The sequence below is a fragment of the Flavobacterium tistrianum genome, assembly GCF_003254545.1.
Classification (GTDB): domain Bacteria; phylum Bacteroidota; class Bacteroidia; order Flavobacteriales; family Flavobacteriaceae; genus Flavobacterium; species Flavobacterium tistrianum.
In genome coordinates this window covers 230,687-288,357 of the sequence record NZ_QJRH01000068.1, presented here as the reverse complement: position 1 = coordinate 288,357, position 57,671 = coordinate 230,687, and the positions used below count along the sequence as shown (strand labels likewise).

Sequence of the window (57,671 nt, the reverse complement as noted above, 5' to 3'; positions counted from 1 at the left end):
AATAACCGCATTATATAAGAAGTTTTTAAAATTGTGTAAAAAGCACATTTGTAAAAACTGCTATTTTTATAAAAGTTAAATTAGGTACTATTCATTAAAAAATATAATTATGAAAACGCAAATAATAACTAAAGCAGCTTTCTTAATTCTGCTAGCAGGATTAGTATTTTCTTGCAAAAAGAATGAGAACACTAAAATAGAATCATACGAAAATGATACTATTCAGAATACGATAGATACAGTCGGACCAGAAGTAGATACGATTAATATGGACACTACTTCTACGGTTAAAACCGATTCTATCAAGCCATAATTGTTTTTATTCTATCTGTAAAACAAAAAGCTGAATCCAGGATTCGGCTTTTTTTGATGTTATGTCAGAAAAGACTTTAACTATATTTTTTAGTTAAAAAATCATTTTAAAGAATGTTTATAGTAAATGCGTTTTTATTTATATTTGAGAAAGAATTTAACAAATTCGAGTATATTTCATAAAATTAGACAGCATTTAAAAATTATTTTCACTCAATAAGATAATGGAGTTAATAAATAATTTAGATCTTTTTAGAACCGTTTTTAATGCTGCGCCAAATGGTATTGCAGTTTTAAAATCTTTGTATAATACTAAAAATAAGATCGATGATTTTTCAGTGTTGCTGCTTAATGATCACTTTATAAACTGGATCAGTAACGAAGACTACAAAGGGCAGAGATTCAGTAAAATTATTTCTAAAATAGGAGGAAACGCTATTCTCGAAAAGTGTATTGAAACTTCAGAAAAAGAAGTTACATCCAGCTTTGAGCAATGCTATGATGATGAAAGAGGAAAACACTGGTTGAAGTTTACTGTTGTCGCGCAGGATGGTCTATTGGTAGTGACAATGGAAGACATTACCAAAAAGAAACTTGCTGAAACGGAACTGAATAATGCATTACTCGATGCCGAAAAACAAAAAAGACTTTACAACTCTATAATAAACGGAACTCCTGATCTGGTGTATGTTTTTGATCTGGATTATAAGTTTACTTATGCAAACAAAGCCTTATTGAGCATGTGGGGCAAATCGGCAGAGGATGCTATAGGACGCGGGCTAATTGAAAATGGCTATGAAGATTGGCATGCCGAAATGCACGAAAAGGAAATCGATACTGTTGCAGCAGAAAAAAGAGCTGTGAGAGGAACTGTTTCTTTCCCGCACGCAGAACTGGGAAGAAGAATTTACGATTATATTTTAGTTCCAGCCTTTAACGAAAAAGGAGAGGTTGAGCTTGTAGTTGGAACAACAAGAGATATTACTGAAAGTAAACAGGCCGAAGAAAAACTGCAACAAAGCGAAAATCGTTTCCGTAAAATGATTCATCAGACGCCGGCTCCAACTTTGGTGTTAAAAGGAGACGATCTAATTATTGAGCAGATAAATAAACACATGCTGCAAATGATAGGCCGTGGCGAAGAAATTATTGGCATGCGATTAATTGATGTATTGCCAGAACTTGAAGGGCAATATGTATGGAAACAGGTTTTAAAGGTTTATAACGAAGGAATTCCTTTTGACCAAAGCGAGGTTCTCGTACCACACAATCGAACTGGAGAAGTAAAAAACTATTATTATAACTTAACATATCGACCATTAATTGAAGAGGATCAGATAACGGGAATGATACAGGTGGCGGTTGATGTTACCGAACAAGTTGAAGCCCGCCAGAAAATGGAAAAAAGCGAAAACCGTTTTCGAGCTTTAGTCAACGCATCGTCTGATTTGGTTTACCGTATGGATGCTGACTGGATGGTGATGCAAAGTCTTGAAGGAGGAGGAAGGCTTTCTGGTACTGGAGGGCATAGCATCAATTGGCTGGATAAATTTGTACATCCCAGCGATTTGGAACAAGCAGTTCATCTGATTTCTAAATCGATAGTAGAGAAAAGCATTTTTGAAATGGAGCACAGGATTATAAAAGAAGATGATTCTGTAAGATGGGTTTTCTCTAGAGTGGTTCCGATATTAGATGAAAAAGGAAAAATTGTAGAATGGTTTGGCGCCGCTAGTGATATCACTTCTCAAAAAGAACTTCAAAATGTTATTGCAGAAAGCGAAGAGAAATTTAGGCAGCTTGCAGATCTGGTGCCCCAAATTATCTGGACTGCACACCCTGACGGATTTATAGATTATTACAACAGCAGATGGTACGAATATACTGGTTTTAGCGAACATGAATTTGGCGATTCCAGCTGGGTTCCGGCGCTTCATACCGACGATGTTTACGATGTTTTAAGAACTTGGTATCAGAGCGTTAATGCGGGCTCGTCTTACCAGAAAGAATTTCGTTTAAAAAATGCGAGCACAGGAGAATATCGCTGGTTTCTGAGTAAAGCACTTCCTATCAGAGATAAGGAAGGCATCATTACCAATTGGTTTGGAACTTGTACTGATATTCATGAACAAAAATCGATTACCGAAAAACTGGAAATTTTGGTGGCAGACCGCACTAAAGAACTCCAACGTTCTAATGATGATTTACAGCAGTTTGCCCATGTTGCCTCGCATGATTTAAAAGAGCCTGTCAGAAAAATAAAGACATTTGTAAGCCGTCTAGAAGATCACCTTGAAAGTCAGCTAGACGAATCGGCAACGAGATATATCGAAAGAATCCATGTCGCGGCAGACCGCATGTTTACTATGATCGACGGTGTGCTCGCATATTCTAAAATAAACGCAGACTCGCAAAAAGCAACAATTGTTGATCTCAATGAAGTCATTAAAAATATAGAAACCGATTTGGAGATTTCGCTTCAGAGAACAGACGGAAACATATACTATCACGGACTTCCTGTTATTGAAGGAGCTTCTGTTTTGCTTTATCAGCTATTTTATAACTTGATAAACAATTCGATTAAATTTGCTAAAGAAAATGTTCCGCCGCAGATTACCATTAATGCAAAAGAACTTATTGAGAATGGAAAAAGAACAGCCGTAATTACGGTAGAAGACAACGGAATCGGATTTGACCTCGATCACACGGGACGCATTTTTGAAACTTTTACCCGCCTAAATTCTAAAGACCGTTATGAAGGAACTGGATTAGGATTATCGCTTTGTAAAAAAATTGCAGAGCGTCACGGAGGAAGCATCACCGCAACTGGAATTGCTGATAAAGGAGCTGTTTTTACAATTATGCTGCCATTTGAACAAACAGAAAAAGACATTTAATGATGAGTAATAAAATAATTTTATTAGCCGATGATGACCGAGACGACGCAGAAATGTTTTGCGAAGCACTGGCTGATATAGATGGAAGTATTATTTGTCATTGTGCAGAAAATGGAGATCAAGCGTTAAAAATGCTACACAATCAAGATGAGATTCCAAGAATTGTATTCTTGGATTTAAATATGCCCATTATGAATGGGTGGGAATGTTTGAAACAATTAAAATCGGAAGAACGTTACAAAGATATTCCAGTAATAATGATTTCTACTTCTTCACATAAAAATGATATGGAAGCTGCCGGCAATCTGGGAGCGTTCTGTTATTTTGTAAAGCCAAATAATTTTAACGATCTCAAACAGGTATTGGAATTAATTACTTCAAATCTCGAAAACGGATTAAAAGAACCTATTTCAAATCTGGAAAAGAATAAATACCTGCATCTTTTTCTTTAGAATTTAAAAATACTTTTCAATTCAGATTTTAAAAACGTATGAATTTCTTTTATAAATAAGATCTTCAAAAAGAATTTGCTTACGGTTTAATGTTTTGATTATTAGTGTTTTGATTCTTTGTAGGAAAGCGATTTTGTAATTAATTTGAAAATAATACAAATTAAACTTGACTAATTCGGTAGAATTAATATATATTTGTATCAGAAAAATTATAAATGATACTTATCCAGAAAGACTGAGGGAATAGGCCCATTGAAGTCTTAGCAACCTGTTGCCGAATAAGGTGCTAAATCCTTCCGCTAGATGCGGGCAGATAAGAAAGATTTCTCCATAAATCTGTTTAAGATCATCCAATAAAATCTTTATTAAAATGAAAGCAGAATCTATTTTATACGCAGGTTATGAACTCTTAAATTCCATTTTTGAAGAAAACAGTTTTGCTTTTTTTTGAAATGAGAGAATATTAGTTATTCCAGATTCCTAAAAAATAATAAATAAGTAGCTAGTGCCCTTTGGCATTGGCCTGAAATTCTTTTGTCTAATCTTAAATACTTAAAATAAAATGAAAAAAATAATACTAGGTTTTGCTCTTCTGTTAGGAGCTTTTCAAACTCAAGCGCAAGAAAATAATTTACAATTAAAAGGTACGATTGCAGATACCGTAGCGCAATATGTTTACTTGCAGAAGTTTCACAATAAAATGTTTACCACGATTGATTCTGCAAAAGTAAAAGACGGAAACTTTAGTTTTAAAACAAAAGTAAAAACGCCAGATTTATACGGATTAAGCGTCAACACAGAAAGTTCGCCATTGTATATTTTTCTCGAAAAAAATCCGATTACAGTAAAACTGAGTCCGAAGAAATATTATACCACTTCTGTGGTTGAGGGCTCAGCTTCTCAGGATTTATTTGAAACCTATAAAAAAAGCAAAGATGTTGAAATCAGTAAATTCATAACAGAAAATCCAAAATCTATTGTTTCTGCTTATGTATTGTACAGAAACTGGTCTTACAGATTAACGCCAGAGCAGATTACACAAAATATTGCTTTGCTGGATAAAAGTCTTCAGAACACCACTTACGTGAAAGAATTAAAAGAACTGGCTATTGTTTTAGACGGATTATCGGTAGGTAAAAAAGCCCCAGATTTTACAGCTAATGATCCGGAAGGAAAGCCAGTTCGTCTTTATGATAACTTAAAAGGCTATACTTTGATTGATTTTTGGGCCTCATGGTGTGGACCTTGCCGAAGAGAGAATCCGAATATTGTAGCGGCTTACAAAGAATTTCACGACAAAGGATTCAACATTGTGGCAATCTCTCTTGATAAAAAGAAAGAAAACTGGATTAAAGGAATTAAAGACGATAATTTAACCTGGACACATGTTTCTGATTTGCTTTTCTGGAACAGCGCTGTTGCAAAATTATATGGTGTAAGAGCCATTCCAGGAAACTATTTGGTGGATCCTAAAGGGGTAATCGTTGCGAAAAACCTGTATGGAGAAGAATTGCAATCTACATTGAAAAGACTTTTGGAGAATAAAATTTAAAAAAGAAAAGCACAACTTGTCATTTCGACGAAGGAGAAATCGCACTAGTGGATCTATACAGAAAGTCGTAAATCTTTGTCGAGTTACGTGTGTGATTCCTCCTTCGTCGGAATGACAAATATTGTGGTAAAGTTTACTTAAACAGTATAATTTAATTTAAAATGACAAGGATATGAATGCTATTGAGCCAACAACAAAACCAACAGAACCTGAGTGTTACTTTTCTAAATTTAGAGAAAATACAGTAGGAATTGATCATACTTTCGAATCGGTTTACGGAGAACAGAATCTAGTTTACGCGGACTGGGTTGCCAGCGGAAGATTATACACCCCGATTGAAGATATAATGCTCAATAAAATTGGTCCAATGATTGCCAATACGCATTCACTTTCAAGTCAGACAGGAAAAACCTCTACTTATGCTTATCAGCATGCGAGAGATATTATTAAAAAATCGGTTAACGCCAACGAATCGGATGTTTTGGTAGCTACCGGAAGCGGGATGACGGCAGCTTTGTCCAAATTGCAGCGTATTATGGCGCTTCGAACAAAATCTGAAGAAGATAGACCTGTGGTTTTTATAACGCACATGGAGCATCATTCCAATCAGGTTTCGTGGTATGAAACAAATGCCGAAGTAGTTATTCTGCCACCAGATGAAAATAATTTAGTTGATCCAAAAGTTCTTTCGTCAGCAATTAAAAAATATGCAGACCGAAGCTTAAAAATAGGTTCGTTTACAGCTTGTTCAAATGTTACAGGAATTATTACGCCTTATCACGAATTGGCCAAAATCATGCATCAAAACGGCGGACTCTGTTTTGTAGATTTTGCTGCTTCGGCGCCTTATGTTGAAATTGATATGCACCCAAATGATCCAGAAGAACAATTGGATGCGATTTTCTTTTCTCCGCATAAATTTTTAGGAGGTCCGGGAACTTGTGGTATTCTGGTTTTCAATGAAAAATTATACCAATCTGATTTTCCAGATAATCCAGGTGGAGGAAATGTAAAATGGACCAATCCGCTTGGAAAATATTGTTACAGCGATAGCATAGAAGTGAAAGAAGATGGCGGAACTCCTGGTTTTCTGCAAGTAATTAGAACGGCATTGGCTCTAGAATTGAAAGAGCAAATGGGAGTGGAGAACATCAAAAAAAGAGAAAAAGAACTGCTTGATCTTTGTTTTTCAAGACTTCAAAAAATACAAGGTTTATCCATTTTAGGGGATTTAAAATCAGAGCGAATTGGTTGTGTATCTTTTATTATTGAAGATATTCATTATAATCTGATCGTTAGATTGCTGAATGACCGTTTCGGAATTCAGGTTCGTGGCGGATGGTCATGTGCGAGCACTTATGCGCATTATCTGTTCAATATCAACGAAAAGAAATCGGCAGAAATTACAAATGAATTATTGCAGCGAAATCAGACCAATAAACCGGGTTGGGTACGTTTGTCACTGCATCCAATTACAACCAATGAAGAACTTTTTTATATCTGCGATGCGATTGAAAAAGTGGCTTCTAATTATAAAAAGTGGAAAAAAGATTATGTATATAATTCGGTTTCAAATGAATTTGAGAATCCCGAAACTAAAGATACCATCGCAAGAGAAGTAAATGAATGGTTTAAGTTAGATTAGTTAGTAGCAAACCTAACAGGTTTTCAAAACCTGTTAGGTTTATAAAAGAAGAATTATTTAAGCGATTCAATAATTTTTTCTCGATGCGCCAATCCCCAGTTGACCAAAGTTTCGGTAACGGGAAGAACTGATTTTCCATATTCGGTAATAGCATAAACGACAGTTGCGGGTTTGGTATCTTGTTCAGTTCTCGTAATGAGTAAATTGGTTTCAAGTTCTTTAAGTTCTTTGCTAAGCATTTTAGCCGAAATACCATCAATTTCACGCTGCATTTTTTTAAAATGAATAATCTGATGCGTTCTATTGGTTAAAAACCTTAGAATCATCAATTTCCATTTGCCTCCCAAAACATCAAGACTGTCACGCATTGCCATCAATTCTTCAGAACAATTGGCTTCGCGAAGGACTCCGTTATCGTTAATTTTTGCCATACTAGTTTCTCTTTGGTAACCGGTTACCTTGGGTTAACCCATAACAAAAATATAATTTTACGACGATACTTTTGTAAACTAAAATCATAAAAATGAAAGCAATTGTATTACAGGAAAACCGTGAATTTAGACTGGAAACAGTAGAAATTCCACAGCCAGAATCGCATCAGATTCAGGTAAAGATTATGGCTTCAGGATTTAATCCGATTGATTATCAAATGACCGAAAACGGCTCTGAAAGAAAGCTGATCCATTCGCCAATTTTAGGACGCGAATTTTCGGGAATCATAACAGCAATTGGAGCAGAGGTAACCCAATTTAAAATTGGCGATGCTGTTTTCTGCGGATCAGGAAGTATGGGATCTAATGGCACTTATGCAGAATATATTTGCGTTCCAGAAGGAATTGCAGTAAAGAAACCTCAAAATATTTCTTTTGAACAAGCAGCGGGAATTCCATCAGCTGGACTTACGGCTTTACAGTCTTTTAACCGAATGAATGCTTCCTTGACGGATTCAATATTGATTACGGGAGCTGCTGGCGGAGTGGGAAGCATTTTTATTAAACTGCTTATCGCTAAAGATTTTACCAATTTTGTGGTTACAGCTGGAAACGAAGAAAGTATTGCCTCTTTGATAAATCTTGGCGTAAGACCAGAACAGATTATCAATTATAAAAAAGAAGAAATTTACAAAGCCGCTCTTTCTTTAAATGAAAATCAAAAATTTGATATCGCAGTAGATTTTGTCGGAAATCAAGTTGCTGAAATTGCAGCAAAACTTTTGAAAATAAACGGAAAGTATATTGATGTCACGAATTTTTCTACTCCAGAATCCAGAAACATACTTTTTTCAAAAGGAGCCACAATTCATAACATTTCAAATTATGCGTATGGTATTGAAAAGCAGTATGATTATTATAAACACGGATTGAAAGAATTAAGCCATTTGATAGAAAACGAAATAATCAGTCCGCCAAATATCAATGTAATTGGAGGATTGAATAAAGAAACAGTTGATACAGCACTTGCAATCCTTAGAGAAAATAAAACGAATGGCAGAAAACTAATCATGCAGACCCATAAAGAATGAGAACAATACCCAGAAGAATTGTAACAGGTTTACGAAACGGAAAATCAATTATAGAACAAGATGAAATTGTAACGAATGTATCGGAGCATTTTCCAGGATTAATTATATCTGATATTTGGTCGACAGATTCGACTCCAGCAAAATTTGAAGAAAAAATTATAGAAAATACCGCTTTTCCAAATACGCCCAAAAACGGAAGTTATTTTCGTTATGTCCAGATTCCGCCCGACAAAGATTTGGGAGTGATAGCTTTAGAAGGAGAACCGCATCCGTTGATGCATCAGACCGATACTTTAGATTACATTATCATTATTTCGGGCGAAATTTACCTGATTGTTGACGAAGAAGAAACTTTACTGCAAGCTGGAGATATTGTCATTCAGCGAGGAACCAATCATGCGTGGAGCAATCGATCGGATTCGCCATGTATTCAATTGGCGGTTTTACTTGACGCAGCGAAAACAGAAAAATAATGCTTATACGCCGATAATTATATTTTGATTTCTTTCTAAAATTGCAATGATCCATCTGATTGTTGCAATTTTTTTTGGTTTAAAATAAGTGCTAAACCATTCAAAATTGTTCCAATTTATAAAATGAAACAAATTTGAGTATTTGTACTATAAAGTGTTGAATAATAATTGTTTAAATTTATTGTCAGAATAATTATTGCAAAAAACAATTTCAGATTTTACGCCGTGACTTTTTTTAAGAAAGATTTCAAGTTTTACCAAAAGGCTTGTTGAAGAATATTGATTACAGATTCCCAAAAATGAAAAATTAAATCAATATAATCGGATGTGTTATTGGCAATTTAGAGTTTTAAATTTAAAACATTTGACTCTTGTCTTATTGTGCTGCTGTAACTTTAATTTTGCGCAGCAGGATACCAGCAGTCTTGCATCTGCAAAAAAAATAAGACTCGATGAAGCAATTTTATTAGGCATTAAAAATAACCGGCAATTAAAACTGGCAAATGCTGATTTGGCTATTGCGAACGAAAATGTCAGTCAGGCAAAAATTGCAAAAGCGCCAAGAATAAGTTTAAATGGCGGATACAATTATATTGGTGATCCTAAACTTTATGAAGGATTTTATGCCAGAAATGTTACGGTAGATTACTACGATCATCAAGCTTTTGCTACTATTATTTCTTCACTTCCAATTTATGCCGGGAATGCCATTAATACTAGAATTAATCAGCAGGAATTAATTAGTGAGATGCAGGAATCTGCGGTAAAAATGACTGAAGCCGACGTCAAGAATGCCATTACAGAACAATATTTTACGCTTGAGAAATTATACCGCCAAATTGAGGTTACGAAACAGAATATTATCAATACCGATATCCGAATAAATCAGCTGAAATCGCGTGTGAAAAATGGGCAGAATCTGACAAGTGATCTTTTGCGAACCGAATTGCAGCAATCTAATTTTAAAGTTTCGGTTTTTAGAAGTACCAATACTATTCAGCTCATCAGCAATTATTTGGACATTTTAATCGGTTTTCCAACCAATACAATTCTGAAACCTGTAGTGACAGAAAGTATGATTCCGACAGAAAATATGAACCTGCAAGAAAGTTTGGAAGAGGCTTTTCAAAACAGAGAAGAAATAAAGCGGGCAGGAATACGAATCAAGTTATCGGAATCCTCGCTGAGTTTGACCAAAAGCGGATTTAAACCCAACTTAAATGCAAACCTTATTCTGAATACAGAATATCCAGCACAATGGCCCAATTATGTAAACATTCTCAATTATTGGGCGGCAGGACTTTCTTTAAACTGGGATATTTCGAGTTTTTATAATTTGAAACATCGCATAAGCGGTGATAAATTGGAAATTGATAAAAGCAATATCGCTCTACAAGTGACCAAAGATCAGATTACTACAGAAGTAAAAAATGCATTTGTTAGATATGCAGAAAGCAAAGAAAATATCAAAACCTACAAAAAAGATGTCGAGCTATCAATGAGCAACTATAAAATTGTAAAAAGCCGATATGATAATGATTTTGCTTTAATCAGCGAAATTGTAGATGCAGAATTACAGTTAAACAATTCTCGAATTTCACTTGTAAACGCCAATTTAGATTTAATCATTCAATATTACTCACTTCAATATGCAATGGGCAAACTTTAAAATTTCTTGTTATGAGCGAAGCAGAAACACAAAATGGAGCAGTTCAGAAAAATGAAAAAAAGAGAAACACAATTCTCACGGTATTGTCTTTTGTTTTTTTAATTGCAGGAGGATTGTGGATTTTAAGTTTATTCTTTGATTTCAGCTCGTATGAAACTACAAATAATGCCCAAGTTGAAGCTTATATCAATAATGTTGTGGCAAGAGCGACTGGCCATATAAAAGAAATACGATTTGAGTCCAATCAGCAGGTAAAAAAAGGAGATACGTTGGTGGTTTTAGATGACGAAGAATATATCATTAAAGTCAAACAAGCAGAAGCAGATTTGGCTATAGCCGAAGGAAATCTGCATTCGCTGCAGCAAAATATAACCACTTCGGTTTCTAATCAGGCTTCGGGAAAAGAAAAGCTGGCGGGTGATTTGGCGAGTTTAGAAAAAGCGCAAAAAGATTATCAGCGTTTCAAAAATATGTATGCCGATTCGGCTGTAACACGAAATCAGTACGATCAAGTTATTTCTAAACTAAAATCGGAAGAAGCTTATGTGAAGGCTGGCAGAAAAGGTCTCGAAGCCAGCAGTTCGATTACCAAACAAAGTTCAATTAACCTAGAAGCGGCAACAGCCACAGTTGCGAGAAAAAAAGCAGATCTGGATGCGGCAAAATTGCAGTTGTCTTATACGGCTATTATGGCTCCAGCAGACGGTTTTGTTGGCGAACGAAATTTGTCTATTGGAGAATTGATCAATGCCAATCAAACCATTGCAACAATTGTGCTGACTGAAAAATTATGGATTTCGGCGAATTTTAAAGAAACTCAAATCGAGAAAATAAAACAAGGACAAGAAGTGACTATTACTATTGATGCCTTGGACGGAAAAGAATTTAAAGGGAAAGTAGTCGGTTTTTCTCCAGCTACGGGAGCTAAATTTTCAATGGTAGAACCCGATAATTCAACCGGAAATTTTGTAAAAATCACACAACGAATACCAGTTAAAATTGAATTTGAAACTCCAGCGAAAGAGCTTCAGGAAGTAAGACCCGGAATGAATGTAACAGTTGATGTAAAAAAATAAGAGATGTTTGCAGGAAAAAAAGGAAGCGTTTTTACACTGACAGGATTGTATATCCTGACGATTCCTTTTTTTAACGGACTCAATGTTACGACTTATGACAACTCGCAGATATTAGGACATTTTGGACCTTCTACAACTGCTTTTAGTTATGCAGTTTACATTCCCATTTTTGCAATGTTGGCTTTTTTGCCTTTAGGATTAAAATTAGGGAAACAAATTAAGGTTCGTACCATGATTTTATCGGTTTCGTTTTTGTCTCTGTTGTTTAATACCGCTTCCTTGTTTGCGCCTACTATTGCTTGGTTTGTTTTATGCCGTTCGCTTTTGGCAATGGTTTCCATTATCGGAATATTTGCTTCGATGGTGCCTATTTTATTAAAGTATAATCCTGCACTAAATATGGCTTTGATGTATGGCATTTTTCAGTTTATTCAAAAAGGAAGCCAGCATTTGTATCAATATTTAGGAGCGCATTTTGTGAGTTTTCATAATTGGACTTTTGGAATTTATTTCCTGAATGTCAACTTTTTAATCTGTATTCTTTTGGCTTGGTATTTTTATAAAGCCGATGTTGCGCCTCTAAAAACCAAATTTCAATTTGATTGGCGAGGCTGGATTATCTTGATTTTATTTTTTACGATAATTCTCTTTTTATGTGCCGAAGGACAGACCAGAAATTGGTTTAGTGATCCTAAAATAACGCTGGCTTTTGCAGTTTTATTTATTGTGGCAGGAATCTATCTGCTTCATGTTCGTTTTACAGCAGAACCATTAATAAATCCAGATGTTTACAAATTTAAAAATGTTATTCCCGGTGCATTTTTGATGTTTTATATCGGAATAATGAATGGAACAGGAAGTGTTGTAACAGGCTATATGACTAATATTTTAGGTTTTGACCCTGTTTTGGGAGCTGTCACACATCTTTCATTGCTGATTGGATTGTGTATCTCGATTCCGCTTTCGACTTATCTTTTATACAAACGCATTTATCTGGCTACGATTTGGGTAATTGGTTTTGCTTGTTACGGAATGTACCATATTATACTGTTTTTCAGATTCTATCCAGGAATCGATGCATCTGATTTTTATCTGCCTTTGATTTTTAAAGGTTTAGGAATGGGGTTTCTTTTTCCTGTTTCGTTGCTTTACATTTCTGAGGGAATTCCTCCGTTTTTGAGCACATCGCGCATGATGACTGGAATTATTGCTCAGGCTGTTTTTGCTTCTTTATTAGGAGGTGCTGTTTTAGGAACTTTTATTTCGAATATGAATGTACAGCATAAAACAGGTCTAAGCCAACAGTTGAGTCCGATAAACAAACAAGCCGAAAATCAGCTGGAAAATTCGAAAAGGCAATTTTTATATATGGGATTATCAGATGCCGAAGCGCAGAAAAAAGCAGAAAAAAGTCTTTCTAATCAGACTTCGCAAGCTTCTATATTATTGGCTTACAAAGATATTTATCTCGTCATGTCGGCTGTTTGTTTTCTGCCGATTTTCATTATTCTGCTTTTCAAACTTTGGCGTAGACCAATAGGAAGAGTAGAAGTGGAGCCGATACCGATTTGAGAGTGGAGAGGAAAAAGGAAAGATGAAAGAAGCAAGAGTAGAGACTGGAGAAGAAAGAAATATTAACCATTGATTTATATTATGATAGCACAAAAAGACCGTTTTTTATATCGCATTTGGACTCAAGAGAAAGGACTTAGCGGTATGCTGATACTTCTGTTTATTATGCACTTTATTGCCATTCCGTTTTTTGGCAGTTACACTCGCTTTATGGTGGCTGTTAATATATTTTGGATGCTGTTTCTTTTTGCTGGAATTGTAGCATTGTCAAAACATAAGAAACAGGCTGTTCTTATTTCAATAATCCCTATCTTATTTATAATCATACAGTGGATTAATTTTTTTGAACATAATATTTTCATCTTATTTGCCGATCTAATTCTCTCGGTTGCCATTATGCTGCTTCTAATTACTTTGGTTTTAATAAAAGTTTTAGAGCCTGGTCCTGTAACGACTTATCGAATTGTGGGCTCGATTGTCGTGTATATGCTGTTAGTTCACTTTTGGTCTACACTTTATTTGTTTCTTTTTCAGCATATTGAAGGTTCTTTTCAAATAACCGAATCCAAATTTACAAGCAATAGCGATTTGGCTAGTTTTATGTATTTCAGCTATATATGTATCACATCAACAGGTTTTGGCGAAATAGCGCCTCTTCATCCTTTGGCTCGTTCTCTGGTTCAGATTGAGGTGCTTACAGGAGTTCTATATCCCATAATCTTAATTGGAAGACTGGTTTCAGATGCTAATTTTTCTATTAATAAGACTGGGAGTAAAGAAGAATCAAGAGGCAAGAACCAAGATTAGCGTATAAAGTATAAAGAAGTTAGAAAAGAGATTTATAAAGAGAATTCATTTACCATTAACAATTCACAACTCATAATTACCATTCACCATTAAAAACAATAACCATGAAAACAACTTATTCGAATAAAAAGAAAGAACTCTTTGATACAATTTTGCAGTTATTTTTCATATTTCTCCTTGTTGGGTTTTGTCTCAAACTGCTGTTGCCTTTTTTTATGCCTATTCTTTGGGCAGTAATATTGTCTGTCGTATTTTATCCATTGTTTAATTCATTGCAGAAAATATTAAAAGGACGAAAAGCATTGGCATCGGTTGTCATTACTATTTTGATTATTGCCATTATGGTGCTGCCTCTTATTTATTTTCTGAAAGCAGCAACAGGAAATTTTTTAGAACTAAAAGATAGTTTTGAAGCGGGAACACTAAAAATTAGTCCGCCAGGGGCTTCTATAAAAGAATGGCCTATAATTGGGAAGCCTCTTTACGAGTTTTTACTTTCCATGTCAACAGATTTAGAACAAGGTGTTGTTAAGTATCAAGATCAGATAAAAGAATTGTCGTCTAAAATCATGGCAAGTATTTTGAGTTCTGGTGCTGCATTTCTTCAGTTTATTTTATCGGTTATTATTGCTGGTGTTTTATTAGTATCGCCAGGCGGTAAAGCTTTCTTCATGAAATTCCTTAAGAAAATTGCTGGAAGTGAAGCCGAGGAAATTATGACGATTTCGGTTTCAACTATTTATCAAGTGGTGAAAGGGATTTTGGGCGTTGCTGTTATTCAGACTATTATTCAAGCCATCGGATTGTTTTGGGCCGATATTCCGTATGCGGGAATCTTGACGTTGATTTGTCTCATATTTTCTATTTTACAAATTGGACCAATTATAATTAATATTGGAGTTATTATTTATCTTTTCTCAACAGGAGATTCTGGTCATGCCGTTTTTTGGACGATATTTTTTATCATCAGCGGATTGTCAGATAATGTTTTAAAACCGCTCTTATTAGGAAAAGGTGCGCTTGTGCCGATGCTTGTAATTTTTCTGGGTGTAATTGGTGGTTTCATTATGTCGGGTTTTATAGGATTGTTTGTCGGACCAATTGTATTTTCAATAGGATATAAATTGTTTGTGGCATGGCTTGATGACAACCCGGTACCTGTTGCAGAACCAGCGGACGATATCGAGATTGTTTAAATTGTTGATGGTTGATGGTTGATGGTTGATTGTTGATGGTTAATGGTTAATTGTTGATGGTTAGCTACGAATTGTCAATCGTTGATATGTTTTTGCATAGCCCCTAGTTTTAACTAGGGGATTTCAGAATTGCCGATAGAGAAGGCTTTAGCCAAATTACAATCGAATTTTGTGCAAATTTTGTGTATCTCCCCAAAGATAGAGGCAATTGATTATTTATAAAGTTTTACACTTGAATTAACAATTCACAATTTATAATTCACAATTAAAAGAAGTATTTTTGCAGGATTATAATTCCAGCAAATGAAACGTTCAGGCACGGCAGATCTTCCTTTACATTATGGACATGTTCCGTTATGGCTTGCTGAGCGAATGTCTAAACTTGGTCTTGCGATTGTGGAAACGATTGCAATGGAATTTTCGACTGCAGAAGTTATCAGCAAATTAAGCAATCCGTTCTGGTTTCAAAGTTTTGGAGCTGTTATGGGAATGGATTGGCATTCGTCTGGAATTACAACTTCGGTGCTTGGAGCTTTGAAAAAATCGGTTAATCCGCACTCCAAAGAACTCGGAATTTATATCTGCGGAGGAAAAGGAAAACATTCTATGGCAACGCCACAGGAGCTTTTATTTGTTGGAGAAAAAACAGGTCTAGACGGAATTAATCTTGCCAGCTGTAGCCGACTTACCGCAAAAGTTGACAATACCGCCATTCAGGACGGATTTCAGTTGTATCAGCATAATTTTATCGTCGATAATAAAGGACAATGGGCTGTTATTCAGCAGGGAATGAATCCGAATTCTAGAACTGCCAGAAGATATCATTGGCATTCGCAAGATTTAAAGTCTTTTATTAATGAACCTCATACTTTTATTTATGGCGAAAATCAAGGCGCAATTTTAAATCTTACTGCAAATGCCGCTACAAAATCTCGCGAAGGTATTTTAGAATTGATAAAAGAAGAACCTGTTAAAATCATAAAAGAAATGCAGCATCTTTCTATGCCGGCGCATCACGATGTGAGAATGGAAGATGTGAATATGAAAAGACTGGGCGCAATGCTTTGGGCTACTCACGAAAACAAACCAGAAGATTTTGAAGAATTACTGCTTTTAAAAGGAATGGGACCAAGAGCTTTGCAGTCTTTAGCATTGGTAAGTGAAATCATTTACGGAACTCCAACAAGATTTGATGATCCAGCTCGTTTTTCTTTCGCTCATGGCGGAAAAGACGGACATCCGTTTCCTGTTCCCGTCAAAATTTATGATGAAACTATTGATACGCTTCAAAGAGCTATTAATCGTGCTAAAATAGGAAATAGCGATAAATTGAGTGCCATTCAGAAACTATCTGAGATTTCGCGGAAAGCAGAAGAAAGTTTTACGCCAAACTCCAATTTTGATGCGCTTATTCAAAGAGAAAGAGAGGAATCGTACAAGTATGGCGGAAAAACCGTTTTTGGCGATGCAAAACCTCCTAAAAAGAAACCCATAAACCCAAACAATCAGCTGGAATTATTCTAAAAATTATAATTTTCTATCAGCCTTTAGTTATTTAAAAATCCAATAATGTCACAAAACGAAAAATCAATTTATACTTTACAGTTCATTTTACTTTGCTTGAGTTCTTTATTATTTTCTTCAAGTTTTAATATGATGATTCCTGAACTTCCTAATTATTTAAGCAGTTTGGGAGGAGCAGAGTACAAAGGACTTATTATCTCATTATTTACATTAACAGCTGCAATTTCTCGTCCATTTAGCGGAAAGCTTACCGATAAATGGGGTCGTGTTCCTGTTATGGCAATTGGCTCTTCGGTATGTGTGGTGTGCGGATTTTTGTATCCTATTTTAAGTTCTGTTTCAGGATTTTTGTTACTACGTTTAGTGCATGGTTTTTCTACAGGATTTAAACCAACATCAACATCGGCTTATGTGGCAGATATTATTCCGCAGCACAGATGGGGAGAAGCACTTGGAATGCATGGATTGTGTTTTAGTATTGGTGGGGCACTTGGGCCAGCCTTGGGAAGTATGATTGTCAATAATTTTGGAATTAATGTAATGTTTTACAGTTCGTCGTTTCTGGCTTTTTTCTCGATTATTATTGTATTGAACATGAAAGAGACGCTTGTCGCTAAAGAAAAACTGAACAGATCTATGTTTATTATTGGCCGAAAAGATATTGTAGACAAAAATGTATTTCCGGCAGGAATTATTACTTTTCTTTCTTATACAGCTTTCGGACTTATTCTAACTTTAATTCCAGATTGGAGCGAGCATTTGGGAGCGACAAATAAAGGTATATTTTTTACGGCCTTTACGGTAGCTTCGGTTATGGTTCGTTTTGGTGCAGGAAAAGTTTCCGACAGACACGGACGACCAAAAGTGATTTTCGCTGGATTAATTATAACTTCTATCGCTCTTTTTGTAATAAGTGCAGGAAGAGACATTGAGATGTTATTGATTGGAGCTGGAATTTACGGAGTTGGTACCGGTATTTTGTCGCCAGCAATTAGCGCTTGGACAATTGATATGAGCAATCCTGAACATAGAGGAAAAGCTGTTGCAACAATGTATATTTCGATGGAATTTGGAATTGGTTTGGGAGCTCTTTTAGGCGGAACTTATTATAACGATCAAATTAACCGTATACCGCAAATCATTAGATTTGACATTCTCGTGCTAATTCTAGGAATTGTATATCTTACTTATTGGGCAAAAAATAAAAAGAGAATTAAAGCATAATTCTAATGCTTATTCTTTTTGAATGTTTAACTGCACTTTAAAATTGCCGTAATACGGATTGTCGGCCATTAAAGAATGTCCAATTACCAAAATATGATTTCCTTTTTGTTTGAGTGGAATTTGCATGACCATTCCAAAAGGTCCGTCTGAGGTTTTATCAGGAAAAATAATTTGGTTAAATCGAATGTTTCCTTTTCCTCCGTCTGGAACTATTTGAGCCTTTAATTCGCCCAAATCTTCATTTTTGAATTGAACATATACTTTTGAATTTAAAGAATCTAAATGGCCTTCAGCCGAAAACGCATTTTCTTCATTCTTAAAATTCATAGCGATACTGTCGCCAATTTGCTTATTCTCCTGCTTTTTTTCTTTTTGAACAACGGGCATTGGTGATTCAGCAGAAGTTTTTTTGTTTTCCTTCTGCTGACATGAAAAAAAGAAAATTGAAATTAGAAGTACAGACCAGTTTTTCATAGCACTATTTTTTAGCTTAACATTTCAAAACTTCCAGGTTTTTCTTCGTTCTCATCATATTCTCCTGCAGGTTTTTCATTTAAATCTTCTTCTTCTTCCCAGTCATTTTCATCATACTCTGAATGAAAATCATATTCAAGATTATCTTCTAATTCTCCAAGTTCTAAATTGTAATGGTTAGAAGCGGTCAGTCTATTGGTATAATCGCCGTCTAGATAATCATCATAATTTAATAATAGCTGTTCCTCATAAGAATTCATTTCAAATCCAAATTCCTCTGATGTGTAATTTTCTAATCTCATATAAATAATTTTTTAATGAATGGATAATCATATCTAATTCTTCAAATTAGATTATTTTAAAATTACATTGTAAGACCGCTCGCTGTTTTATATAATTTTCTAACAGTCTTGTCAAATTTTCATCTGAGACGAAAAATTAAGTCAAAAACAGGAGTTTTATAATTTTGTTTAAAAGGATTTGGGGAATTTCCTTGTTATTATTTGAAGCAGTATTAAATATAAAGAAATATCGCGATTTATATCGATTGAAATCTTTTTTTGATTTATTCTGAACTTTATTGGTAAAAAAAATAACGGGTTTAATTGTTTGAAAAACAAGTGATTATACTTGTTTCTTTTTCGGATATTAATATTAAATTTGTTCTTACAAATTAGCAGTTTCTTACAAGCCTAATTCCTGCAATTTTAGAAAAATTTGAGCAAAACAATACTGATGCTAATAGTCAAAAAGACATTTTTTAAGTTATAAAATATTATTGCCGAAATTTTTTTTTACTACATGCGATTAGCATATTCTTTATCGATTATAGGTTAGAAAAAAGCATCAAAAATTCTTTAGATATTCCTTGATATCCAATTTGATAGATTCTAAAAAACAAAAATAGCCATGGATATAGTAACAGATCTTACAGCAGAAGCGGTTTCTTATATCACTTTATTTCAAGATATTTTAAAAAGCCAGCCCAAATCAACTGTACCAAACAATTTGATTAATAATACAGAGTGGAAATCGCTTAATGTATGTAATTTACTTATTGATAATTTAACTCCTAATCAAAAAGAGAAGATTAGAGATTTAGTCTGGCATAGCCCTACAAAAGCAAACACTAAAGATCTTGCCCGGATATATTTTAAGAGGACCGTTTCGCTTTTGGATTGGCTTTCTGAAAATATATTGATTGGCAAAAAAAAGATCGATCTATTATCTGCTGAGGGAACGTCGGAACTAATTTTGTTTAAACCGCCATTTTTTTGGAGGGAGAAAATAAGACACATCTTATATAAGGAGTCAGATAAACGTCTTGAACTGGTAGAATTATTAGAATATATGCCTGTACAGATAATTTTGGCTATAACATTAAAAAAAGAAAAAGATTATACAATAAGGCTTTATCAATTTTATATAAAGAAAATATTCGAAAAGGAATCAGAAACAGTAGTAACTTTTAATGATCATGACTTATTGACTAGAGAAGATAAGGACACACATGCTCAGTTTTGGAAGAGTGAAGAGGCAGAGTTTGCTCAATCTTACCTAAAAAATGATCAGGAATTGCTCAAAAAATTAATAAAAAACGGATGTTCGCTTCCTTTTGAAACACTTTTTAGAGATGAGCTAATAGAAATTTCTAGGGCAAGAAAAGCAAGGGACAAAGAATTAAATCTAGCTTCGGTAAACAATGATTATAAAAGTGAAACCTTAGCATCTCATTCTATTAAAGCTGAACAAGTTTTTGATGCTGTGGGAGAAGCAAGTGAGATGAAACTTATGGGGCTTGCTTTTTCAGGAGGTGGAATCAGATCCGCAACTTTTAATCTCGGAATTCTGCAACGTTTGGCAGCATTAAATGCGCTTCACAGATTTGATTATATCTCAACTGTTTCTGGTGGTGGTTATATTGGTACTTGGTTTAATTCATGGGTAAAAAGATCAGGTTCTTTCAGTAAAATTAATGACCGTCTTTCTCCCGAAAAATCTGGTGATCCGTTGGCTGATGAAGTCCGTCCAATACGATGGCTCAGAATGTTCAGTAATTATTTATCTCCAAATGTTGGAATAATGTCTCCAGATGCATGGACTTCTGGAATGACTTGGGTACGTAATACAATGATTAATCAGACTGTATTGTTACTAGCATTATTGACTATCCTATCTTTCATTTATACTATTTATTCTTTTTGGGATTCAGTTAGAGAAGACATAACCGAACAAAGTGTTTTATGTGTTTCTATTTGGAGCAGTATCATATTGTTAATAGGTTCTCTCATTGTTGCGATTCCTATGCGTACTTTTTATAGTGATGAAGAAAAAGAATCGCATAAAGTTTGGTTAATAAATTTGAAGAAATCAATAATAAACTTTACAAGGAAATTTAAATTAGGAACTTTTATTCCTAATATAATTCTGATTTGGGGCGGATTTAGTGCATTAATTATTAGCACTTATTTTGCGGCATATAATCCAAATTTTATTGGAAACGATAAATTTTGGTTTATAGGTTTAATTTTTTGTGCGGCATTACTAGGTTTTTTCTGGGTAGCTATATGGGGCAATTACCATAAAAGATGGGATCTTATGAAAAGAGGAGTAGGAAATGTGACGCCAAAAGAAGAGAAAAACGCTTATAGTAAAGATGAAATTCAAGAATCTAAAAAAATATTTGAGAAAAAAGTTGGCTGGGCCATTGCTTTATCTTCTCTTGTCGCATCGGCAGCGCTAGTATTTCTTTTGATGGTTTTTTGGTCAAATACAAATATTATTTACAATTTGTTTACTAAGTATTATTCAAATTCTTGTAAAGTATTTTTTGTTATAGGTATTCCTTGTATCCTTGAAATATTTTCGATAGCTGTGATTATCAGAATGGCACTTATGGGAAATCTGTTTCCAGACTATCGGAGAGAATGGTGGGGCAGAATAGGTGGTTTGGTTCATCGTTTCATACTTTTTTGGATTATCATCAGTTTTGCTTCCTTGATTATGCCTGATCTATGGAGAGAATATCCAAAAAACGATTTGGAAGGTTTTGACTGGAAGAGTTTAACAGGTTGGACCGGATGGGCTGGCTTTATTGGTTGGGGTATGAAAAAAGCTTTTGAAGCTACGGACGAAACTGAAAGCAAAAAGAAAAGTTATATTGATATTTTGCTTAAAGTCGTGCCGTTTGTTTTTATGGTAGGAGTGCTGTTGATAGGTTCTTGGATTTTAGACAAAATAGAAGGATTTAATTTTTTTCCGACTATAGAAAAGGACTGGATTAAATTTGGTTGTATTATGATATGTTTAGCTACTATTACAGCCTTAGTAAGTTGGCGAGTGGGAGTCAATGAATTTTCATTGCATCATTTTTATAGAAACAGACTAATTAGAGCTTTTATGGGAGCAACACGAAGCAGGGAAGAAAGAATAAAGACTGCTAATGCATTTACAGGATTTGATGCTTATGATGATATTTTATTGTCCTCAATGACTGTTAAGGATGGTTATTTTGGACCGTTTCCACTTATAAATGCCACACTCAATGCTACCGTAGTTTTTGCATTAGATAGACAGGATCGTAAGGGAGAATCATTTGTTTTTTCTCCATTATATTGTGGCTATGATTTTAGTCCAACGCGTTCTTCGACTTACAATGTAGATCGAATTTATGAATATGGCTACAGACCAACAAATAAGTTCTCTAATAAAAATGGCGGACCAACTATGGGAACAGCAATGGCTATATCGGGCGCTGCAGTTAACCCGAATTGGGGCTATCATTCTTCTTCTACCATGGCATTTTTACTTACGCTTTTTAATCTGCGTTTGGGCTGGTGGATTGGTAATCCGAGATTGGCTAAATGGAAGAATCCTGATCCAGTATTTGGCTTATTATATTTAATGCGAGATCTTATTGGTAAGTCAGATATTAATATGAAATATGTTTGTCTTTCTGATGGAGGTCATTTTGACAATAGTGGTCTATATGAACTTATTAGAAGGCGTTGTCAGTATATTTTATTAGGTGACGCAGAGCAGGATAATAAAGGCACATGCGAGGGGTTAGCGAACGCCATAAGAAGATGTCGAATAGATTTTGGAGTTGAAATTGATATTTCTATTGATGAAATTATTAAAGGAAAGAGTCATATAGCCAAAGGAACTATAAAGTATCCAGGCGATAAAAAAGACGTTGGAACACTCGTATATATCAAAACTGTAGTGACAGGAGAAGAACCAGCGGATATCAGAGAATATGCATTGGCTAATCCAGATTTTCCACAACAATCAACAGGAGATCAATTTTTTGATGAAGCACAGTTTGAGAGTTATCGCAAGTTAGGCTATTATTCTATTAAAGATATAAGTGAATTAGGTTTGCCTTGATCCAAGATTAATGAAAAGTACCTTTTAGGATAAAAAAAAGTCTGTAAACAAAGAGTTTACAGGCTTTTTTGTGGAGTCACGGCTATTACACTTTTTTATAACCTATTTTGCTGTTGATAAGTAAATAGCCACGAAATTTTATATTGAAAAATTCTTCATTTACTGAAAGCGGATTCACTACCAATCTGGTTAACGAAAGTTTTGCAAATTCTAAATTATAAGAAATTGTTAATCTATTAATGAGTGAGAAATATAGAATAGCTGATTTAAAAAATGATACTGAACTAGGTAAACTTGATATCAAAAATGGAGATTTTAAAGGTCATGAAGAAATGCTGCTTAAGTTTAAAGAGAAAGGAATTATTTATTTTTTTAATGCTTAAAATTTAAAGTATTCTAGATCATTATAATAAAAATTTAAAACAATCAGAGGCTTATTTCCGAATGAAGATTGAGAAAGATACTGAAAAGTAAATTTAGTTTAAAGAGGAACTATTACTTAGGTATGTTGTTTTCTCTAACTGAAGTCTATAAATGTATAAGTGCGTAAACTGTAAGATATTTACGCACTTATTAATTTCTAATGTAATTCTAGATTAATTTTTGAAGTTTTCTACTTTTTTAGAATATATATTATTTCCAAAAATTATTGCTCCCATAACAAACGGGACAAAATGAGAAATTTGCCAAAATAGCTCCATTCCTTCTTTTAATCCTTCATCAAAAGTTTGGAAAATTCCTAGACCGATGAAAAAAAGACAAATAGCGAATAAGCAGAACTGAATTTTATAATTTATTTTAATCATAATTTTTATGGTTCAAGAGGAATAAAAGTTTTTGGTTCATAATACACAAAAATGGGAGATTCTACCAAATCTCCATTTTCATCTAAAGTAATGAAAAGATCTGATGAATGTCGAACAGTTGCTTTATTGACATCTGCAGGATATATTCTTTTATTTCCGCTTTCCCCTTTACAAGCAGCACCCCATTCTGCACTAGCCCATATGAAGCCCGCAACAGCAACTCCAGTTGCCAGTCCAAAAGAACCAACTTGTATTGTTGCAAGTCCCACGAATGCTGCTCCTAATCCGATTGATGACGATAAGCAACTTCCAAAAAAACCTGTACTTTTAGATGTATAGCTATCCTTAGTAAAAAATTCTGGGTCATATGCGTTGATAACTTTTAAGCCATCAATTAAGTTATAAAAACGCTGTAATTTTTTTTGAGTCTTTGGAAGTAATAAAATTGCGTTTTCAAAATGAAATATTGATGTTTTGAAGTTTTTTGTATTTATTAACTCATCTTTAAATGCAGTTATAGCTGCAAGCTCATTTTCACTATATAAATTAAATTGTTTTAGATATTCAATATTCTCCTCATATGTTTTATCTAAAATATGTTCAGTTCTATAATCAATTTCAACTTGTAAATCTTGATCGGCTATTAAAGCCATATATTCTAAATATGGCTGTTCAGGAGCTTCTTGTTCATCAAAATTGGCTTTACTAGTTTTGCCATATTTTTTAGTTTGAATATTGTCATCTTTCAATTTTATAAGAGTGCTTGCAGCAATAATATCCTGATCAGTTAATCTATAGATGCTTTCGGGTTTATTTGTTAATATTTCTTCACTTTTTTCACATGAAGAAGAGGAGAAAAATAAAGTCACAGTTATGACTATGAGAAAAGATTTAAATAAATTTTTTTTCATTATAATTTGATTGTATTAATAATTTTCGAGTGTTTTTACGGTTTTTATCCGAGCAATTACAGTTACTCGGATAAAATTCTCGAAGAGCGTTGGCGGTTTTTTTAAGATTGATCTTCATTAGCTTAAATTATAATATTTGTAAAATAAGTCTTTCAAATATAGTATATTTATATGTATGTATAATAATTGCCACTTAATTAAATTTATAAATATTTTTTTTACGCTTATCTTACGTGCATTTTCAAAAGCTAATATGAAATCTAGCTTCTTAATTGAAGGATTCAGATAGGTATCATAAAAAAGAATGAACTGCTAAACAGATACAGTAATAAAATTTAAAACAATATAACGACCGAATAGATGTTCGTATTTGCAAATATCAAAAGGGGTTAATTAAGTATATATTAACATTGCTGGGATGTAAAGAATTAAGCGAATTAATAGTATGTTGTATAAATTCGGAGGCTAACAAAATTATTAAGGAGAATGAAATTGTAGAGAAAGCTTACGAGGATAAGAAAATATATTTGTGAATGCAATTTTAAATCCACTAAAGGCTAATGAAAAACTTAAAAGATCTCAAAACAGACTTACTAAATTTATCAACAATGAAAGTGTCAGCGAAATTGTCAATCAAAAAACAAAAAGCCTGTAAACAAAGAGTTTACAGGCTTTTTTGTGGAGTCGCCGGGAATCGAACCCGGGTCCAAACAAGCAACTAAAGAGCTTTCTACACGCTTATTTCCTGATTGAATTTTCGATGTTAAGCTAGGCCAGAAACAGCCACCGAACACTTATCTTCTTAATTTTCGAAATCCACCCGAAGCTCATGGAAATCTAGGTTTATTTTTACGGTTCCCCTGAACGGAACGCCACAAACCAAGGCTTTCCAGGAGAATCCAGCTTCTCTACCTTGTAGAGACGTGGCGTAATCTTACTATGATTCGGATTATGCAGCTAAAGCGTAATTATTTTCGCCGTGTAAAAGTTTGAGATCTTATATTTACGAGCAAGGTCTCAATGCTCGACGTGCTTACTGTTCAATTCGACTTGCTGTCAAAACCAGTCGACCCCAAAAAATAAGTCTGCAAATTTAGAGTATTTGAAATTACTTTCTGCTAAAATTTTCAGAAAAATTTTGTTATTCTTCGTCTTTAAAATTAAATGGGTAATCTCCAAAGATTGGAGCTAGTTTGCGAACTGCATAAGTGTTTCTTGTCATTTTATTAGATAGTGCAATAATCGTAACTCCTTCTTTCATCAAAGTAATATAAGATGAGGTATTTCCGTGCCACCAGCCGTTATGGAAATAGAAATTTTGTCCAGTTTCCCAATTAATCATTCTAATTCCAAGACCATAATTTTTAGTTCCTTTGCGTTCGTTGCTGTAACCCGTATAAACTTGTTTTAGCAATTCAGGCTTTAGGAAATCTGGTGATTGTCTCGCACGATCAAATTTTAAAAGATCTCGTGCTGTAGAAAATACGTTTTTATCGCCATAAACATTGTCTAGATAATCAAAACCGATTTCTACACCATTGCCTTTATAAGAGGGAACAATTTTTTTTCTGTCTTTATCGTCATCAAAAACATAAGTGTGAGTCATTCCTAGAGGCTTAAAGATCATTTCAGACATTGCTTCTTTATAACTTAAACCAGTAATTTTTTCTATAATAAGAGCTAGCATTGCATAATTGGTATTGCAATAGCTAAAACGTGTTCCAGTTTTAGACTCCAAACCAATATCTTTTGTTGCCAAAATATCTAAGATGTCTTTATTGGTCAATTGGTTATGTCTGTCCCAGATTGACTTATCACGGTCTGTGAAATATGCATAATTACGCATTCCTGTACGATGATCCAAAAGCATTCTTATTGTGCATTCTTCGTAAGGGAAAGTTTTTAAAATAGTATTTACTTTCTGATCTAATTCAATTTTACCAGCATTTACCAATTTTAAAACTGCTGTAGCAGTTAGCACTTTACTCACAGAAGCAATTTGTACTGGTGTTTCGGGAGTTATTTTTGTACCCTCATTTTTATTGGCAAAACCATTATATCTTTCAAATAAAATCTGTCCATTTTTGGCAACTAAAAAGCTTCCATTCATGTTATTATTTGGCCAGTTTTTATTATAAAAGTGATTTATTCTGCCGACAACAGAGTTTTTATAAGCCTGAGAAACTTTTGGTTCAGCTCCTAACGGCTTCATTTTAGGTAAGGTATCTTCGACTGTCTGAGTTGTATCTGTTGCTGTTGTTTTGTTTTGACCACAAGAACTTAAAACAAGTATTGAAAAAAGTAATTGTGGTATCTTTGTCTTTTTAAGGAAAATCATTTGCATCGTTCTTTAAAAACAAATATATCGAATTCAATTTTGTTGTATTCTTGGTTCTGAGGCTTTATTTTGTGTTTTTTAACGTTTTTTTAAGAAAAGTAAATTTTAGTCAGTTGTTTTTCAGCTTATAACGGTTTTAAAACATTCTAAATGGAATTTTTGAAACAAAATTTTAACTAAATTTGTTATATTTGAAACAAATATGTTTTAAAAAGTTATATTATTAAATACTAAAAAACCACATTAAATGAAATTTGGAATCATAAAAGAGAGAAAAAACCCGCCTGATAGAAGAGTTGTTTTTTCTCCAAATGAATTGACAAGGTTAAAACAGCTTTACCACGACGCCTCTGTAAAAGTTGAAAGTTCTGATATCAGAATATTTTCTGATGATGATTATAAAAATATGGGAATTACCGTTGCTGACGACGTATCTGACTGCGATGTTTTATTTGGTGTAAAAGAAGTTCCTGTAGATGATTTGATTCCAAACAAAGCTTATTTCTTTTTTTCTCATACGATTAAAAAACAGCCTCATAATAGAAAATTGCTTCAAGCCATTTTAGAAAAAAATATCGATTTATATGATCATGAAACGATTGTAAATGAACACGATCACCGCTTAATTGGTTTTGGAAAATATGCGGGAATGGTTGGCGTTTATAACGGAATTCGTGCGTTCGGAATTAAATTCGAATTGTTTAAACTGCCAAAAGCAGAATCACTTTCGGGGAAAGAGGATTTAATAAAGCACTTAAAACGCATTACGATACCAGCTTTAAAATTTGTAGTTACTGGAACAGGAAAGGTTGGGAGCGGGGCAAAAGAAATTTTGGATGCTATAAAAGTGAAAGAAATTACGATTGATAATTATTTGACTAAAAAATACGCTCAAGCGGTTTATGTTCAGTTGGATGTTTTAGAGTATAACAGAAGAAAAGACGGTCAGGTTTTAGATTTTGTAGATTTTGTTAAGCATCCAGAAGAGTATGAGTCTGATTTTGAAAGATTCACAAAAGTATCTGATATCTATTTCGCTGGGCATTTCCATGCCAATAATGCTCCAATGATTTTAACTAAAGAAATGCTGAACGCAAGCGACTGTAAATTGAAAGTTGTTGCCGATATTTCTTGTGATGTTAATGGACCGATTGCTTGTACCATACGTTCGTCAACAATCGAAGAGCCTTTGTATGGATATTTTCCTTTAGAAGATCGAGAAGTAGATTTGTTTCATCCAGCTGCGGTTGCAGTAATGGCTGTAGATAATTTGCCATGTGAAATTCCAAAAGATGCCAGTGAAGGTTTCGGGGAACAATTTATGGAACACGTAATTCCAGCTTTCTTCAACGGAGATAAAGATGGAATCCTAAAACGCGCAAAAATCACAGAAAATGGAAAACTAACAGAAAGATTTAGCTATTTACAGGATTATGTGGACGGTAAATAAGTTATGAGTTATGAGTTAGTCGACTTTGTCTATAAATATAAAAGGAGAAACATAAATGTTTCTCCTTTTATATTTACGTTAGAGTAAAAACTCATAACTCATAACTCATAACTTATAATTTAAAATTACACCATATCCTCAGGTTTTACCCAAGCATCAAAATCTTCTGGAGTTACATAACCCAAACGAACAGCTTCTTCTTTTAAAGTAGTTCCGTTTTTGTGAGCGGTTTGAGCGATTTCTGCTGCTTTGTAATAACCAATTTTAGTGTTTAAAGCTGTAACTAGCATTAACGAATTGTCTACTAATTCTTTGATGCGTTTATGATTTGGCTCAATTCCTTGTGCGCAATGTTCGTCAAAAGAAACACATGCATCGCCCAGTAATTGTGCCGATTGTAAAAAGTTGGCAGCCATTACGGGTTTGAAAACGTTCAATTCGTAATGTCCTTGCATTCCTCCAACGGCAATTGCCATATCATTTCCAATTACTTGCGCACAAACCATAGTTAAGGCTTCGCATTGTGTTGGATTTACTTTTCCGGGCATAATAGAAGAACCTGGCTCATTTTCGGGAATGTGAATTTCGCCAATTCCAGAACGTGGGCCAGAAGCCAACATTCTTACATCATTAGCAATTTTGTTTAAGGAAACTGCTAATTGTTTTAAAGCTCCGTGTGTTTCTACAATGGCATCGTGTGCTGCGAGTGCTTCAAACTTGTTTTCTGCTGTTACAAAAGGATGATTGGTAAATTTGGCAATATACTCAGCAACTTTTACATCGTAACCTTTTGGTGTGTTTAGTCCAGTTCCAACAGCGGTTCCTCCAAGAGCAATTTCAGATAAATGAGCTAAAGTATTTTTCAAAGCTTTTAATCCGAAGGCTAATTGAGCGGCGTAACCTGAAATTTCCTGGCCAAGAGTTAATGGTGTCGCATCCATTAAGTGTGTTCGCCCGATTTTGACAACGTCTTTAAATTCGGTTGCTTTTTTTGCTAAAGTAGCATGAAGTTTTTCTACGCCTGGAATTGTAGTTTCTACAACCATTTTGTAAGCTGCAATGTGCATTCCGGTTGGAAAAGTATCATTTGATGATTGGGATTTGTTGACATCGTCATTGGCTTTTATGAATTGTTCGCCTTCACCAATTTTAAAACCTTTAAGAACTTGAGCGCGATTAGCAATTACTTCGTTCACATTCATGTTGCTCTGCGTTCCAGAACCTGTCTGCCAGATTACAAGCGGAAACTGATCGTCTAGTTTGCCTTCAAGAATTTCGTCACAAACGGCTGCAATCGCGTCTCTTTTCTCGATTGGTAAAACTCCTAAATCATAATTGGCATAAGCTGCAGCTTTTTTTAGATAAGCAAAACCTTCTATGATTTCTTTTGGCATAGATGCCGCTGGTCCAATTTTAAAATTATTTCTAGAACGTTCTGTTTGTGCACCCCAATATTTATCGGCTGGGACTTGAACTTCGCCCATGGTATCCTTTTCTATTCTGTATTTCATTATGTTGTATGTAAAAATGTTATTTGTAAAATGTAAAATGTTTTGATGAATTTCATCTGAGCTCTTTTAAGCAAAGGGATTGTATGCTCTAAAAAGCTTATTTAAAATGAGTATAAATATACGGATAAATGTTATTTAACGAAAATTGATTTAGATTTTATTGCTGAGAAAAAATATATACCCTACATTTGTCGTAACATTCAAAAATTCCGGAAAACATGTTTGAATTTTCACAGTACTTAGGCTTTTTACTTTTCTTAACCATACTAACTATAGGGTTTTGGTTAATGTTTTTCTTAGTTGGTTTCGTATCTTACTGGGTTACGGGTGCTAGCTGGGAAATGATCAAAGAGAAAAGAGCTAGAAAAAGACAAGAAGAACAATCTATTTAATTTTAGATTGATGTCATAAAAAAAGAACCCATTTGGGTTCTTTTTTTGTTCCAAAAAAAAGGAAATTCCAATACTGAAAATCCAAATTCCAAAATTCCAATCCTTTGCGTTTAGAACTTTGTCAAAGTTTTAAACTTTGACAAAGTTGGATAATTAAGTAAATAGGTTAAAAAGAAAAATTCCAAATCCCAATGATAAAATTGGAATTTGGAATTTTTGTATTGTTAATTTTTATCCAGATTGGAATTTGGATTTTCAGTATTGGAATTTAAAACATTTTATCCCGGAAAATCTCCACCGCCGTCTCCGCCGCCGTCATTTCGTGGCTGTGCGTTTTTATCTCTTTCGCCTTTTGGTTTATTGAAACGGTAAGTGAATGATAAATTGAATTGACGCTTACGGAACTGGAATTCGCTATAAGAAGTTACTCCATCTAAATAAGTGTAAGATCTCATTTTTCTTGAATTGAAAACGTCGCTAATGTTGAAAGCAATGGTTGCTTTATCTTTCATGACATCTTTGCTTAAAGCCGTATTCATCCCAAATTGCCCTAAGTTTTTACCTTGAGCTGTTTTCTGTTCTCCGTTGTACATTGCAGTTAATTGCCAGTCAATTTTGTATGGAAGAGTAACTTTAGAGTTTACTCTTGCAAACCAAGAGGTAGCCTGATTGTCTAAATTTTGAACTATAGTATTTCCTTGCGTATCTACATAACTGTGCTCTCCTGTAGTTTTTACATTAAAGAAATTGAAGTTACTGTTCAATTTCCACCATTTGTATGGAGTATAATTGAATGTAAATTCGAAACCAAATTTTTGTTCTTTTCCTAAATTAATAGGCTGACTTTTGATTACTGGAGTACCGTCAACTACCTCACCTGGAGCAGGTGTTACTACTTCGCCGTCAGGAGTTACTACATCACCAGTAGGAGATCTTACAAAGCTGAAAACGTCTTTTGTGTCTTCAAAATATGCCGATGTATTAAAGGTTACTTTGTCCCATTTTTTGATATAACCAATGTCATATTTGTCTGTTAAAGAAGGATCTAAATCTGGATTTCCTTGAAAGATATTAATGTTGCTCGCATAGTTTACGGCAGGATTCATGAAACGGCCTCTAGGTCTAGATAGACGTTTGCTATAACTTGCAGTAAAGTTGCTTTGATTTGAGATTTCATAACTAATAAATGCGCTTGGAAACAAGTTGTTGTATTTTTTAGTATTGAAATTACTGTTGTCTAGCAAATTAACATGAATATCTGTGTCTTCCCATCTTAGACCAAATAAATAAGAGAATTTATTTACTTTGAAACCATATTGCGTGTAAAGCGCATTGATGTTTTCTTTGTATTCTAAAGTATTAGATAGGTTAGGATCTTTTACGGGAACATTATTTTCGATTGTCGTTACATAATATTCGTTATTTAAATCTCCAAAACTTCCTTTATAACCCGCTTCAAACTGTCCACCTTTACCTAATGGAAGAACGTAATCTGCTTGAAATAATACTTGCTTTTGTACCTGATCGTTTAGCGTATTATTGAAATTTGGTGAAGCTGTAATGGTACTATAACTGTCATCTGTATTTCTTGAAATAGAAAGATCTGCAGTAAGTTTATGTCCTTTATCGTTAAAATTTTTAATCAAGTTCGAAGTATACTCAAAGTTTTCGCTTCCAGTATCTGCGTCATTTAAACGATAAGATGTTCCAGTGTAATTATGTGCAGCATCGTAGTTGTAATAATTGATCAAATCTCTATCATCACCCGTGTTTTTTTGGTAATTGATGGCATTTGTCCAAAATGTAGAAGGAGTCAGTGTCCATTCAACACCAGCTCGTCCGTTAAATCCGTTTCTGACACGTTTTGTATCACGGTTTTCATCTAAATAGCTTTTTGTTACTTCGTTTTGATCAAAATATTCTGAGTTTGTTTTACCAGCTCCTTCAGTAGTTCTATAGTTGTAACCAGCAGTCGTGAAATAGTTTAACTTTTCAGTTTTATAGTTTAAGTTGGCACTTGCGCCATACGTTTCTGGTAAACCTGTTGAAGCAATAAAAGTTCCGTTAAAACCTTGGTTTTTACCTTTTTTAAGAATAATGTTGATAATTCCAGATCCACCTTCTGCATCATAACGTGCCGATGGATTTGTAATTACTTCTACTTTATCAATGGCATCTGCCGGAAGCTGTCTCAAGGCTTCTGCAACGTTAATCGCCTGCGATGGCCTTCCGTCAATTAAAATACGAATGTTGTCGCTTCCTCTCAAACTTACATTTCCTTCAGTATCAACAGAAACAGATGGAACGTTGTCTAAAACATCGCTAACGCTACCACCTTTTACAATCATGTCTTGACCAACGTTATAAACTTTTTTGTCAAGCTTAATTTCTACTGTCGATTTTTCAGCACGAACTACAACTTCGTTTAATTGTGCAGCATCTTCAGATAGGTTTACAACACCTAAATTGGTGTCATCCTGAATGCTTTTTTGTTTAATTTCAGTAGATTTAAATGAAATAAACTCCACTTTTATATCATAAGTTCCGGGTGCAACTGCAACTTCAAATTCTCCTTTCGGGTTTGTGATACCACCAGCAACAACTTTTGTGTCATTTGGTTTGGTAAGCGAAATTGTAGCGTATTCTAAGGGTTGCTTGCTTACTTTCTCGAAAACTTTTCCGGTGACTTTTACTTTGGGGCTTTCTCCCGGACCTTGTTGAGAGTAATTGTAAAAACTTGTAAACAAGAATACAAGTAATACAGCAAATTTGATTTTTTTCATTTTCTGGTTTTCTTTTTCTCTTTAGACGCCAAATGTAGTTTTTGGTTTAAAGAGAAAAATCATAAAAAAATGTTAATAGGGTATTTTAGAATCAATCTAAAAAAGAAGCGACAAGTTCTGGATCTCGACCAATGATGGCTTTTCCGTCTTTTACAACAATCGGGCGCTCGATTAAAATAGGATTTTGTACCATGGCATTGATAATCTCATCATTACTCAAGGTTTTGCCTTTGAAATTTTCGATCCAGATTTTTTCTTTCGTTCTAATTAGCTGAATTGGTTCAAGATTTAATTGTCCTAATAATGTTTTTAACTGGTCAAAAGATGGAGTTTCAGTTAAGTACGGTATGATTTCAAAATCCTGATTCGATTTTTCAATAAAAGCAAGGCAATTTCTCGATTTTCCGCATCTCGGATTGTGGTAAATTTGTATCATTTTGTTATATTTAAATGTTTAATATTCGTACAATAAAAAAGGAGATATTTTAGCAATATCAAAAGTAAGACTAACTTATCGAATTTGAATTCTCATTTTTTAAAATTTTAAATTTATGTTTTTAGAACAAGGGATTAAACCCGAAAACAAATTTTGGAAATATCTTTTAGGATCAGTCTTTATTATTTCAGCCTCTTTTATAGGGCAAATTCCAATTACTGCAGCTGTATTTTATAAAACATTTATAGATCATATCGCCTTTCCAACAACAAACGAAGGTGTGATGAAAATGTTTGAATCTAATACCACTCTTTTTCTTGTGATGATTTCATTTGTCTTTGCTTTTGCAGGAATTTATTTTGTTGTAAAATATATCCATCATCAAACTCTCTTGTCGGTGACAACTTCAAGATCTAAAGTAGATTGGAAAAGAATCTGGTTCTCGTTCTTTTTATGGTCATTTTTTTCAATGCTTAGTTTTTTGTTTGTATATTTAAGATCTCCGGAGCAATTTGTATTACAGTTTAAATTAGTTCCTTTTTTGATATTGGCGGTTTTAGGATGCGTTTTAATTCCGATCCAAACTTCTACGGAAGAATATGTTTTTAGAGGTTATTTAATGCAGGGGTTTGCCAATTTAGCTCAGAATAGATGGTTTCCGCTACTTATGACTTCCTTAATATTTGGCTCGATGCACTGGACCAATCCGGAAGTTGAAAAAATGGGAAGTATTATCATGATTTATTATATCGGAACTGGATTGTTGTTGGGGATTATCACTTTAATGGATGAGGGAATGGAATTGGCGCTAGGATTCCATGCTGCAAATAATCTTGTTGGAGCATTATTGGTTACTTCAGATTGGACGGTTTTTCAAACCAATTCTATATTTAAAGATCTTTCAGAACCTTCAGCAGGAATTGATGTGATTCTGCCAGTTGTTGTTGTTTACCCAATCTTGCTTTTTATTTTTAGTAAAAAATATGGCTGGACCAATTGGAAAGAAAAGCTAACAGGAAAAATTAGTAATGTTGAATTAAATGCTTAAGAATATGCAAAACTTAACTCATAATAAAGTTCACAATTATTTTAAATTAAATGGATATCACCTAAATGCGAAAGACTTGTGCCGTGTCGCTTATAGTTACATAAAAGAAGGTGATGCTTACGAACAATCCATTGGAGAATTCTTTTTGGATTGGTTCGATAAAAAAGATTATGTCGAAATGACGACTTCTGGAACAACAGGACTTCCAAAATTGGTTAGATTGAAGAAACAGGCTATGATTCAGTCCGCATTGGCAACAGGTGATTTTTTTGGTTTAGAACCAGGAAATAAAGCTTTATTGTGTCTGCCAACGCAATTTATTGCAGGAAAGATGATGTTGGTAAGAAGCCTAATTTTAGGATTGGAATTAGATGTGGTTTCGCCAAGTCTACATCCGTTGCAATTCAATACAACAATATACGATTTTGTGGCAATGGTGCCGCTTCAAGTTCAAAACTCTATTGAAGGACTTTCTAAAGTTCGTAAGTTAATTATAGGAGGGGCGAAATTAGATTCTGCTTTAGAGGAAAAGCTTTTACCGCTTAAAACAGAAATCTACGAAACCTACGGAATGACCGAAACGATTACGCATATCGCAGCAAAACGTTTGGGTGATTCTGTTTTTTCGATTCTTCCAAATGTGAAAATATCTCAAGATGATCGTCAGTGTTTGGTGATTAATGTCGCTTCTATTTCTGATGAGCCAATTGTAACCAATGATTTGGTAGAATTGGTGAATGAACAGCAATTTAAGTTTTTAGGGCGAATTGATAACGTAATAAATAGTGGAGGAGTAAAGCTGATTCCAGAACAGATTGAAGCTAAACTTATTGGTAAAATAAACAGCAGGTTCTTTGTAACGGGACTTCCAGACACTACTTTAGGAGAAAAATTAGTTTTGGTTGTAGAAGGAGAAAAACAAGAATTTGCTCCTGATTTTTTCGATGTTTTAGGGAAGTACGAAAAGCCAAAAGAAATAGTTTTCGTTTCAAAATTCAAAGAAAATGAAAATGGGAAATTACTTCGTAAACCTACCCTTCAGTATTAAAATGTCAATATTTAAAATTGCTTCGCCTGTTCGCTAACGCTCGGGTCCAAATTCCAATGCTGTGCGTTTAGAACTTTGTCAAAGTTTTAAACTTTGACAAAGTTGGAATAAAAATAAAAAATCCCAAATTTCAATAATTCAGATTGAAATTTGGGATTTTAAATATTAAGCAATTCCAAGGTTGGAATTTCTTATTTCTTACGTTCCATAAGTGCCATATAGAATCCGTCAAAACCAGATTCAGAAGCTAACATTTTACGGTCTTCAATAAAAGTAAACTGTTGTCCAATTTCTGTTTTTAAGAACTTCTCAACTTGTTCTTGGTTTTCTGATGGAAGAACAGAACATGTTGCATAAACTAATTTTCCGCCCGGTTTTACAATTTTAGAATAGCTTTCTAAAACTTCACTTTGAACTTTACGAATGTTGTCGATAAATTCAGGCTGTAATTTCCATTTAGAATCAGGATTTCTTTTCAAAACACCTAATCCGCTACAAGGTGCATCGATTAAAACACGATCAGCTTTTTCGTGTAATTTTTTAATCACTTTTGTGCTATCAATAATGCGGAATTCAATATTAAAAGCGCCATTTCTTTTAGCTCTTAATTTCAATTGCTTCAATTTGCTTTCGTATAAGTCCATTGCAATCAATTGTCCTTTATTTTCCATTAAAGAAGCCATGTGCAATGTTTTTCCGCCCGCTCCTGCGCAAGTATCAACCACACGCATTCCTGGTTTTACATCCAAAAATCCTGCAACTAATTGAGAGTTGGCATCTTGAACTTCAAAAAGGCCTTGTTTAAAAGCGTCTGTCAAAAATACGTTTGCTCTTTCTTTTAAAACAAGAGCATCTGGCTGGTCTTTTAAATATTCAGTTTCAATATTTAAATCCATTAAAGTATTTCTAAGACTTTCTTTGGTGCCTTTTAAAGTATTAGTTCTCAAGATAACTTTTGCAGGCTGATTTTGCGCTGCAATTTCTTTTGCCCAAACTTTTTCTCCAAGTTCTTTTACGCCCAATTCATCCATCCAATCGGGAATAGATTCTTTGATGGCTCTAGTTTTAGATAATTCGTCAAAACGTCCTTTAATTTTTCTTTCTGGAGTTCCTTCCAGCTGTCTCCAATCTGGAATTGGATATCCGCGTAAAACAGCCCAAACCGCAAACATTCTCCATAGATTGTCTCTGTCGTAAGGTTCTTTTACTTCGGCAATTTCAGCGTATAATCGTTTCCAGCGAACAATTTCGTATATGGTTTCAGCAACAAACTTCCTGTCAGAACTTCCCCAACGTTTGTCTTTTTTTAATGCTCTGGCTACCACTTTGTCAGCATATTCTCCTTCGTTGAAAATGGCATTCAAAGAGTCAATGGTAGTATAAACTAAATTTCTGTGTAATCTCATTTCTATAATTTGAGTTGCAAAGGTACTATTAATTGATTGAAAGTTAAATTTTTAATACTGAATCTTAATCTAACTCGTATTAAAAGAAAAAAACACTCCAAATTAGAGTGTTTTTTTTGAATTATTTAAAAGCCTATTATTTTGTAATACGCGTTAATCCAATATTTTCTGGAGCATGAAGCACCATTGGGAATTTTTCTATTTTAACAGAGCTGCTGTCTAGACCAAAAGCTCTTTCTTCAGATAAACTCAGTTTTTTGATAAAGAAGTAAGAATTCATGATAATGTTCTCATGCCATCTTAAATCGTTGTCGTTTGATAAGAATTTCTCAGACAATACAAATTTGAAGTCTCCAATAATATTGTTTTTGTTCAAAGATTCGTAACGGCTCGTAATATCTACTTCGCCTCGTTTTACCATATCTTTGATAACTTCTCTAAACATCAAATTGATTTTGGTTGGTTCTCTAAAACCTAAATTGAAATCAATTCTATAAATATCATCTTTAGCAATTTCGGTTACTTTATATTGCGTTTTATATGGTTCAGTCAAAATATTTACGTGAACAAACCAATAAATATCAGCTCTTTTTGGACGCTTTTGAAGGATAGAATAAATGATTTTTTCCTCCAGTTCATCAACACGATTTGCATTGGTCATATAAACCAAATGCGTAGCATATTTCGGAATAGATAAATCTTGGCTTAATTCTACTAAAACTTGTTTGTAATCGTCAACTTTAACCACTTTAGTGTAGTTTTTGTTGATTTTCTTAGCCAAATACCAGATTGTCATTACAGAAATCAGTAAACTCGCAATGATCAAGGTTACATAACCACCTTCTGCAAATTTGGTAATATTAGCAAAAAGGAAACTGAACTCAATCAATAAATAAATAGTGATCAACGGCACCATAAAGTACAGTTTTACACGTTTCATGATTAAGTAATAGTTTAACAGAATCGTCGTCATGATCATACACAAAATAATGGCAAGACCATACGCATGCTCCATATTTCCTGATTTCTCGAAATGTAAAACGATTCCAACACAACCAAAAAACAACAGCCAGTTGATTGACGGAATGTACAATTGACCTTTTACTTCTGTTGGATATTTGATTTTTACTTTTGGCCAGAAGTTCAGACGCATTGCTTCGTTAATTAATGTAAACGAACCTGAGATGAGCGCTTGAGAGGCTATTACAGCCGCAAGAGTGGCAACTACAATTCCGAACGGTAAAAACCAATGCGGCATGATTAAGTAAAACGGATTTCCATTTTCTCCTCCTAATTGCTGTAATGTACTTCCTTCATGGTGAATTAAATAAGCTGCTTGACCAAAATAGTTTAAAACTAAAGTCGTTTTTACAAACATCCAGCTAATTCTGATATTTTTTCTACCACAGTGTCCCATGTCAGAATACAAAGCCTCAGCTCCAGTTGTACATAAGAATACGAAACCAAGAACGAAGAAACCATCGGGATGTATCGATAATAAATGATATGCGTAATAAGGATTGATCGCTTTAATTACTTCTGGATAATTTGCTACCTGAATCGCCCCTAGCGTTCCTAACATGGCAAACCAGATTAGCATCATTGGAGCAAAGAATTTACCAACCAATTTTGTTCCGAATTGCTGAATGGTAAATAAAACGAACAAAATTGTAATGACAATATACACAATAGTTTGTGTCTGCATCGTCGGGTAGAATGCTCTAATTCCTTCTACAGCAGAAGAAATCGAAATTGGCGGGGTTATAATTCCGTCGGCAAGCAGGGCGCTACCTCCAATAATCGCGGGTACTATGAGCCATTGAATTTTTGTTTTCTTGACTAATGCATATAAAGCAAAAATTCCTCCTTCACCGTGGTTGTCTGCACTTAAGGTGATAAGTACATATTTTATTGTAGTTTGTAATGTTAAGGTCCAAAAAACACAAGAAATACCACCTAAAACAATGTCGGCATTTATCGTGTGATCGCCCAAAATAGCCTTCATTACGTACAATGGAGAGGTTCCAATATCTCCATAAATAATCCCTAAAGTAATCAATAAACCCCCAATAGACAACTTACTATGTAAGTTTTTATGCGATGCGCTCATGTATAGTTTTATAAAAAGACGGTTGCAAATTTACTGTTTTAAAACAAATTAGTGGCAATTATAATTAAAAAGATAAAAAAAAGCACAATCGTAAAATTGTGCTTTCTTTTTTGAGTATTATTTATTTTGAAAATTAACCTCTTCTACCATTTCCTCTAGAACTTGAGCCATTATCTCTTTGGCTTTGCCCACCTCTAGATTCTTGGTTTCCTCTAGAAGATTCTTGGCTCATTCGCGGAGATTCTGAACGCTGGCTTTGTTGTGGTCTAGCAGAGTAATCTCTGTTTGAATTGCTAGATTGGTTTTCGGAATAGCTTCTTGAACTTCTTTCAGCTCTTGGAGCAGACACTTCTCGGTTAGAATAATCTCTTGATGGGCTAGAAGTATTTCCGTTTCCATAATCTCCTCTTTGAGTATTTTGTACTCTTGCGCTATTTTCAGCTCTTTGAGAATTATAGCCATTATTTGAATAGCCGCCACGATTGGTGTTTCTCTCGGTGTTTACGCTTTCAGAACTTCTTCCTGTAGAGTTGTAATCTCTGTTGTTGTTGATGCTTCTGTCAACAGAGGATCTGTTTGTTGCACTTCTATTATCGGCATAAGTTCTGTTAGAAACACTGTTGTCAGATGTTGTTCTTCCGGTATAATTTCTGTTTGTGTTGTATGTATTTCTATTAGCTTCTCTGCTCGCTACACGTCTTTGGTCTAATTCATATCTGTTTGATGTGTTGGCATGTCTTTCAGCAAAGCTATAGTTTGGACGCATTCTTTCGTAACCGTAAGTACGTCTTGTTTCATAGATTGAAGGAGCTCTGTAACTTCTTCTCGTATTTACATAATTGTATGTGTTGTGTACATTGATGCAAACATTGATGTTGTTTCTATATCTGTAAACTGGATATGGTCTCCAAGCAGTATAGTAAGTTGGATAATAACCCCAATACCAAGTTGAATAGTAAGGTCTGTAATTGGTTACCCAAAACGAAGTGTAAATAACTGGAACAACACTATAAACAGGCTCATAAATGTAATTTGCTCCATACAAGTAAGAGTTTCCGACAATCTGAACACTTACTTTATTGTAATTGTCTCTTTCCACATCTATTGTAGCAACGTCTTGATAAACATCACGATCTAAAACCGCTTGGATAATAACAACGTGTGTTCTGTTTTCGACACTTTCGATTACACGAAGATAATCTACTTCGTCATCACCGTTAAGGTCGAGATTTGATATTTGATATTTTGGGTCATTCAAACGTCTTTCAAAATCTTGAAGGTTAGCTGATTCTCCAAACATCGAAGCAACGGCTCTTAAATCTAAGTTATCGCTTATGTCTGAGTTTTTTGCATAAACAGTAGTTTGACTTTGCGCAGAGCAAGAACCCAAAACTAAGGCTGATATCGCTATTAAAAGTAAATTCGCTTTCATGGCTAATTTGTATTAAATTATTTTGTGTTATGAGATATCCAATTACTGTGCCACAAAATTTGTTTGTTAGAAATTAGGATTTATGCTGTTGATTTTTAGTTTGTTATAAGTTTAAAAGAGTGTATTGGCGAATTTTTTATTTAAAGTTCTGGAGACGAAATAATAAATAATCTTCTTGAAAAAAATTAGAAAATTAATTTTCTATGTGGGAATTAATTGTATTTTAGCGTTAACCAAATTTTTAAATTTCCTATGAAAAAACTCGCTTTATTTTGTGTTATTTTTATTTTGCTGATGTCATTTAGGACATTTAATTATAAAACTGACGTTGTTTACAATAATGGCTTTACATCAATGACGATAGATACATTATTTAAAGACAGAATTAGTATTAGAGCGATTCTAATTGATAAAAATAAAGTTTGGTACGGAGCCGATAATTCTCGTTTTGGTTATTACGATTTGGATAAAAAAGAAAAATTTGAAGAACATATTTACCGCGATACGCTTAAATTGGAATTTAGAAGCATAGCGCAAACTTCAAAAGATATTTTTTTGCTGAGTGTTGCAAATCCGGCACTTCTTTATTCGGTTTCTAAAAAAGAGCGCAAAGTTAAACTGGTCTACAAAGAAGTTAATCCGAAAGTATTTTACGATAGCATGCAGTTTTGGAACGATAAGGAAGGAATTGCAATTGGAGATCCAACAGAAGATACTTTTTCTATTATTGTAACTCGTGACGGAGGAGAAACTTGGACAAAATTGTTGTCTGATAAATTACCAACAAATAGCACAGGAGAAGCTGCTTTTGCTGCTAGTAACACTAATATTGTCATAAAAGGTAATGATACATGGTTAGTATCAGGCGGAAAAAAAGCGCGTGTTTTTTATTCTCCAGATAAAGCAAAAACATGGAAAGTTGTAGAAACTCCGATCGTACAAGGAAAACAAATGACAGGAATTTTTACTGCCGATTTTTACGATTCTAAGCAAGGTTTTATTGCAGGAGGCGATTATGATCTTCCTAATAATAAAGCTAATAATAAAGCTTTTACAAAAGATGGAGGCAAGACTTGGCAATTAATTGGACAGAATATGGGATTTGGTTATGCATCATGTGTGCAATATGTTCCAGGAGGTAATGGGAGAGAAATTGTTTGTGTAGGTTCTGAAGGAATACAGTATTCTCAAAATGGAGGAGAAAACTGGATGCAGCTTTCTACAGATAACAGATTTTTTACTATTCGATTTGTGAATAGAAATACTGCAATCGCAGCTGGACATAATAAAGTAGTTCGATTGAATTTTAAATAAAAAAATAAGAACCCTAAATAATAAAGTAAGTATTATTATATAGGGTTCTTATCGCTGTTGTATCGTTAAGTTTAATCTTTGCCTTTGTCTCGATATTGCTGTAATAATTTACGATTAAAATCGTCTTCAGATTTTTTAAGCAATAAAATCTTTTTTGCAGGAAGTACTTTTTTCAAACTGTTCATGTATTTTTCACGAAGCTGATATATTTCTTTATCTGTACTTTCAATTTGAGATAATAAAGTTGTTGCTTCTTTATCTGAAAGATTTGCAAGATTGTCGTCTTTTAATTGTCTCAGATACGTTTTCATTTTTAAATACTTCAATTCATATTGCTTATCATCATAAGCATTATAAATCGGCCAGAATTTTTCAGCTTCAGTTGAAGTTAATTCTAATTCTGTTGTCAAAAAAGACACTTTAAAAGCTTTAATCTTTTCTCGCTTTTCATCAATTTTTCCATTTTGGGCAAAAATTGAAAAACTTGTCAGAAATAGCAATAGCGGTAAAATGTTTTTTATTTTCATTGTTAAGCTAAGTTGTTGAGTTAAGTTTGATTTAATTTTGTTCTGAAATTAAGTGTTCTATGTTTGGGCTGGTAACTAAAATGTCTTCTAAAGTTTCATCTTCCAGAGTAACATCGTTGCCTAATTTTTCGATATCGCTGTCGTCCAACTTTTGAATAAGATCGTACTGGCTTATATTAGAATGATAGGATAAATAATTCTCTAAAGTAGCTTCGTCTAGATCGGTTGAATTTGCTTTATAATTATTGATAACAGGAATTAATAATGCAAAGCCCACGACAGCAGCGGCAGCTGCCCAAAGTGTTTTTTTACGTTTGTAAAAAGGAATTACTTTAACTTCTTTTTCATTTAATTGCTGTAAAACCTTATCTGAAAAATTATCAAAATAGTTTTCTGGAGTTTTAAAGCCAGATTTTATTTTGGGTTCGTTTTCTAATTTAAATGTTTTCATAATACTTATAAGACAGTTTTAGTTACAAAAGGTTTAATTTGATGTAACATATAATTCGATTTTTTTTACTGCGTGATGATAAGATGCTTTAAGAGCTCCGACAGATGTTCCCAAAATATCTGCAATTTCTTCGTACTTTAATTCTTCAAAATATTTCATTTTGAAAACTAATTGTTGTTTTTCTGGAAGTGTTACAATTGCTTTTTGAAGTTTGATTTGAATTTCGTCTCCGTCAAAATATAGATCGGCTTTTAAGCCATCAATGGTTTTATTTTGAAGGTCTTCGGACGAAATCCCACTTAATTTTGCTTTTTGCGATAAAAAAGTCAAAGCTTCATTGGTAGCAATACGATACATCCAGGAAAAAAGTTTACTTTCTCCTTTAAAGTTTTTAAGATTTTGAAAGACTTTTATAAAAGTGTTCTGCAATACATCGTCGGCATCATCATGATTCAAAACAATGTTTCGAATATGAGAATACAAAGGTTTCTGATAATCAGACAAGAGTTTTTGAAACGCAACATTTTGCGTTTCAGGGGTTAATAATTGTTTTATAAATTCTTTCTCGTCTATCAAACTTTTTGTTTTGTAAACTTTTTTAATAGAAGTTAGACAGAATTTAAAGCAAAAGGTTTAATGAACCTTTAGAAATTATTTAAAACTCTGAATCTTCTTCTTGTGCAGGTGTTTGTGCAGGAGCAGGAGCTGGTGCGGCTGGTTTGCGTTTTACAGGTTCTGTGCGTGGCTGTTCAGTGCGTGGCTCGCTTGGAGTTTCACTAGTATTTTCTGGAACATAAACAGGATCGGTAACAACAGCAGCAGGAACTACTTTTGGTTTTATCGGGAAATAAATTTCAGTAACCAATTTAGATGAAGCTTTTACATCCAATTTGCTTAATGTCAAAATTTCAAGATGCGACCAGCTTAAATCTGGAATAATCTTTTGATTGTTGATATAAGCAGTTGTTTTTGCAATTGCTTCATTTCTATGAGAATAATCTCCGTTAAGAGTTGTTTTTACGGCATCAAAACCATTTAATTTTCCTGCTAGAATATCACTTCCTGAGCTAGTTGAAATTTCTTTATTAATAGGAAGACAGATCGAAATTTTTGCTAAGCCATTTTTAGTATCGTAAGTATGATAAATGATAAAAGGTTTTCCTACTGCAGACAATCCATTTGTTTTGCTAAAATGAATAAGCTTCGGAATTACAATTCTAGCATTTTTACTTACTTTGGCAATTTCGCTAGTAAAAGTCTGTTTGATATAAGGAGTTTCTGTTTTCTTTACTACTCCGTCTACTGTAACGGCAAAAGTTCTAGTTTCGTAATCTAAGTTTTTGTCAATATTGGCTAAACTTTTCTCATAGATAGTTCCAATAACTCTATCTGAACCGCCATGAAGAGCAGTATATATTTTAAATAGAAAACTCATAGTTCCTTTTCCTTTCCAAGTAACTTTTGTTTTTCCGTTCAAAGTATCTTTTAAAGTCCAATTTACATCAGCTTCTGTACCATCAAACTGCATTTTCTGATCGATGCTTTCGCCATCTTTCGTTTTAAGAATAATAGAATTTCCTTTTCCGTCGGCACCATCCCAATAAAATGTAGCGCCATTTCCGCTAGTTTTATTAGCATACGTCATTTTGATAGAAGGATCTTCAACCGACCATGATTCAAAATCTTCGTAATTTCTAAAGTCGTTCAGGTAGTTATAAACCGTTGCACGAGGCGAATTGATAACTTTACTTCTTTCTACAGAAAAATCTCCTTTCTGTGTAGCAACAAAAACAGTAAGAGCAACAAAGCTTAAAAGTGCAAAAAGAAATAAATACTTTAGAATTTTCATGGCAGATTAATTGGTTTCGGTAAAGTTATAAATTTTATTATGAGTCTTACTAATAACCCAGAATTATTAGGTTTTATTTTATTGTTACCAGAATAATTTATCTTTTTAGAAAGATTTTAATTACGAACAAAAGGACAATGAAAAGCAGAAAGGCAAGGAGTACTTTGTAATTTCCTTTATAAAAGACTTTGTGTAATTTCAAATCTTTTCGATAAGCAAATATCATAATGATTACAAATGCAATAAAAAAACATACTCCAAATAGTATTTGACCTTGACTGAACATAGTGATAAAAATTTTTAGCAAATTTAGAGATTTGTAAACGATTTGCTGCTAAATTGCCTTTTCATTTCATTGAATAAATTTTCAGATTTATTAGAAAGTGAGTTAAATTAGCAAAAAAAAGAAAACTACTGTATGAAAAAACAACTTGACGCCGTAACCGAATTTCACACTGCTTTTAAAATTGGCCACAGTGTAACTCCAATTGCCGATGTGGGAGCAGAGAAAAAACTACTTCGTTATAATTTAATGAAGGAAGAAAATGAAGAATATTACGAAGCGGTTCAAAATAATGATTTAGTTGAAATTGCAGATGCGCTTGGAGATATGATGTACATTTTGTGCGGAACCATTATCGAGCATGGATTACAAGATAAAATTGAGGCTGTTTTTGATGAAATTCAGCGTAGCAATATGAGTAAATTAGGTGAAGATGGAAAACCTATCTATCGAGAAGACGGAAAAGTAATGAAAGGGCCTAATTATTTTAAACCTGATTTTTCTAAATTGTTGTAAAGAAGTTTTTTTAACGCAAAGAACGCTAAGTTTTTTTTCTGCAGTTCTTGTAAAAAAAGGCAAAGAACGAAAAGCTTTGTCTCATTTTTGTCATTTCGACGGAGGAGAAATCTTTGCAAGAAACTCTACAAAGATTAATGATTCTGATTGGGAGTTACTCGTGAAGATTTCTCCTCCGTCGAAATGACAAGATTGTGTTTGATCTTGGTGTTTTCTGCAGTAAAATTTAATAATAATGAAAATAGAAAACCCGACAGATTTTTAAAAATCTGTCGGGTTTATTTTTATGTTAATCTCGGAATTATTGAACTTTAACTGTCCATCCAAAAGTATCTTCAGAAAGTTTGTTTTGAAGACTTGTTAATTTCTCTTTTAAGAAAGAAGCATAAGAATTCTCGATTGGAGCCATTTCAAAATACTCATCTTTATATGAGAATCCTTTTATAACGCTGATTACAGCAGCAGTTCCTGCTCCGAAGATTTCTTTCAAAGATCCGTTTTTAGCAGCTTCTACTAATTCTGAAACAATTACTGGACGAACTTCAACTTTTAATCCTTCTTTTTCAGCCATTGCAATCAAACTTTTTCTGGTAACACCATCTAAAATTCTTTCGCTTGTTGGAGCTGTCAATAAAGTATCGTTGATTCTGAAGAAAACGTTCATTGTTCCAGCTTCTTCAAGTTTTGTATGCGTTGCATCATCAGTCCAAATAACTTGTTGGAAACCATCTTTATTTGCCAAGTTAGTTGGATAGAATTGAGCAGCGTAGTTTCCAGCCGCTTTTGCTGCACCGATACCGCCATTTGCAGCTCTACTGAAATGCTCTGCAATGATAACTTTTACTTCACCTCCGTAATATGCTTTTGCAGGAGAAAGTAAAATCATAAATTTATATTCGTCAGAAGGATTTGCAATAACTCCAGGACCTGTAGCAATCATAAATGGACGAATGTACATACTAGCTCCGTTTCCTCTCTGAATCCAATCTTTGTCTAATTTCAATAATTCATTTAAACCATCCATAAAAATAGCTTCAGGAACTTCCGGCATTGCCATCCTTATAGCAGATTTGTTGAAACGGTTAAAGTTTTCATCTGGTCTAAACAACCAAACATCATTATTGTCATCTTTATAAGCTTTCATTCCTTCGAAAATTGCTTGCCCATAATGGAAGACTTTTGATGACGGATCCATTAAAATTGGAGCATAAGGCTTAATGACAGGATTTTGCCATTGCCCGTTTTTAAAATCGCATTCGAATAAATGGTCTGTAAATACAGCACCAAAACTTAAGTTGTCAAAATCTACTTCGTTTATTTTTGTAGAAGCAGCTTTAATGATTTCAATTTTGCTCGTTTGAGTTGTACTCATAGTTATGTAAGTTTTTTGTGAGATATTCTTCACTATCAGAAATCTAAAGTGATGATATCGTGTAAAATGGAATTTATTGAATGCAAAATTACGTAAAAATCTGTAAAACGCTTAGTGAAAATTCATTATTTATGGGTTTTAACTGAGATTTATTTATCCTATAATAAACTTAAATATTTAGTTAGTTTTTATAAAGAATTTATGAAAAAAGTGTCGTTTTTTAAGGCTTTACGCATTTGTTTTGACTAAATTTGATTATTGAAATAGCTTGAAAATCAATAAAAAGCTATTATTAAATTATTAAAAAGGTGAAAAGGGAAATAATTAAAACGCTAGATGGCTCAACTACAATTCGTTTGCCTGAATGGGACGAATGTTATCATTCTAAACATGGTGCAATTCAGGAAGCAAAACATGTTTTTATTAAAAACGGACTTTCGTTGTTTGATACTCCTATAAGTATATTGGAAATAGGTTTCGGGACTGGTTTGAATGCTTTTATCACGTATTTAGAAGCTATTAGAAAAAATCAGAAAATTGATTATATTGGAGTAGAAGCGTATCCTGTTGATTCAGATGAAATCTTGGAAATGAATTATGCAGCTGAACTTGACGCATTGGAATTTGAGAACATTTTTGAGAAAATGCATAAAAGTGAATGGAATGAAAAAGCAGAAATTTGCGATCTGTTCTCGTTAACCAAAAGGAAACAATTTTTTCACGAAATAAACGATTTTGAGATTTTTGATTTGATTTACTTTGACGCCTTCGGATATAGAGTGCAGCCGGAGCTTTGGAGTACCGAAATTTTTCAGAAAATGTACAATAGTTTAAAACCAAACGGCGTTTTGGTTACATACGCAGCTCGAGGAGTTGTTAAAAGAAGTATGATCGAAGTCGGATTTACCGTGGAAAAATTAACAGGGCCTCCAGGAAAAAGAGAAATGTTTCGAGCTTTTAAAAAGGTTTAAATGAATAATTTAGAATAATTCTACATTGATTTATTTCTTTTAAGAAAACGTATTCGTTGCTAAAGTTTTTAAAAAAATAAGTTAAAAGTAATATTTATGTTAGTTATTTGTTTAATTTTGGTTCGAGTTTAAAAAAATAGATAACCCCCGAAAATCTTATTTTATTATGTCAAAAATGATGTTTGATTACACGAAATCAATACTTGAAAGAGTTAGTTTCGATCCGGTACTTTTCTGCAAAGAGCTAGAAAAAGCTATCAAAACGCTGTTACCTTACGAAATGGAACAATTGCAAGAATGGTTACTGAATTTCGTTGTCGGAAAACCAGAATTAAAACAAAGTCTACAGCTAATTAAAGTATAAAAAAAGGAGCCAATTTGGCTCCTTTTTTATTATGCTTTCTTTTGTAATGGACTAATGATTTGAACATTCTGAAAAACAATTGCGCCTTTTACAACTCCTGCAATTGTAGATCTAAGTGCATCAATGATTTGCATTTTTAATTCGCTCTTTGGGTAAATCAAACTTACCTCTCGAGCAGGTTTTGGCTCCTTAAAATTACGGAGCTTCAGTTTATCGGATTCTTTTAAGTCTAAGGTGTGCAAGTACGGAAGTAACGTTGTACCAAGACCTTCGTCTGCCAATTTAATTAAGGTTTCAAAACTTCCGCTTTGAATCTGGAAATTAGTCTGGTCGACGTCTGAGACGCTTTTGCACAAATTCAAAATGCCGTCTCTAAAGCAGTGGCCATCTTGTAAAAGGAGTATTTCATTCAGGTTTAAGTCGGCTACTTCAATTTCTTCTTTCTGGAAACTAGCATGATGTTCTGGAATGTAAGCGACAAATGGCTCGAAATACAATACAATTTCTTTGATTTTTTCGTCTTCAAGCGGTGTTGCGGCAATTGCAGCATCTAGGTGTCCATTTTTTAGTTTCAGAATAATTTCCTCTGTATTCAACTCTTCGATTAAGAGTTTTACTTTTGGATATTTCTTAATGAAATTATTCAAAAACATTGGTAGAAGAGTTGGCATAATCGTTGGAATTATTCCTAAGCGAAATTCTCCTCCTATGAAACCTTTCTGCTGTTCTACAATATCTTTTATACGATCAGCTTCGTTTACGATGTTTTTTGCCTGACTTACAATTTTCTGTCCTATATCAGTAAGCTGAATCGGTTTTTTGCTTCTGTCGAAAATTAAAATATTAAGTTCTTCTTCAATTTTTTGTATTTGCATACTTAATGTTGGCTGTGTTACGAAGCATTTTTCTGCAGCAAGAGTGAAGTTTTTATGCTCAGCAACCGCTAACACATATTGCAATTGAGTTATAGTCATGTTGATAGTAATTTGTGATGCAAAAATAGGAAAATATAATTTTTATTTATGTTTATTTTAATAAAGTTACTCTAAATTTGTAGTAAATTAGTGTAAAAAATTAAATTATGAAGACAAATATTTTAGGATTACCAGTAAAAGAATCAGAATTATTAGTAAAAGAACTGAATGTATTGTTATCAAATTTTCAAGTATATTATCAGAACTTGAGAGGTATTCATTGGAATATTCGTGGAAAACGTTTCTTCGATTTGCATGTAAAATTTGAAGAATTATATACAGATGCGCAATTAAAAATAGATATGATCGCAGAAAGAGTACTAACAATAGGAGGAACGCCTCTGCATACTTTTGACGATTATATTAAAAATAATAAATTAACGGTTGGAAAGAATATTTCTAACGATGAAAAAGCAGTGCAGCTTATTGTTCATTCTTTATCAGATTTATTAAAAATTGAAAGAGAAATATTGAACAAATCTGGTGAAATTAGTGATGAAGGTACCAATTCTATGATGAGTGACTTCATTGCTGAGCAGGAAAAAACAATTTGGATGATGAATGCTTGGTTAGAAGAATCATTATAAAATATTGGTTTTTAATAAAATAGAAGCAGAATGGAATGGAAATTGCATTCTGCTTTTTTGTTTATGTTAAATTTCTATAAAAATCTCTTTGATTTTATTTGTTTAACGCTATTTTTGCTTCAATGAAATTTATAGCTCGCATATTATTATTCATATTTATTGCCTTCTTATCGACCCCGACAATTGTTCAGGCGTTAAAGAAAGGGAATAATACGGCTATATCTTTTAGTATCGCTGAAGAAGAAGTGCATAAAGAACTTAAAAATGTAGTTCACCCTACTATTCTTGAGCATGAAGTTTTGATTCCGGTTTACATCGAGAAAAAAACAATCATTTCAGAAAACATTGTCAAACTAGACAATATCTCTCCGAGCATATTTGCTCCACCACCTAACGTAGCATAATACTTCCGATTATTTTGAACTTTAGCCGCATTTCTATCGAGATGGGGTAAATCTTTAATGAATAATTTTTTTAGTATTATATTATGACAAAAAAAATCAATCTTTTTGCCAACCTTAAATCTGATTTTGCTTCAGGTTTAGTGGTTTTCTTGGTGGCTCTTCCGTTGTGTTTAGGTATTGCAATGGCTTCTGGAGCACCATTATTTTCTGGAATTATCGCTGGTGTTGTGGGTGGTATCGTTGTAGGATATTTGAGCCAGTCACATATTAGCGTATCGGGTCCAGCTGCTGGGTTAACAGCTATCATTTTAACCGCCATTACCGATTTAGGAGCTTTCGATGTATTTTTAATGTCTGTTTTTATTGCTGGATTAATTCAATTAGCATTAGGATTTTTAAAAGCCGGAAGTATATCGAACTATTTTCCGACAAACGTAATCGAGGGAATGTTAGCCGGTATCGGAATCATTATCATCTTAAAACAAATACCGCATGCATTTGGTTATGATGCAGATTTCGAAGGAGATCAGGCATTTATTCAAAATGATGGAAGTAATTCATTTTCATTTTTGTTTAATCTTTTAAATCATATTCACTTAGGAGCTGTTGTGGTTTCTGCAGTTTCATTGGTAATTTTATTGGCTTGGGAAAAAGTTCCTTTCTTAAAAAGAATAAAACTAGTTCCTGGAGCTTTGGTTGCTGTTATTGCTGGAGTAGTTTTAAACGAAATATTTGTATCTACAGGAAGCACTTTGGCAATTGCAAAAGAACATTTGGTTTCTTTGCCAGTTCCAAAATCTTTTGAAGACTTTAAATCAATTATAATTATGCCAGACTTCACCGCTGTTACAAATCCGCAAGTTTGGGTAGTTGCTATTACAATTGCCATTGTCGCTTCTATTGAAACGCTGTTATGTATCGAGGCTTCTGATAGAATGGATGTGCAAAAACGTTACACAAATACCAATGTTGAACTTAGAGCGCAAGGTGTGGGTAATATGGTAAGTTCTCTTTTAGGAGGTTTGCCTATGACTTCTGTGGTTGTAAGATCGTCTGCGAATAACAATGCGGGAGCAAAATCTAAAATGTCTGCCATTATTCATGGTGTGCTTTTGTTAATAAGTGTATTGTCTATACCAGCAATTCTAAACAAAATTCCTTTGGCAACATTGGCTACCGTTTTAATTTTGGTCGGATATAAATTAGCAAAACCAGCAACCTTTATGCATTTCTGGGAAAAGGGGAAATACCAGTTTGTACCTTTCATTGCAACTTTGGTCTTTGTTGTTGCGACAGATTTGCTAAAAGGGGTTGCGCTGGGAATTATCATCAGTATCATCTTTGTTTTGAGAGGAAACCTGAAAAGAGCTTATGTCTTTAAAAAAGAAGAATATGAGGATGGAGATATCATTCACATCGATTTAGCCCAAGAAGTTTCATTTTTAAATAAAGCGGCAATCAAACAAACGTTGGCGGAAATTCCAGAAAATTCAAAAGTAATTATCAATGCTCATGATACCGAGTATATTGCGCATGATGTTTTGGATTTAATTCGTGAATTTAAAGAAACCAGAGCTGTAGATGAAAACATCAAAGTGAAGCTGAAAGGATTTAAAGAAGCGTACGAATTAGAAAATACACCAGAAAATAGTAATCATGTTACGATTGAACATTATTATGATGTAGCAAAAAGGGAACTGGTTAAAAGAGAAGTTGTTAAAAGCGAATAATTAAAATAAGGTGTTTTTAAGGCAGTAGAAATGTTGAAATTAGGTAACTTTACATCAAGTTCATTTTTTGAGACTATTATAACTTAGAAATTACCACACAAAAAATAAAAGAAATGAGAAAATTTTATGAGCAGTTATTAGAGAACAATAAAAAGTGGGTAGAAACTTCATTGGCAAAAGACCCTAATTATTTTGCTGATTTAGCAAAAGGACAACAGCCACCATTATTATGGATTGGATGTTCTGATAGCCGTGTTCCTGCTAACGAAATTGTTGGTGCAAAACCAGGTGAAGTTTTTGTACACAGAAACATTGCTAATATGGTTGTGCATTCTGATATGAACATGCTTAGTGTTCTGGATTATGCAGTAAACGTTTTAAAAATTAAGCATATTATCGTGTGTGGACATTACGGATGCGGTGGTGTGAAAGCTGCAATGGGACATCAGTCTGTTGGTATTATCGATAACTGGTTGCGTCATATAAAAGATGAGTACCGTCTGCACGATAAATACTTGAATTCTATTGAGAATGAAGAAGAGCGTTTTAATGCTTTTGTTGAAATCAATACTAAAGAGCAAGTTTACAATTTAGCAAAAACATCTATCGTTCAGAATGCTTGGAAAAATGGACAAGATTTAATGCTTCACGGATGGGTTTACGGATTAAATTCTGGTTTTGTAACCGATTTAAACGTAACCATCAGTTCAAACGATGAATTGGATTCAGTTTATCAATTAGATCTTTAATAGATAATGGTAGAAATAAAAAATCGCCCTCAAAAAGGGCGATTTTTTTTATTCGTTTTCGTCTAAATTCTCATTAAATGCTGATGGTAGCATTGTTGGAATAAACTTTATCAATATAGGTAATAGTAAACTTCCCCCAGGAAGTAAAAATATGGTCAATGACGGAATGGTTTTACAAATATCCAAAAGCTGTTTTTTGACTTTCTTCTTTTCCTTTGCATCCAAATCTCTTGTTGTAGAATAGGCAAGCAAAACCATTAATTCTTTACTCTGAACAATTTCTTTAATCAATCTATTTTTATTTCGTATGATTAATTTGACTACACTGTGCGTCATTTGATCATAGAAATGCTTAACAGGATTTGAATAATTAAAGTACGGAATTTTCTTTTTGTGTGTTGTAATAAAAGTATTGGTCGTATCCATACTTTTTGTTACAAAATCATCAGGAACTCCCATTGTTGATCCTAAAGCATATAGAAAATACGATTCTTCGTTTTCTACCACGCCATCACTCCATAAAGCCATTCCGGCCATATCAATTAGATAATAATGCTCTAATTCGTTTTTGAAATACTCTAGATGTAAGGTCTCTAAAGTTTCAACTGTAACTTTTGAAAATTTTGAATAACGTATAGAAGCTTCAAAAAGCTTTATCAGAAGGTCGTCATGCTGTGATTTTACGGTTTTGGTTTTCAAAGCCAAACCAACAATTCCGAGAACCGTTTCTTCTATTCGTTTTAAATATTTTTCAGGAATTTCTCCATGCTCCAAATATTGTCTGAAAGCTAAAACATCAATAAACAAAAGTGCATTTGTAACCAAATGCGAAAAGTTTTTACTGATAATACTGTCATTGGTTTGAACTCTCTGATCAATAATATTTTCCAGAGACAGAGAAGGAGTATCTTTTGGCAATAAAATTTTAAACAAATTAAATCCTTCGGGATTCATCTGTTTGTAAAACTTTAAAACTTCTGAAATAAAATTTTTAGGTTCCGAATTTCTTTTCTCTAAACAAAAAACATGATAGAGCGTATTAAGTAAAGCTACTTTTGAAATTTCGGTTTTAAACCAACCCTTAATTGGAATCGGAATTTGAGAATCAATAGCAATAATATGTCCGTAAATAAATCCCGTTTCTCTCACTTTATAGTAAAACGAATCTATAGTCTCAAAAGGAATTGCTTCTGAAAACTTCTGTTCACTAAAAAACTTATCGATCCAGCCTGGTGCTGATGGGTTAATCATTGACTTTATTTTGCTGATGCAAAGCTATGTCTTTTTCTTGTTTTAGAATTCATTTTAAAATGAAATAACCGCTAGATTTTGTTAAAAATAGCGGTTATTCAAATTTTTCTTATTTAATGATTCCTGCGCAAGCAACTCTTCCTCCGGCATTTCCTGTTGGTTGAGTGGTAAAATCATCTGTTCCAGCATGTACAATTAAACCTTTTCCAAGAACATCTTTGTTAGAATCTCCACATCCAACACACCATTCGTCAGTAGTTAAAGTGATAGATCCGTTACCTTTTGCGTCAGCGGTAAAGTTTCCGATATCACCTTTATGATATTCTCCAACTCCCCATTTTCCGTGTTTTTTGAAAGTTGGATTCCAGTGTCCTCCAGCAGAACTTCCGTCTGCAGAGCTGCAATCTGCTTTTTCATGAATATGGATGGCGTGAACTCCCGGCTCTAATCCTGTAATTTTTGCTGTAAAAGTTACTTTGCCATTTTTCTCAACAAAAGTAGCAGTTCCAGCTACTTTACTGTTGCTTTTTGGTTCTAATGCAACAGTTAGAGTTTTAGCGTCATTTGATTTGTTATTTGTTTTACAGCCAATGACTAAGGCTGTAATTATAGCGAAAGAAACAATTAGTTTTTTCATATCTACGGGCATTTTTAGTTAAAGATTAAGTAAATTTAACATAAAATAACGGAATTGATTAACTCTAAAAGTTAAAAAAAAGTCAAACTATACTTTATAATTTGATATTGATTGAGTTAAAAACCGAAAATATTGTTTAAATTCGTATAGGTTTTTAACGAATAATTTCTGAAAACCATTTATCTAATTCGCTCACATTTAATCCTTAATGTTATGATGAAAAAGATTTTTACCCTCGTTTTTTTTAGTTCGTTTTTAATTTCTTGTAAATGCGCAAAAACGGACGCAGTTTCAAAACTTGACGGAACATGGGAACTGAATTATATTTCCGAGCCTTCAACTACTTTTGATGCCTTATATCCAAATAAAAAACCAACCATAAATTTTGACACCAAAGTAAGTCAGGTTTCTGGTAACGCAAGCTGTAATTCATACTCAGGAAGATTGGCTGTTAATGGCAATAAAATAAATTTTACTCAGCCAATGGCAGTAACCAAAATGATGTGTTTGGATGGATTGAAAGGTGAACAGACTTATTTGAGTACGCTTCAAAAAATAACTTCTTACGATATTACAGATGATGGTAAGACTTTAAACTTTATTTCTGGGGATATTGCCATGATGCGTTTTACTAAAAAATAATGTTATGAAAACTACATTATCTATTGTGTTGATACTGATAAATGTTGTTAGTTTTTCGGTTTCTGCGCAAGAAAAAACAAAAAAAGAGCTCAAGCAAGAAAGGGAGCTGAAGAAGCAAAATGAGATAAAAGTTCTTATTGATTCTCAGAATTTTGTGTTTGAGGCTCAAAAAACAACACCTCAAGGCGGGAGATTGATTCAGCTCGATTATAATACTTATTTTTTAAAGTTTAAAACCGATAATACAACTTGTGATCTTCCTTTTTTTGGCCGAGGCTATAATGTTGGCTATAATACTGATGGCGGAATAAAATTTGAAGGAAAGCCCGAGAATATTAGGGTTGAAAGTAAAAAGAACAATACCATTCTAAAGGCAACAGTAAGAGGCGCCAGTGATGTGTACGATTTAACGTTTTCTATTTTTTATAACGGAAGCACAACACTTTCTGTGAGTAGCAATAATAGAGGTCCAATTAGTTATGATGGAGTAATTTATGCTCCAAAAACAGCAGAGAAATAATGATATAATTCAATATTAAACTTGTCACAAATTCATCTGAATATATGGTAAGAATCTTTTTTTGGTTATTAAAGTGGCAGTTTTCGGTTTTGTTTTTCTTTTTTGGTATGTTCTCTGTATTTGGTCAGGATTTGGAACCCAGAGTGTATGCTAATGTTCCAAAGAACTTAAATGTAATTGCTGCAGGTTATGTTTTCATGAATGGAAATGTGCTTACAGATCCTTCTTTACCCATAAAAGATTTTACACTTCAAAGTCATAATATGGCTGTAAATTATATTAGAACTTTTGGGTTGGCAGATAAACTGGCTCGTATACAGGTAGCGCTACCTTTTACTTTTATGGATGGATCTGCTGTAATTAGTGATCAGTTGGTTACTGGCTCAAGAACTGGTTTTGCAGATATGAAAGTGCGTTTTGGAATTAATCTGTTAGGTTCTCCTGCACTTGATAAATCTGAATTCAGAAGTTTTGAGCAAAAAACAATTCTTGGGGTTAGTTTGGTTACTTCTGTTCCAACAGGAAGATATTATGGCGATAAACAAGTGAACATTGGCACAAATCGCTGGGCTTTTAAGCCCGAAATAGGGGTGTCGAAACGATTTGCTCATGTATATGCAGAGGCCTATGGCGGAATGTGGTTTTATACAGATAATAATAATTATCTAGGAAAAAAATTAGAGCAAAAACCAACTTATAGCCTTCAGGCGCATGCAAGCTATTATTTTAAAAACCAAATGTGGGTTGGTTTCAATACGACTTGGTTTTTTGGAGGTCGAACTATTACTGATGGAGTTTCAGATGATAGCCAGATTGATAACTGGCGAGTAGGAGGTACTTTTTCTACTCCAATCGCAAAAGGGCAGTCCATTAGATTTCAATATCATATTGGAGCCTATACAAACAACGGACTAAATTATTATGCGCTTTCAGCGGTTTATCAATATTCTTTCTTTTAAAATATAATTTTCATTTAACGTGTTTAAAATCAGTATATTTGAATATGCATATATTTTTAAAAACAAATTTAAAATTGAAACTATGAAAAAATTAAGTCTTATTCTTATCATGGCCGTAGCCTCGTTTTCATCTTATGCGCAGTCTTCTTACAAAGAAGATTTAGAAGTAGTACAAAGTGTTTATGGAAAATCTAAAGCTGACCTGGTAAAACAGTACATGAATTTATCTGACGCACAAGCGGCAGCCTTTGCTAAAGTTTATGATAATTACGAAACGTCGAGAAAAGCTTTAGGGCAGACAAAGTTTCAATTGCTAAATGATTATGCGGCTAATTATGAAACTTTAACTGATGCTAAAGCGGATGAATTGGCAAAAGCTACTTTGAAAAACCATGTTGACTATGAGAAACTTTACTCTAAAACTTATAATCAGGCAAAAAAAGCGATTGGGTCAATAAATGCAGCAAAGTTTATTCAGCTTGAAGTTTATCTTCAAACCATAATTAGAAGCGAAATTTTAGAGGCTATTCCATTTATTGGTGAAATGGATAAAAATAAGACAAAAACGATGTAAAATGTTCGTCTATAAAAAAACGGGAATCAATTTGATTCCCTTTTTTTTTTTTATTTTTCAGTTTTAACTTTGTAAATCTCATTTACCATTCCATCGCGGAAACTATCCAGAGTAAGTTCCCAGAACATAATTCCTCCCAATTTTTTTGCTTTTGCATATTCAGCTTTAGCTTTGATCGATTTTAAATCATCTGATGTTGCAAAAGTTTTAGTTGATGCATTGTACCAATATGGTGCTTGAGCTTTTTCATCATAAAAATATTTCCAGCCGTTTGCTTCTGTGTATGTTGTAGCGTAGTTTTTAAAATCAACACCTTGAAAGTGTTCTCCAGCTTGATACAATCCGTTATTGATATTCTCCACATTTTTCCATTGTCTAGTATAAAATGCACCTCCAATTACTAATTTTTCAGCAGGAACACCAGCTTTTAATAAAAACTCAACAGCTCTATCTGTAGATTCTTCTTTAGGATTTGTGCTGTATAATGGTGTATGATGCCCTGTAACTTTTGAGTATCCGTTTACTAAATCGTAACTCATAAT

At 33.7% G+C, this 57,671-nt stretch carries 53 protein-coding genes, 1 other RNA gene and 1 riboswitch (2 of these 55 running past the window's edge); of the genes, 32 read left to right on the top strand and 22 right to left on the bottom strand.

Going from position 1 to position 57,671, the window contains the following annotated elements:
- From DMB71_RS11825 to DMB71_RS11800, 6 genes are all read left to right on the top strand, one after another.
- Window positions 1-5, top strand: partial view of a hypothetical protein gene (locus DMB71_RS11825; RefSeq protein ID WP_162614819.1) — the end only. 307 nt of this gene lie to the left of the window's left edge; 5 of the gene's 312 nt are visible here — the last part of the coding sequence; its start codon lies beyond the left edge, outside the window; it ends in the stop codon at window positions 3-5.
- Window positions 6-109: 104 nt separating this feature from the next.
- On the top strand, window positions 110-313 hold the full coding sequence (locus DMB71_RS11820; RefSeq protein WP_111366307.1) for a hypothetical protein: 204 nt from the start codon (window positions 110-112) through the stop codon (window positions 311-313).
- Between the two features lie 223 nt (window positions 314-536).
- Window positions 537-3,209 carry a PAS domain-containing sensor histidine kinase gene (locus tag DMB71_RS11815; RefSeq protein WP_111366305.1) on the top strand — a complete coding sequence of 891 codons (2,673 nt, stop codon included), beginning with the start codon at window positions 537-539 and terminating at the stop codon, window positions 3,207-3,209.
- Entirely contained in the window at window positions 3,209-3,661 is a 453-nt protein-coding gene (locus DMB71_RS11810) for a response regulator (protein ID WP_239452961.1), read from the top strand. The genes DMB71_RS11815 and DMB71_RS11810 overlap by 1 nt, the downstream gene beginning before the upstream one ends.
- Before the next feature lie 219 nt (window positions 3,662-3,880).
- Window positions 3,881-3,981, top strand: a riboswitch (SAM riboswitch).
- Between the two features lie 242 nt (window positions 3,982-4,223).
- On the top strand, window positions 4,224-5,213 hold the full coding sequence (locus DMB71_RS11805) for a TlpA disulfide reductase family protein (RefSeq protein ID WP_111366304.1): 990 nt from the start codon (window positions 4,224-4,226) through the stop codon (window positions 5,211-5,213).
- 172 nt (window positions 5,214-5,385) lie between these two features.
- The gene (locus DMB71_RS11800; RefSeq protein WP_111366302.1) at window positions 5,386-6,858 is read left to right on the top strand and encodes an aminotransferase class V-fold PLP-dependent enzyme; all 1,473 of its coding nucleotides are present in this window, start codon (window positions 5,386-5,388) and stop codon (window positions 6,856-6,858) included.
- Between the two features lie 53 nt (window positions 6,859-6,911).
- Here DMB71_RS11800 and DMB71_RS11795 read toward each other — a convergent pair whose 3' ends face one another.
- On the bottom strand, window positions 6,912-7,289 hold the full coding sequence (locus tag DMB71_RS11795) for a winged helix-turn-helix transcriptional regulator (RefSeq protein WP_111366301.1): 378 nt from the start codon (window positions 7,287-7,289) through the stop codon (window positions 6,912-6,914).
- A 92-nt stretch (window positions 7,290-7,381) separates the two neighbouring features.
- On the opposite strand from DMB71_RS11795, the gene DMB71_RS11790 reads away from it, so the two are divergent.
- From DMB71_RS11790 to DMB71_RS11750, 9 genes are all read left to right on the top strand, one after another.
- A complete protein-coding gene (locus tag DMB71_RS11790; RefSeq protein WP_111366299.1) occupies window positions 7,382-8,380 on the top strand; it encodes an NADP-dependent oxidoreductase in 999 nt (332 codons plus the stop codon).
- Window positions 8,377-8,853: a cupin domain-containing protein gene (locus DMB71_RS11785; RefSeq protein ID WP_111366297.1), complete on the top strand. Its 477-nt coding sequence runs from the start codon at window positions 8,377-8,379 to the stop codon at window positions 8,851-8,853. The genes DMB71_RS11790 and DMB71_RS11785 overlap by 4 nt, the downstream gene beginning before the upstream one ends.
- Window positions 8,854-9,217: 364 nt before the next feature.
- The gene (locus DMB71_RS11780) at window positions 9,218-10,522 is read left to right on the top strand and encodes a TolC family protein (RefSeq protein WP_162614818.1); all 1,305 of its coding nucleotides are present in this window, start codon (window positions 9,218-9,220) and stop codon (window positions 10,520-10,522) included.
- 11 nt (window positions 10,523-10,533) lie between these two features.
- Window positions 10,534-11,598 (top strand): HlyD family secretion protein, encoded by a 1,065-nt coding sequence (locus DMB71_RS11775; protein WP_111366294.1) that lies wholly within the window; start codon window positions 10,534-10,536, stop codon window positions 11,596-11,598.
- A 3-nt stretch (window positions 11,599-11,601) separates the two neighbouring features.
- Window positions 11,602-13,170 (top strand): efflux MFS transporter permease, encoded by a 1,569-nt coding sequence (locus DMB71_RS11770; RefSeq protein WP_111366293.1) that lies wholly within the window; start codon window positions 11,602-11,604, stop codon window positions 13,168-13,170.
- An 81-nt stretch (window positions 13,171-13,251) separates the two neighbouring features.
- Complete coding sequence (locus DMB71_RS11765; RefSeq protein WP_111366291.1) at window positions 13,252-13,977, top strand: ion channel; 726 nt, start codon at window positions 13,252-13,254, stop codon at window positions 13,975-13,977.
- Window positions 13,978-14,081: 104 nt separating this feature from the next.
- Window positions 14,082-15,173, top strand: coding sequence for an AI-2E family transporter (locus DMB71_RS11760; protein WP_111366290.1), 1,092 nt, complete (start codon window positions 14,082-14,084; stop codon window positions 15,171-15,173).
- Between the two features lie 303 nt (window positions 15,174-15,476).
- Entirely contained in the window at window positions 15,477-16,697 is a 1,221-nt protein-coding gene (locus DMB71_RS11755) for a DUF763 domain-containing protein (RefSeq protein WP_111366288.1), read from the top strand.
- 45 nt (window positions 16,698-16,742) lie between these two features.
- Window positions 16,743-17,921: an MFS transporter gene (locus DMB71_RS11750; protein WP_111366286.1), complete on the top strand. Its 1,179-nt coding sequence runs from the start codon at window positions 16,743-16,745 to the stop codon at window positions 17,919-17,921.
- 9 nt (window positions 17,922-17,930) lie between these two features.
- Here the strand turns inward: DMB71_RS11750 and DMB71_RS11745 are convergent, their stop codons facing one another.
- Entirely contained in the window at window positions 17,931-18,395 is a 465-nt protein-coding gene (locus DMB71_RS11745) for a hypothetical protein (protein ID WP_111366285.1), read from the bottom strand.
- Window positions 18,396-18,406: 11 nt separating this feature from the next.
- A complete protein-coding gene (locus DMB71_RS11740) occupies window positions 18,407-18,697 on the bottom strand; it encodes a hypothetical protein (RefSeq protein WP_111366283.1) in 291 nt (96 codons plus the stop codon).
- 607 nt (window positions 18,698-19,304) lie between these two features.
- Between DMB71_RS11740 and DMB71_RS11735 the strand changes: the two genes are divergently transcribed.
- Window positions 19,305-22,784: a patatin-like phospholipase family protein gene (locus DMB71_RS11735; RefSeq protein ID WP_162614817.1), complete on the top strand. Its 3,480-nt coding sequence runs from the start codon at window positions 19,305-19,307 to the stop codon at window positions 22,782-22,784.
- A gap of 239 nt (window positions 22,785-23,023) precedes the next feature.
- The gene (locus DMB71_RS21965) at window positions 23,024-23,167 is read left to right on the top strand and encodes a hypothetical protein (protein WP_162614816.1); all 144 of its coding nucleotides are present in this window, start codon (window positions 23,024-23,026) and stop codon (window positions 23,165-23,167) included.
- Window positions 23,168-23,380: 213 nt separating this feature from the next.
- On the opposite strand, the gene DMB71_RS11730 is transcribed toward DMB71_RS21965, so the two are convergent.
- From DMB71_RS11730 to DMB71_RS11715, 4 genes are all read right to left on the bottom strand, one after another.
- Window positions 23,381-23,590: a hypothetical protein gene (locus DMB71_RS11730; protein ID WP_111366282.1), complete on the bottom strand. Its 210-nt coding sequence runs from the start codon at window positions 23,588-23,590 to the stop codon at window positions 23,381-23,383.
- Window positions 23,591-23,595: 5 nt separating this feature from the next.
- The gene (locus tag DMB71_RS11725; protein ID WP_162614815.1) at window positions 23,596-24,501 is read right to left on the bottom strand and encodes a hypothetical protein; all 906 of its coding nucleotides are present in this window, start codon (window positions 24,499-24,501) and stop codon (window positions 23,596-23,598) included.
- 676 nt (window positions 24,502-25,177) lie between these two features.
- Window positions 25,178-25,575: a transfer-messenger RNA gene (ssrA, locus tag DMB71_RS11720) on the bottom strand.
- A gap of 67 nt (window positions 25,576-25,642) precedes the next feature.
- Window positions 25,643-26,845, bottom strand: a complete 1,203-nt coding sequence (locus DMB71_RS11715) for a serine hydrolase domain-containing protein (RefSeq protein ID WP_111366279.1) — start codon at window positions 26,843-26,845, stop codon at window positions 25,643-25,645.
- A 241-nt stretch (window positions 26,846-27,086) separates the two neighbouring features.
- On the opposite strand from DMB71_RS11715, the gene DMB71_RS11710 reads away from it, so the two are divergent.
- Window positions 27,087-28,289 carry an NAD(P)-dependent oxidoreductase gene (locus DMB71_RS11710; protein ID WP_111366277.1) on the top strand — a complete coding sequence of 401 codons (1,203 nt, stop codon included), beginning with the start codon at window positions 27,087-27,089 and terminating at the stop codon, window positions 28,287-28,289.
- A gap of 125 nt (window positions 28,290-28,414) precedes the next feature.
- Here DMB71_RS11710 and fumC read toward each other — a convergent pair whose 3' ends face one another.
- The 3 genes from fumC to arsC all read right to left on the bottom strand — a co-directional run bounded on the left by fumC (window position 28,415) and on the right by arsC (window position 33,411).
- Window positions 28,415-29,800: a class II fumarate hydratase gene (fumC, locus tag DMB71_RS11705; RefSeq protein WP_111366275.1), complete on the bottom strand. Its 1,386-nt coding sequence runs from the start codon at window positions 29,798-29,800 to the stop codon at window positions 28,415-28,417.
- A gap of 670 nt (window positions 29,801-30,470) precedes the next feature.
- Entirely contained in the window at window positions 30,471-32,975 is a 2,505-nt protein-coding gene (locus DMB71_RS11695; RefSeq protein WP_111366273.1) for an outer membrane beta-barrel family protein, read from the bottom strand.
- 91 nt (window positions 32,976-33,066) lie between these two features.
- On the bottom strand, window positions 33,067-33,411 hold the full coding sequence (gene arsC, locus DMB71_RS11690) for an arsenate reductase (glutaredoxin) (protein WP_111366272.1): 345 nt from the start codon (window positions 33,409-33,411) through the stop codon (window positions 33,067-33,069).
- Between the two features lie 115 nt (window positions 33,412-33,526).
- Between arsC and DMB71_RS11685 the strand changes: the two genes are divergently transcribed.
- Window positions 33,527-34,459 (top strand): CPBP family intramembrane glutamic endopeptidase, encoded by a 933-nt coding sequence (locus tag DMB71_RS11685; protein ID WP_111366270.1) that lies wholly within the window; start codon window positions 33,527-33,529, stop codon window positions 34,457-34,459.
- Window positions 34,460-34,463: 4 nt separating this feature from the next.
- The gene (locus DMB71_RS11680) at window positions 34,464-35,507 is read left to right on the top strand and encodes an AMP-binding protein (protein ID WP_111366377.1); all 1,044 of its coding nucleotides are present in this window, start codon (window positions 34,464-34,466) and stop codon (window positions 35,505-35,507) included.
- A gap of 191 nt (window positions 35,508-35,698) precedes the next feature.
- On the opposite strand, the gene DMB71_RS11675 is transcribed toward DMB71_RS11680, so the two are convergent.
- The 3 genes from DMB71_RS11675 to DMB71_RS11665 all read right to left on the bottom strand — a co-directional run bounded on the left by DMB71_RS11675 (window position 35,699) and on the right by DMB71_RS11665 (window position 40,455).
- Complete coding sequence (locus DMB71_RS11675) at window positions 35,699-36,913, bottom strand: RsmB/NOP family class I SAM-dependent RNA methyltransferase (protein WP_111366268.1); 1,215 nt, start codon at window positions 36,911-36,913, stop codon at window positions 35,699-35,701.
- A 136-nt stretch (window positions 36,914-37,049) separates the two neighbouring features.
- The gene (locus tag DMB71_RS11670; RefSeq protein ID WP_111366267.1) at window positions 37,050-39,023 is read right to left on the bottom strand and encodes a KUP/HAK/KT family potassium transporter; all 1,974 of its coding nucleotides are present in this window, start codon (window positions 39,021-39,023) and stop codon (window positions 37,050-37,052) included.
- Between the two features lie 133 nt (window positions 39,024-39,156).
- Window positions 39,157-40,455, bottom strand: a complete 1,299-nt coding sequence (locus tag DMB71_RS11665) for a hypothetical protein (RefSeq protein WP_111366265.1) — start codon at window positions 40,453-40,455, stop codon at window positions 39,157-39,159.
- Window positions 40,456-40,707: 252 nt separating this feature from the next.
- Between DMB71_RS11665 and DMB71_RS11660 the strand changes: the two genes are divergently transcribed.
- Window positions 40,708-41,769: a beta propeller repeat protein gene (locus DMB71_RS11660; protein ID WP_111366264.1), complete on the top strand. Its 1,062-nt coding sequence runs from the start codon at window positions 40,708-40,710 to the stop codon at window positions 41,767-41,769.
- Between the two features lie 71 nt (window positions 41,770-41,840).
- Here DMB71_RS11660 and DMB71_RS11655 read toward each other — a convergent pair whose 3' ends face one another.
- From DMB71_RS11655 to DMB71_RS11640, 4 genes are all read right to left on the bottom strand, one after another.
- On the bottom strand, window positions 41,841-42,296 hold the full coding sequence (locus DMB71_RS11655; protein ID WP_111366262.1) for a sensor of ECF-type sigma factor: 456 nt from the start codon (window positions 42,294-42,296) through the stop codon (window positions 41,841-41,843).
- Between the two features lie 31 nt (window positions 42,297-42,327).
- Window positions 42,328-42,747: a hypothetical protein gene (locus tag DMB71_RS11650; RefSeq protein WP_111366261.1), complete on the bottom strand. Its 420-nt coding sequence runs from the start codon at window positions 42,745-42,747 to the stop codon at window positions 42,328-42,330.
- A gap of 33 nt (window positions 42,748-42,780) precedes the next feature.
- Entirely contained in the window at window positions 42,781-43,323 is a 543-nt protein-coding gene (locus tag DMB71_RS11645; RefSeq protein ID WP_111366259.1) for an RNA polymerase sigma factor, read from the bottom strand.
- A 79-nt stretch (window positions 43,324-43,402) separates the two neighbouring features.
- Window positions 43,403-44,596: an SRPBCC family protein gene (locus DMB71_RS11640; protein WP_111366258.1), complete on the bottom strand. Its 1,194-nt coding sequence runs from the start codon at window positions 44,594-44,596 to the stop codon at window positions 43,403-43,405.
- 418 nt (window positions 44,597-45,014) lie between these two features.
- On the opposite strand from DMB71_RS11640, the gene DMB71_RS11630 reads away from it, so the two are divergent.
- Window positions 45,015-45,395, top strand: a complete 381-nt coding sequence (locus DMB71_RS11630; RefSeq protein WP_111366255.1) for a pyrophosphohydrolase domain-containing protein — start codon at window positions 45,015-45,017, stop codon at window positions 45,393-45,395.
- Window positions 45,396-45,696: 301 nt separating this feature from the next.
- Here DMB71_RS11630 and DMB71_RS11625 read toward each other — a convergent pair whose 3' ends face one another.
- A complete protein-coding gene (locus DMB71_RS11625; RefSeq protein ID WP_111366253.1) occupies window positions 45,697-46,767 on the bottom strand; it encodes a branched-chain amino acid aminotransferase in 1,071 nt (356 codons plus the stop codon).
- 308 nt (window positions 46,768-47,075) lie between these two features.
- On the opposite strand from DMB71_RS11625, the gene mnmD reads away from it, so the two are divergent.
- Both mnmD and DMB71_RS11615 read left to right on the top strand, forming a co-directional pair.
- On the top strand, window positions 47,076-47,738 hold the full coding sequence (mnmD, locus tag DMB71_RS11620) for a tRNA (5-methylaminomethyl-2-thiouridine)(34)-methyltransferase MnmD (RefSeq protein ID WP_111366251.1): 663 nt from the start codon (window positions 47,076-47,078) through the stop codon (window positions 47,736-47,738).
- Window positions 47,739-47,904: 166 nt separating this feature from the next.
- The gene (locus DMB71_RS11615) at window positions 47,905-48,102 is read left to right on the top strand and encodes a hypothetical protein (RefSeq protein WP_008468486.1); all 198 of its coding nucleotides are present in this window, start codon (window positions 47,905-47,907) and stop codon (window positions 48,100-48,102) included.
- A gap of 29 nt (window positions 48,103-48,131) precedes the next feature.
- Here DMB71_RS11615 and DMB71_RS11610 read toward each other — a convergent pair whose 3' ends face one another.
- Window positions 48,132-49,076, bottom strand: coding sequence for a LysR substrate-binding domain-containing protein (locus tag DMB71_RS11610; RefSeq protein WP_111366250.1), 945 nt, complete (start codon window positions 49,074-49,076; stop codon window positions 48,132-48,134).
- A 107-nt stretch (window positions 49,077-49,183) separates the two neighbouring features.
- On the opposite strand from DMB71_RS11610, the gene DMB71_RS11605 reads away from it, so the two are divergent.
- The 4 genes from DMB71_RS11605 (at window position 49,184) to can (ending at window position 52,546) form a co-directional block, all read left to right on the top strand.
- The gene (locus DMB71_RS11605) at window positions 49,184-49,663 is read left to right on the top strand and encodes a Dps family protein (RefSeq protein ID WP_111366248.1); all 480 of its coding nucleotides are present in this window, start codon (window positions 49,184-49,186) and stop codon (window positions 49,661-49,663) included.
- A 122-nt stretch (window positions 49,664-49,785) separates the two neighbouring features.
- Window positions 49,786-50,067 carry a hypothetical protein gene (locus tag DMB71_RS11600; RefSeq protein WP_035692090.1) on the top strand — a complete coding sequence of 94 codons (282 nt, stop codon included), beginning with the start codon at window positions 49,786-49,788 and terminating at the stop codon, window positions 50,065-50,067.
- Window positions 50,068-50,150: 83 nt separating this feature from the next.
- Window positions 50,151-51,797: a SulP family inorganic anion transporter gene (locus tag DMB71_RS11595; RefSeq protein ID WP_111366245.1), complete on the top strand. Its 1,647-nt coding sequence runs from the start codon at window positions 50,151-50,153 to the stop codon at window positions 51,795-51,797.
- Between the two features lie 113 nt (window positions 51,798-51,910).
- Entirely contained in the window at window positions 51,911-52,546 is a 636-nt protein-coding gene (gene can / locus DMB71_RS11590) for a carbonate dehydratase (protein ID WP_111366243.1), read from the top strand.
- Between the two features lie 48 nt (window positions 52,547-52,594).
- On the opposite strand, the gene DMB71_RS11585 is transcribed toward can, so the two are convergent.
- Window positions 52,595-53,797: an LETM1-related biofilm-associated protein gene (locus DMB71_RS11585; RefSeq protein WP_111366242.1), complete on the bottom strand. Its 1,203-nt coding sequence runs from the start codon at window positions 53,795-53,797 to the stop codon at window positions 52,595-52,597.
- Between the two features lie 109 nt (window positions 53,798-53,906).
- The gene (locus DMB71_RS11580; RefSeq protein ID WP_111366375.1) at window positions 53,907-54,434 is read right to left on the bottom strand and encodes a superoxide dismutase family protein; all 528 of its coding nucleotides are present in this window, start codon (window positions 54,432-54,434) and stop codon (window positions 53,907-53,909) included.
- A 213-nt stretch (window positions 54,435-54,647) separates the two neighbouring features.
- On the opposite strand from DMB71_RS11580, the gene DMB71_RS11575 reads away from it, so the two are divergent.
- The 4 genes from DMB71_RS11575 to DMB71_RS11560 all read left to right on the top strand — a co-directional run bounded on the left by DMB71_RS11575 (window position 54,648) and on the right by DMB71_RS11560 (window position 57,129).
- The gene (locus DMB71_RS11575) at window positions 54,648-55,076 is read left to right on the top strand and encodes an META domain-containing protein (protein ID WP_111366240.1); all 429 of its coding nucleotides are present in this window, start codon (window positions 54,648-54,650) and stop codon (window positions 55,074-55,076) included.
- A gap of 4 nt (window positions 55,077-55,080) precedes the next feature.
- Window positions 55,081-55,596, top strand: coding sequence for a DUF4251 domain-containing protein (locus DMB71_RS11570; RefSeq protein WP_111366238.1), 516 nt, complete (start codon window positions 55,081-55,083; stop codon window positions 55,594-55,596).
- A 44-nt stretch (window positions 55,597-55,640) separates the two neighbouring features.
- A complete protein-coding gene (locus DMB71_RS11565) occupies window positions 55,641-56,555 on the top strand; it encodes a transporter (protein ID WP_111366236.1) in 915 nt (304 codons plus the stop codon).
- An 82-nt stretch (window positions 56,556-56,637) separates the two neighbouring features.
- Complete coding sequence (locus tag DMB71_RS11560) at window positions 56,638-57,129, top strand: hypothetical protein (RefSeq protein ID WP_111366374.1); 492 nt, start codon at window positions 56,638-56,640, stop codon at window positions 57,127-57,129.
- Window positions 57,130-57,179: 50 nt separating this feature from the next.
- On the opposite strand, the gene DMB71_RS11555 is transcribed toward DMB71_RS11560, so the two are convergent.
- On the bottom strand, window positions 57,180-57,671 hold the final stretch of the coding sequence (locus DMB71_RS11555) for a glycoside hydrolase family 18 protein (protein WP_239452960.1). The gene runs 525 nt beyond the window's last position; only the last 492 of its 1,017 coding nucleotides appear in the window; its start codon lies off the right edge, out of view — the gene reads right to left on this strand; the stop codon is at window positions 57,180-57,182.

Bases quoted from the DNA above. Each gene is read 5' to 3' on its own strand.
- DMB71_RS11750 (WP_111366286.1), top strand. From the start codon at position 16,743: ATGTCACAAAACGAAAAATCAATTTATACTTTACAGTTCATTTTACTT.
- DMB71_RS11680 (WP_111366377.1), top strand. From the start codon at position 34,464: ATGCAAAACTTAACTCATAATAAAGTTCACAATTATTTTAAATTAAAT.
- DMB71_RS21965 (WP_162614816.1), top strand. From the start codon at position 23,024: ATGAGTGAGAAATATAGAATAGCTGATTTAAAAAATGATACTGAACTA.
- fumC (WP_111366275.1), bottom strand. From the start codon at position 29,800: ATGAAATACAGAATAGAAAAGGATACCATGGGCGAAGTTCAAGTCCCA.
- DMB71_RS11730 (WP_111366282.1), bottom strand. From the start codon at position 23,590: ATGATTAAAATAAATTATAAAATTCAGTTCTGCTTATTCGCTATTTGT.
- DMB71_RS11775 (WP_111366294.1), top strand. From the start codon at position 10,534: ATGAGCGAAGCAGAAACACAAAATGGAGCAGTTCAGAAAAATGAAAAA.
- DMB71_RS11760 (WP_111366290.1), top strand. From the start codon at position 14,082: ATGAAAACAACTTATTCGAATAAAAAGAAAGAACTCTTTGATACAATT.
- DMB71_RS11725 (WP_162614815.1), bottom strand. From the start codon at position 24,501: ATGAAAAAAAATTTATTTAAATCTTTTCTCATAGTCATAACTGTGACT.
- DMB71_RS11610 (WP_111366250.1), bottom strand. From the start codon at position 49,076: ATGACTATAACTCAATTGCAATATGTGTTAGCGGTTGCTGAGCATAAA.
- DMB71_RS11625 (WP_111366253.1), bottom strand. From the start codon at position 46,767: ATGAGTACAACTCAAACGAGCAAAATTGAAATCATTAAAGCTGCTTCT.
- DMB71_RS11820 (WP_111366307.1), top strand. From the start codon at position 110: ATGAAAACGCAAATAATAACTAAAGCAGCTTTCTTAATTCTGCTAGCA.
- DMB71_RS11755 (WP_111366288.1), top strand. From the start codon at position 15,477: ATGAAACGTTCAGGCACGGCAGATCTTCCTTTACATTATGGACATGTT.
- DMB71_RS11695 (WP_111366273.1), bottom strand. From the start codon at position 32,975: ATGAAAAAAATCAAATTTGCTGTATTACTTGTATTCTTGTTTACAAGT.
- DMB71_RS11795 (WP_111366301.1), bottom strand. From the start codon at position 7,289: ATGGCAAAAATTAACGATAACGGAGTCCTTCGCGAAGCCAATTGTTCT.
- DMB71_RS11770 (WP_111366293.1), top strand. From the start codon at position 11,602: ATGTTTGCAGGAAAAAAAGGAAGCGTTTTTACACTGACAGGATTGTAT.
- DMB71_RS11615 (WP_008468486.1), top strand. From the start codon at position 47,905: ATGTCAAAAATGATGTTTGATTACACGAAATCAATACTTGAAAGAGTT.
- DMB71_RS11665 (WP_111366265.1), bottom strand. From the start codon at position 40,455: ATGAAAGCGAATTTACTTTTAATAGCGATATCAGCCTTAGTTTTGGGT.
- DMB71_RS11580 (WP_111366375.1), bottom strand. From the start codon at position 54,434: ATGAAAAAACTAATTGTTTCTTTCGCTATAATTACAGCCTTAGTCATT.
- DMB71_RS11715 (WP_111366279.1), bottom strand. From the start codon at position 26,845: ATGCAAATGATTTTCCTTAAAAAGACAAAGATACCACAATTACTTTTT.
- DMB71_RS11675 (WP_111366268.1), bottom strand. From the start codon at position 36,913: ATGAGATTACACAGAAATTTAGTTTATACTACCATTGACTCTTTGAAT.
- DMB71_RS11765 (WP_111366291.1), top strand. From the start codon at position 13,252: ATGATAGCACAAAAAGACCGTTTTTTATATCGCATTTGGACTCAAGAG.
- DMB71_RS11655 (WP_111366262.1), bottom strand. From the start codon at position 42,296: ATGAAAATAAAAAACATTTTACCGCTATTGCTATTTCTGACAAGTTTT.
- DMB71_RS11740 (WP_111366283.1), bottom strand. From the start codon at position 18,697: ATGAGATTAGAAAATTACACATCAGAGGAATTTGGATTTGAAATGAAT.
- DMB71_RS11815 (WP_111366305.1), top strand. From the start codon at position 537: ATGGAGTTAATAAATAATTTAGATCTTTTTAGAACCGTTTTTAATGCT.
- DMB71_RS11560 (WP_111366374.1), top strand. From the start codon at position 56,638: ATGAAAAAATTAAGTCTTATTCTTATCATGGCCGTAGCCTCGTTTTCA.
- DMB71_RS11685 (WP_111366270.1), top strand. From the start codon at position 33,527: ATGTTTTTAGAACAAGGGATTAAACCCGAAAACAAATTTTGGAAATAT.
- DMB71_RS11600 (WP_035692090.1), top strand. From the start codon at position 49,786: ATGAAATTTATAGCTCGCATATTATTATTCATATTTATTGCCTTCTTA.
- arsC (WP_111366272.1), bottom strand. From the start codon at position 33,411: ATGATACAAATTTACCACAATCCGAGATGCGGAAAATCGAGAAATTGC.
- DMB71_RS11790 (WP_111366299.1), top strand. From the start codon at position 7,382: ATGAAAGCAATTGTATTACAGGAAAACCGTGAATTTAGACTGGAAACA.
- DMB71_RS11745 (WP_111366285.1), bottom strand. From the start codon at position 18,395: ATGAAAAACTGGTCTGTACTTCTAATTTCAATTTTCTTTTTTTCATGT.
- DMB71_RS11640 (WP_111366258.1), bottom strand. From the start codon at position 44,596: ATGAAAATTCTAAAGTATTTATTTCTTTTTGCACTTTTAAGCTTTGTT.
- DMB71_RS11570 (WP_111366238.1), top strand. From the start codon at position 55,081: ATGAAAACTACATTATCTATTGTGTTGATACTGATAAATGTTGTTAGT.
- DMB71_RS11785 (WP_111366297.1), top strand. From the start codon at position 8,377: ATGAGAACAATACCCAGAAGAATTGTAACAGGTTTACGAAACGGAAAA.
- DMB71_RS11605 (WP_111366248.1), top strand. From the start codon at position 49,184: ATGAAGACAAATATTTTAGGATTACCAGTAAAAGAATCAGAATTATTA.
- DMB71_RS11805 (WP_111366304.1), top strand. From the start codon at position 4,224: ATGAAAAAAATAATACTAGGTTTTGCTCTTCTGTTAGGAGCTTTTCAA.
- DMB71_RS11650 (WP_111366261.1), bottom strand. From the start codon at position 42,747: ATGAAAACATTTAAATTAGAAAACGAACCCAAAATAAAATCTGGCTTT.
- DMB71_RS11575 (WP_111366240.1), top strand. From the start codon at position 54,648: ATGATGAAAAAGATTTTTACCCTCGTTTTTTTTAGTTCGTTTTTAATT.
- DMB71_RS11585 (WP_111366242.1), bottom strand. From the start codon at position 53,797: ATGATTAACCCATCAGCACCAGGCTGGATCGATAAGTTTTTTAGTGAA.
- DMB71_RS11630 (WP_111366255.1), top strand. From the start codon at position 45,015: ATGAAAAAACAACTTGACGCCGTAACCGAATTTCACACTGCTTTTAAA.
- DMB71_RS11670 (WP_111366267.1), bottom strand. From the start codon at position 39,023: ATGAGCGCATCGCATAAAAACTTACATAGTAAGTTGTCTATTGGGGGT.
- DMB71_RS11595 (WP_111366245.1), top strand. From the start codon at position 50,151: ATGACAAAAAAAATCAATCTTTTTGCCAACCTTAAATCTGATTTTGCT.
- DMB71_RS11800 (WP_111366302.1), top strand. From the start codon at position 5,386: ATGAATGCTATTGAGCCAACAACAAAACCAACAGAACCTGAGTGTTAC.
- DMB71_RS11660 (WP_111366264.1), top strand. From the start codon at position 40,708: ATGAAAAAACTCGCTTTATTTTGTGTTATTTTTATTTTGCTGATGTCA.
- can (WP_111366243.1), top strand. From the start codon at position 51,911: ATGAGAAAATTTTATGAGCAGTTATTAGAGAACAATAAAAAGTGGGTA.
- DMB71_RS11810 (WP_239452961.1), top strand. From the start codon at position 3,209: ATGATGAGTAATAAAATAATTTTATTAGCCGATGATGACCGAGACGAC.
- DMB71_RS11735 (WP_162614817.1), top strand. From the start codon at position 19,305: ATGGATATAGTAACAGATCTTACAGCAGAAGCGGTTTCTTATATCACT.
- DMB71_RS11710 (WP_111366277.1), top strand. From the start codon at position 27,087: ATGAAATTTGGAATCATAAAAGAGAGAAAAAACCCGCCTGATAGAAGA.
- DMB71_RS11565 (WP_111366236.1), top strand. From the start codon at position 55,641: ATGGTAAGAATCTTTTTTTGGTTATTAAAGTGGCAGTTTTCGGTTTTG.